Origin of the sequence: Coleofasciculus sp. FACHB-542 (genome assembly GCF_014695825.1) — a bacterium.
Lineage (GTDB): Bacteria > Cyanobacteriota > Cyanobacteriia > Cyanobacteriales > FACHB-T130 > FACHB-T130.
In genome coordinates, this window is sequence record NZ_JACJPB010000049.1 from 1 (window position 1) to 57,671 (window position 57,671).

At 46.0% G+C, this 57,671-nt stretch carries 47 protein-coding genes (1 of these 47 running past the window's edge); 16 read left to right on the top strand and 31 right to left on the bottom strand.

Annotated elements, in window-relative coordinates; genetic code table 11:
- The first annotated feature begins 375 nt into the window (after positions 1-375).
- The 3 genes from H6F52_RS19175 to H6F52_RS19185 are packed head-to-tail and all read left to right on the top strand — an operon-like array spanning position 376 to position 1,464.
- Positions 376-699, top strand: a complete 324-nt coding sequence (locus tag H6F52_RS19175) for a transposase family protein (RefSeq protein WP_190536437.1) — start codon at positions 376-378, stop codon at positions 697-699.
- Positions 674-931: a hypothetical protein gene (locus H6F52_RS19180; RefSeq protein WP_190524830.1), complete on the top strand. Its 258-nt coding sequence runs from the start codon at positions 674-676 to the stop codon at positions 929-931. The genes H6F52_RS19175 and H6F52_RS19180 overlap by 26 nt, the downstream gene beginning before the upstream one ends.
- A 14-nt stretch (positions 932-945) precedes the next feature.
- Entirely contained in the window at positions 946-1,464 is a 519-nt protein-coding gene (locus H6F52_RS19185; RefSeq protein ID WP_347276234.1) for an ISAs1 family transposase, read from the top strand.
- A 159-nt stretch (positions 1,465-1,623) separates the two neighbouring features.
- On the opposite strand, the gene H6F52_RS19190 is transcribed toward H6F52_RS19185, so the two are convergent.
- The 4 genes from H6F52_RS19190 to H6F52_RS19205 all read right to left on the bottom strand — a co-directional run bounded on the left by H6F52_RS19190 (position 1,624) and on the right by H6F52_RS19205 (position 6,850).
- Positions 1,624-3,276: a DUF4335 domain-containing protein gene (locus H6F52_RS19190; protein WP_190536438.1), complete on the bottom strand. Its 1,653-nt coding sequence runs from the start codon at positions 3,274-3,276 to the stop codon at positions 1,624-1,626.
- Between the two features lie 41 nt (positions 3,277-3,317).
- A complete protein-coding gene (locus H6F52_RS19195; RefSeq protein WP_190536439.1) occupies positions 3,318-3,908 on the bottom strand; it encodes a DUF3038 domain-containing protein in 591 nt (196 codons plus the stop codon).
- Positions 3,909-4,051: 143 nt separating this feature from the next.
- Positions 4,052-6,508 carry an endonuclease MutS2 gene (locus tag H6F52_RS19200; RefSeq protein WP_190536440.1) on the bottom strand — a complete coding sequence of 819 codons (2,457 nt, stop codon included), beginning with the start codon at positions 6,506-6,508 and terminating at the stop codon, positions 4,052-4,054.
- A gap of 102 nt (positions 6,509-6,610) precedes the next feature.
- Complete coding sequence (locus H6F52_RS19205) at positions 6,611-6,850, bottom strand: hypothetical protein (RefSeq protein ID WP_190524838.1); 240 nt, start codon at positions 6,848-6,850, stop codon at positions 6,611-6,613.
- Between the two features lie 512 nt (positions 6,851-7,362).
- On the opposite strand from H6F52_RS19205, the gene H6F52_RS19210 reads away from it, so the two are divergent.
- From H6F52_RS19210 to H6F52_RS19220, 3 genes are all read left to right on the top strand, one after another.
- Positions 7,363-8,067: an OB-fold-containig protein gene (locus H6F52_RS19210; protein WP_190536441.1), complete on the top strand. Its 705-nt coding sequence runs from the start codon at positions 7,363-7,365 to the stop codon at positions 8,065-8,067.
- Between the two features lie 171 nt (positions 8,068-8,238).
- Entirely contained in the window at positions 8,239-10,362 is a 2,124-nt protein-coding gene (locus tag H6F52_RS19215; RefSeq protein WP_190536442.1) for a flotillin domain-containing protein, read from the top strand.
- Positions 10,363-10,551: 189 nt separating this feature from the next.
- Complete coding sequence (locus H6F52_RS19220; RefSeq protein WP_190536443.1) at positions 10,552-11,160, top strand: hypothetical protein; 609 nt, start codon at positions 10,552-10,554, stop codon at positions 11,158-11,160.
- A 97-nt stretch (positions 11,161-11,257) separates the two neighbouring features.
- Here the strand turns inward: H6F52_RS19220 and H6F52_RS19225 are convergent, their stop codons facing one another.
- A complete protein-coding gene (locus tag H6F52_RS19225) occupies positions 11,258-13,969 on the bottom strand; it encodes a tetratricopeptide repeat protein (RefSeq protein ID WP_190536444.1) in 2,712 nt (903 codons plus the stop codon).
- A gap of 112 nt (positions 13,970-14,081) precedes the next feature.
- On the opposite strand from H6F52_RS19225, the gene H6F52_RS19230 reads away from it, so the two are divergent.
- From H6F52_RS19230 to H6F52_RS19245, 4 genes are all read left to right on the top strand, one after another.
- Positions 14,082-14,255 (top strand): hypothetical protein, encoded by a 174-nt coding sequence (locus H6F52_RS19230; protein ID WP_190536445.1) that lies wholly within the window; start codon positions 14,082-14,084, stop codon positions 14,253-14,255.
- Positions 14,256-14,408: 153 nt separating this feature from the next.
- On the top strand, positions 14,409-15,572 hold the full coding sequence (locus H6F52_RS19235) for a GuaB3 family IMP dehydrogenase-related protein (protein WP_190412217.1): 1,164 nt from the start codon (positions 14,409-14,411) through the stop codon (positions 15,570-15,572).
- A gap of 314 nt (positions 15,573-15,886) precedes the next feature.
- Positions 15,887-16,210: a thioredoxin gene (gene trxA / locus H6F52_RS19240; protein ID WP_190412216.1), complete on the top strand. Its 324-nt coding sequence runs from the start codon at positions 15,887-15,889 to the stop codon at positions 16,208-16,210.
- Positions 16,211-16,585: 375 nt separating this feature from the next.
- The gene (locus H6F52_RS19245; protein ID WP_190536446.1) at positions 16,586-17,656 is read left to right on the top strand and encodes an LOG family protein; all 1,071 of its coding nucleotides are present in this window, start codon (positions 16,586-16,588) and stop codon (positions 17,654-17,656) included.
- A 25-nt stretch (positions 17,657-17,681) separates the two neighbouring features.
- Here the strand turns inward: H6F52_RS19245 and H6F52_RS19250 are convergent, their stop codons facing one another.
- The 3 genes from H6F52_RS19250 to H6F52_RS19255 are packed head-to-tail and all read right to left on the bottom strand — an operon-like array spanning position 17,682 to position 21,290.
- A complete protein-coding gene (locus H6F52_RS19250; protein WP_190536447.1) occupies positions 17,682-19,610 on the bottom strand; it encodes a pentapeptide repeat-containing protein in 1,929 nt (642 codons plus the stop codon).
- Positions 19,611-19,618: 8 nt separating this feature from the next.
- Positions 19,619-19,753 carry a hypothetical protein gene (locus H6F52_RS26200; RefSeq protein WP_277881980.1) on the bottom strand — a complete coding sequence of 45 codons (135 nt, stop codon included), beginning with the start codon at positions 19,751-19,753 and terminating at the stop codon, positions 19,619-19,621.
- Entirely contained in the window at positions 19,734-21,290 is a 1,557-nt protein-coding gene (locus H6F52_RS19255; protein ID WP_242034001.1) for a serine/threonine-protein kinase, read from the bottom strand. The genes H6F52_RS26200 and H6F52_RS19255 overlap by 20 nt, the downstream gene beginning before the upstream one ends.
- A gap of 471 nt (positions 21,291-21,761) precedes the next feature.
- Here H6F52_RS19255 and H6F52_RS19260 point away from each other — a divergent pair, with 471 nt between their 5' ends.
- Positions 21,762-22,718: a glycosyltransferase gene (locus H6F52_RS19260; protein WP_190536518.1), complete on the top strand. Its 957-nt coding sequence runs from the start codon at positions 21,762-21,764 to the stop codon at positions 22,716-22,718.
- 62 nt (positions 22,719-22,780) lie between these two features.
- The gene (locus H6F52_RS19265) at positions 22,781-23,449 is read left to right on the top strand and encodes a hypothetical protein (protein WP_190536448.1); all 669 of its coding nucleotides are present in this window, start codon (positions 22,781-22,783) and stop codon (positions 23,447-23,449) included.
- Positions 23,450-23,470: 21 nt separating this feature from the next.
- On the opposite strand, the gene H6F52_RS19270 is transcribed toward H6F52_RS19265, so the two are convergent.
- From H6F52_RS19270 to H6F52_RS19285, 3 genes are read right to left on the bottom strand one after another with little or no spacing between them, the layout of a single operon-like run.
- A complete protein-coding gene (locus H6F52_RS19270) occupies positions 23,471-25,858 on the bottom strand; it encodes a response regulator (RefSeq protein ID WP_190536449.1) in 2,388 nt (795 codons plus the stop codon).
- Between the two features lie 2 nt (positions 25,859-25,860).
- A complete protein-coding gene (locus H6F52_RS19280) occupies positions 25,861-29,547 on the bottom strand; it encodes a response regulator (protein WP_242034002.1) in 3,687 nt (1,228 codons plus the stop codon).
- The gene (locus H6F52_RS19285) at positions 29,532-30,332 is read right to left on the bottom strand and encodes an alpha/beta hydrolase (RefSeq protein WP_190412211.1); all 801 of its coding nucleotides are present in this window, start codon (positions 30,330-30,332) and stop codon (positions 29,532-29,534) included. The genes H6F52_RS19280 and H6F52_RS19285 overlap by 16 nt, the downstream gene beginning before the upstream one ends.
- Before the next feature lie 563 nt (positions 30,333-30,895).
- Here H6F52_RS19285 and H6F52_RS19290 point away from each other — a divergent pair.
- Positions 30,896-31,594 carry a hypothetical protein gene (locus H6F52_RS19290; protein ID WP_190536450.1) on the top strand — a complete coding sequence of 233 codons (699 nt, stop codon included), beginning with the start codon at positions 30,896-30,898 and terminating at the stop codon, positions 31,592-31,594.
- A gap of 44 nt (positions 31,595-31,638) precedes the next feature.
- On the opposite strand, the gene H6F52_RS19295 is transcribed toward H6F52_RS19290, so the two are convergent.
- From H6F52_RS19295 to hpsE (H6F52_RS19385), 19 genes are all read right to left on the bottom strand, one after another.
- Positions 31,639-32,184 carry a hypothetical protein gene (locus H6F52_RS19295; RefSeq protein WP_199300643.1) on the bottom strand — a complete coding sequence of 182 codons (546 nt, stop codon included), beginning with the start codon at positions 32,182-32,184 and terminating at the stop codon, positions 31,639-31,641.
- Between the two features lie 311 nt (positions 32,185-32,495).
- Positions 32,496-33,716, bottom strand: coding sequence for a glycosyltransferase family 87 protein (locus tag H6F52_RS19300; RefSeq protein WP_190536451.1), 1,221 nt, complete (start codon positions 33,714-33,716; stop codon positions 32,496-32,498).
- A 287-nt stretch (positions 33,717-34,003) separates the two neighbouring features.
- Positions 34,004-34,729: an SDR family oxidoreductase gene (locus tag H6F52_RS19305; protein ID WP_190536452.1), complete on the bottom strand. Its 726-nt coding sequence runs from the start codon at positions 34,727-34,729 to the stop codon at positions 34,004-34,006.
- A 31-nt stretch (positions 34,730-34,760) separates the two neighbouring features.
- The gene (locus tag H6F52_RS19310; protein ID WP_190536520.1) at positions 34,761-36,038 is read right to left on the bottom strand and encodes a DUF4910 domain-containing protein; all 1,278 of its coding nucleotides are present in this window, start codon (positions 36,036-36,038) and stop codon (positions 34,761-34,763) included.
- 313 nt (positions 36,039-36,351) lie between these two features.
- Entirely contained in the window at positions 36,352-37,293 is a 942-nt protein-coding gene (locus H6F52_RS19315) for a hypothetical protein (protein WP_190536453.1), read from the bottom strand.
- A gap of 104 nt (positions 37,294-37,397) precedes the next feature.
- The gene (rfbC, locus tag H6F52_RS19320; RefSeq protein ID WP_190412206.1) at positions 37,398-37,946 is read right to left on the bottom strand and encodes a dTDP-4-dehydrorhamnose 3,5-epimerase; all 549 of its coding nucleotides are present in this window, start codon (positions 37,944-37,946) and stop codon (positions 37,398-37,400) included.
- The gene (locus H6F52_RS19325) at positions 37,943-39,184 is read right to left on the bottom strand and encodes a class I SAM-dependent methyltransferase (RefSeq protein ID WP_190524861.1); all 1,242 of its coding nucleotides are present in this window, start codon (positions 39,182-39,184) and stop codon (positions 37,943-37,945) included. The genes rfbC and H6F52_RS19325 overlap by 4 nt, the downstream gene beginning before the upstream one ends.
- On the bottom strand, positions 39,171-40,220 hold the full coding sequence (locus H6F52_RS19330) for an SDR family oxidoreductase (protein WP_190536454.1): 1,050 nt from the start codon (positions 40,218-40,220) through the stop codon (positions 39,171-39,173). Before H6F52_RS19330 ends, H6F52_RS19325 begins: the two co-directional genes overlap by 14 nt.
- Positions 40,221-40,231: 11 nt before the next feature.
- Positions 40,232-41,446 (bottom strand): L-2-hydroxyglutarate oxidase, encoded by a 1,215-nt coding sequence (gene lhgO, locus H6F52_RS19335; protein WP_190536455.1) that lies wholly within the window; start codon positions 41,444-41,446, stop codon positions 40,232-40,234.
- A 53-nt stretch (positions 41,447-41,499) separates the two neighbouring features.
- The gene (rfbF, locus tag H6F52_RS19340) at positions 41,500-42,273 is read right to left on the bottom strand and encodes a glucose-1-phosphate cytidylyltransferase (protein ID WP_190412202.1); all 774 of its coding nucleotides are present in this window, start codon (positions 42,271-42,273) and stop codon (positions 41,500-41,502) included.
- A 308-nt stretch (positions 42,274-42,581) separates the two neighbouring features.
- The gene (locus tag H6F52_RS19345; protein ID WP_190412201.1) at positions 42,582-42,929 is read right to left on the bottom strand and encodes an SMR family transporter; all 348 of its coding nucleotides are present in this window, start codon (positions 42,927-42,929) and stop codon (positions 42,582-42,584) included.
- Positions 42,930-42,974: 45 nt separating this feature from the next.
- Positions 42,975-43,559 (bottom strand): YqeG family HAD IIIA-type phosphatase, encoded by a 585-nt coding sequence (locus tag H6F52_RS19350; protein WP_190536456.1) that lies wholly within the window; start codon positions 43,557-43,559, stop codon positions 42,975-42,977.
- Positions 43,560-43,638: 79 nt separating this feature from the next.
- Positions 43,639-44,619: a decaprenyl-phosphate phosphoribosyltransferase gene (locus H6F52_RS19355; RefSeq protein WP_190412199.1), complete on the bottom strand. Its 981-nt coding sequence runs from the start codon at positions 44,617-44,619 to the stop codon at positions 43,639-43,641.
- Between the two features lie 564 nt (positions 44,620-45,183).
- Entirely contained in the window at positions 45,184-46,386 is a 1,203-nt protein-coding gene (locus tag H6F52_RS19360) for a glycosyltransferase family 87 protein (protein WP_206754043.1), read from the bottom strand.
- Positions 46,387-46,747: 361 nt separating this feature from the next.
- The gene (locus H6F52_RS19365; protein WP_190536458.1) at positions 46,748-48,052 is read right to left on the bottom strand and encodes a hypothetical protein; all 1,305 of its coding nucleotides are present in this window, start codon (positions 48,050-48,052) and stop codon (positions 46,748-46,750) included.
- Between the two features lie 40 nt (positions 48,053-48,092).
- A complete protein-coding gene (locus tag H6F52_RS19370) occupies positions 48,093-48,959 on the bottom strand; it encodes a glycosyltransferase (protein ID WP_190536459.1) in 867 nt (288 codons plus the stop codon).
- A gap of 74 nt (positions 48,960-49,033) precedes the next feature.
- Complete coding sequence (locus H6F52_RS19375; protein WP_199300644.1) at positions 49,034-50,221, bottom strand: glycosyltransferase; 1,188 nt, start codon at positions 50,219-50,221, stop codon at positions 49,034-49,036.
- A 167-nt stretch (positions 50,222-50,388) separates the two neighbouring features.
- A complete protein-coding gene (gene hpsE / locus H6F52_RS19380) occupies positions 50,389-51,366 on the bottom strand; it encodes a hormogonium polysaccharide biosynthesis glycosyltransferase HpsE (protein WP_190524877.1) in 978 nt (325 codons plus the stop codon).
- Between the two features lie 124 nt (positions 51,367-51,490).
- Positions 51,491-52,519: a hormogonium polysaccharide biosynthesis glycosyltransferase HpsE gene (hpsE, locus tag H6F52_RS19385; RefSeq protein ID WP_190412193.1), complete on the bottom strand. Its 1,029-nt coding sequence runs from the start codon at positions 52,517-52,519 to the stop codon at positions 51,491-51,493.
- Between the two features lie 900 nt (positions 52,520-53,419).
- Between hpsE (H6F52_RS19385) and H6F52_RS19390 the strand changes: the two genes are divergently transcribed.
- Entirely contained in the window at positions 53,420-53,611 is a 192-nt protein-coding gene (locus tag H6F52_RS19390) for a hypothetical protein (RefSeq protein ID WP_190428861.1), read from the top strand.
- A gap of 100 nt (positions 53,612-53,711) precedes the next feature.
- Here H6F52_RS19390 and H6F52_RS19395 read toward each other — a convergent pair whose 3' ends face one another.
- Positions 53,712-55,187, bottom strand: a complete 1,476-nt coding sequence (locus H6F52_RS19395; protein ID WP_190536460.1) for a leucyl aminopeptidase — start codon at positions 55,185-55,187, stop codon at positions 53,712-53,714.
- Positions 55,188-55,332: 145 nt separating this feature from the next.
- Here H6F52_RS19395 and H6F52_RS19400 point away from each other — a divergent pair, with 145 nt between their 5' ends.
- Both H6F52_RS19400 and H6F52_RS19405 read left to right on the top strand, forming a co-directional pair.
- Positions 55,333-56,439, top strand: coding sequence for a class I SAM-dependent methyltransferase (locus H6F52_RS19400; RefSeq protein WP_190428859.1), 1,107 nt, complete (start codon positions 55,333-55,335; stop codon positions 56,437-56,439).
- Between the two features lie 48 nt (positions 56,440-56,487).
- Positions 56,488-57,671 carry the 5' portion of a transglycosylase SLT domain-containing protein gene (locus H6F52_RS19405; RefSeq protein ID WP_190536461.1) on the top strand. It continues 1,048 nt past the right edge of the window, so the window shows 1,184 of its 2,232 coding nt (coding positions 1-1,184); it begins with the start codon at positions 56,488-56,490; its stop codon lies off the right edge, out of view.

Genomic DNA, 57,671 nt, shown 5'->3' on the forward strand with positions numbered 1-57,671 from the left:
TGAAGTTCGTCTGACTACTGAGCAAGTATTGACAATAATCCAGTTTGCTAAAGGTCATGAGACGGTCGAGCGCTGCCAGCAATGGAGCTACTGTACTGGTTATTCTTTGGATTAGCTAGACCCTACCTATAGCGGACTTGCGTAAGTCCTGTATAATCCAGTTTGCTAAAGGTCATGAGACGGTCGAGCGCTGCCAGCAATGGAGCTACTGTACTGGTTATTCTTTGGATTAGCTAGACCCTACCTATAGCGGACTTGCGTAAGTCCTGGTATTGAACCCCTCCCCGTGAACAGGGAGGGCAGGGTGGTTTCATACAGCGGTAGAAAAATCAGAATACTTTTTAGAGGCTGTATGAAAACGGATAGCTAAAAAGTATGAATCTAATCGCACAATTGCAGCAAGTCCCAGACTACCGTCACCTCCGGGGACGAAGACATGAATTCTGGTTGGTATTGTTGCTCATATTATTGGGAGCAATGACAGGGTATTGGGGCTACCGACCACTCGAAGACTTTACCCGTGTACACAGACACAGCTTGATAGAACTTTTAGACCTGGATAGGACGAGCAAGTTTCCCTCGTACTCAACGTTCCGACGAGTCCTCAAAACAGTAGATTTTCAGCCTTTAACAGACTTAATTCTTTACTTGGGCAGCCGCTTTTGTTCCACCGATGCCTGGAGAACGGCTGGCAATTGATGGGAAAAGCATTCGCTGCACGGTTACAGATTACACCGAGTCTTATCAAAACTTTATCAGTACAGTATCGGTTTACAGTCACCAACGGGGCATTGTTCTGAGAACGCAACCGATGTCAAATAAGCACATGAGTGAGGTGGCTATCGTACAGCAATTAATCTCTGAATTTTGTGGTCAACAGGTGATTTTCACTCTTGATGCTTTACACTGCCAAAAAAAACAGTATCGCTAATTATCAACAGTGGCATTGACTACCTGATTGGATTAAAAGACAATCAACCCACCCTATATAAAATGGCTCAACGCCAATCACAACGAGATATCCCACTCAGTAGTGCTACAACTGTAGAAGATATTCATTCTCGACAAGTGCAACGCGAGTGCAAGGTTTTCGCCGTTCCCCAACAACTACAGCAAACATGGACTGGAATTAAAACCTTTGTCGTTATTGAACGAGAGGGCAAACGTGATGGTCAGCCATTTCACGAGCGTCAGTTCTATATTTGTAGCCAGTCTTTATCTGCCCAACACTTGCTTGCCGACACCGTCGGACATTGGGGAATTGAAAACCGACTGCATTGGGTGAAAGACGTGACTTTCTCGGAAGATTTTCCACCCCGACGTGGTGGCAATGCTCCGGTTAACTGGGCGATTTTACACACCTTTTTCATCACGATTGCCAGATATCTCGGTTTCCGAACGATTCCACAGGCACAACGCACTCTAGCCAACCAACTCCACCGTGTTTTTTCTCTCCTTGTATGAAACCATCCTGCTACCCGTGAACAGGGAGGGGCAGGGGTGGGGTCAAACCCTACTGCCTCTCATCGAGAACTGCTAGATTAATTTGCTGGAAAACAAAAAAACCGGGTTTTATAAAACCCGGTTTCTCAAGAATTCTATTTTTCTCGATCGACAACCCACTTAAGGTTCCTGAAACGTTTCCACTTTGCCATCGGGGCCAAGAACTACCCGGATGTGGGCGTTGCGCTCGCCTTCGATGGGAGAAACAAACGGTTTCCCTGGTACTGGCATCCCGGTACGGTCAATATACTTGACTGACAGTTCTCCTAAGGGGCGAATGCGTTCGATGGAGCCATCCGGATTCAGCCGGAGATAGTATTGCAGCGGCTGTGTCAGCTCGGCGGGCGGTTTCCATTGCTGTTGGAAATAGTCCCGCACTTGTGCGACTTGAGGAATCGTGTCAAATAGCCGGTCATTCTGGGCGCGATCGCTACTGGTTTGGGCGCGATCGCTTCCAGATTCGCTGCCGCGTTTCGCTGCCGGTGGGGCAACGCTGCCGCGAGTCGCACCGGGACTCAGATCGCTGTTATTTGCAGCCGAGCTTTCCGCAGGAAGGCTGGCAAGCGACGGCAGATTGGGAAGCGGGGGAGGCGCGGCAGGAATGCCGGGGGCATTGGGGGATGCAGACTGGTTTGCACCCTCAGAACTTGAGGCGATGGAACCAGGAGCAGGAGCTGATTGCCCGATTCGGGGCGCACTCACCCCACCGCTACTGGGGATTGGCTCGAAGGGAAGATTATTGCGAATCGCCTGTCTTGGCTGTTCAGCCGGGGGTTTGGGGATGGGCGGGAAGTTACTGGGAGGAGGGGGCTGGAAAATGGCTCTTCCCTCTGGGGCAGAACGTTGTTGAATCGGGGGCAGATTGCTGAAAACGGGGTTGGAATTTCCAGGGGGATTCCGAGGAACAACGACGACCCCTGGGCTTTTGGCACTGAAAGGTGTCGGCGTAGTCACAGGAGCCGGAGATAACAAAATTGACGAAGGAGACCCCGTTGGCGTCGGCGATGGGGAAGACAAAGGAGGAGGCGTCGGCACTCCCGTCGTTGGAGTCGGCGTTATTGGAACCGGCAACACCTCGGTACCGGGCACTGGTGCCGGGGTAGTGGGTAATGGTGTGGGTGCCGGTGCAGAGGAGATGATAGTGGGACTAGGCTGCATTAGCTTCAGCGTGGCTGCTGTTATCCCCACCCCTAACAGAAAGATGGCTGCCGTCCGGGTCCAGATGGGCGGATTTTTCAACCACTGGGTGCGTTTGAGGGGAGGCAACGCCACCAATTCAGCATTGTATTCATCCAAAGCCGTAGCTAAGTCGAACAGTTGCAGCGCACTCAGCGTTACGACAGGTCCCGTTTCTTCCGTCGCCAAATGCCCCAAAAATAGGTCGTGGGACAAAAGTCCCCTCGGTTGTATATAAGGGACAAAGGTTTGAGGAGTGGGGGATTCAGGCGGCGAAAGAATGGTTGCCGCTTGGGCGGGGGCAGCAGCAGCCATCATCGGCTCGCCTACGGGCATTTGATGCGCCACCGGCTGCGATCGCGGGGATTGCTGAAGGAAGTCCTGCACGTAAACGCTAACAGCTTCGCAAAGGCTTTCTAATTGAGCGCGATTTCCGCGGATCGTCACTCGTCGATCTTCTGGCTGTCGCGGATCGTCAAAGCTTAGCTCAAATCGTAGATGCTTCAGCACGGGTTGTCCTGCCCAGCGAGACAGGGGCGAATCTTTCGCCTGGATTTCCAACGTGCAGGTGGGGGGTGTAAAGCGTCGCAAAACCATTTTGCTAATTCAGAGGATTGCTAATTGCTAAGTGTGAATTGCTAGCGGGCGCGATCCAAAAGTGCTAACCAGAGACGCCGATGACCATTGGGGCTACTGTAGAACAGGAGATCGATTAGAAGTTTCAAGGCCAAGTGGCTCAAAGCGTCGGACGATACATTGTCTTCTTCCTCCATGCGTTCCTGGTAAGTGTTGCTGAAGGCATCAAGATAATCTCCTAGTAAAGAAGCTTCGTGGGGTTCCCGGTTTTGCTCGGCTAGCTGTTCGAGCAAGGCAACGGCACGTCGGATTAGCTCTTGCTGCTGTCCGGCAAGGTGACAGACGATTAAAACAAGCGATCGCGCTTCCTCCACATCTAACTTCTTCCGCCCTCCCGAACTCTTCCGCATAGGGTTAGACTGGCGCAATCGCCACAAAGCCACCCGATCTGCCACCATTGACTCTAAATTCAATTGTGCTGCGGCTTGGAGTATCGCGTCGGAACCGATGCCTGCCAATGCTTCGAGCGCCAATAAAATTAAATCCAGTTGGGCTTTGATATTGTCCAACTGTACGGGATCTGGCGCGGAAGCAAGGGGTAAATCCTCCCAGCGGGGGGTTGGCGTCGTTGGTGTCTTCACGATGGAGGGCATATTTTTAGCTTAGGTGACGCAACTGGTAATAACTTCGCCGTTACGAGTCTTGAAACCAGACTATCGCGGTTTTGAGTAAGTTTCCTGTCGTCGCTCATGGCGAATGGCTGACTGTTTTTAAACAATTCGCCATTAGTAATTCGCTACTTAATATAGGCGATTGTGACCCCCGTGCCACCTTCTGGAGTGCCAGCTAATTCAAAACGCTCAATGAGAGGATGCTGTTTCAAGAATTCGTGGACCCCATCTCGCAGCCGTCCGGTTCCCTTGCCGTGGATAATCCACAAACAGCCTGCATCCATCGCTTGCGCGATCGCTTTCTCTAATGCCATCTCGGCATCCGGCACTCGACTCCCCCGAATATCGACGGTATTTTTGGAGGTGCGAATTGTCGGTTGTGGTTTGGGAGGTGCGGGTGGCTCTTTTGGAGTCGCCGCCGGTTTGGCTTTGGCGATGGGATCGGGTTTTTGACCGTCCAAAGATTCGATATCTTCGAGGGAGACGGTCATTTTCATTAACCCAAATCGCACGCTCATCTGACCCTCTGCGTCGGGATTGCTCAGCACTTCGGCGGTTTGTCCTAGGCGGGGAATCCGGACGCGATCGCCTGTTTTTGGTTTAAATCCCGGCTTGGGTTTGGGGGGCGGCGAGGGCAACAGATGACGTTCGGCAATTTCATTCAAGGCGTTGGTTGCACTTTGGGCATCTTGAGCGGTAGCTGGACCTTGCTGCAACCGCCGAATGACTTGGGCGATTTCTCCTTTAGCTTGAATCAGGGCTTCCTGCACAGCGCGTTCCTGGGAAAGCTTCAGCTGCTGTTCCCGTTCCTGCAAAGCGGCGGCTTTTCTCGATACCTCCTGATAAAAACGCTCTGCTTGCTGCAACAACTGACTGGCTTCTTGGGCTTTAGTTTCTTGATTGCGCCGTTGTGCTTCCAGTCCAGCAATCACTTGGTTGATGTCTTCTGAAGCACCTCCCACATAAGTTTGCGCTTGTTCGACAATTTCCCCCTTCAATCCCAACCGTCGCGCAATCGTCAGGGCGTTAGAACGTCCTGGAATTCCCCACAACAGGCGATAAGTGGGGCTGAGGGTTCGATCGTCAAATTCTACCGAGGCATTTTCAAAGCGCTCGTCTTCATATTTGAGCGCTTTGAGTTCGCCGAAGTGAGTGGTTGCAATGCTGAGATTGGCATGGTCAGCTAGATATTGTAAAAGCGCGATCGCTAAAGCACTTCCTTCTGCCGGATCGGTTCCCGCTCCCACTTCATCTAGCAAAACAAGGGAATTTGGGGTCATTCCCTCGGTAATTCGGCTGATGCGACGAATATGCCCGGAAAAAGTCGATAAACTCTGCTCTAAAGATTGTTCGTCGCCAATATCCGCCAGCACCAAATCAAACCAAGGCAATTCTACCGGCTCCCGCGCCGGGACAAATAACCCCACCTTTGCCATTAGTGCGGCTAATCCTAAAGTTTTTAGGGTGACGGTTTTGCCGCCTGTATTCGGCCCGGTAATCGTTACGACCCGAATCTCCGGCTGAACCAGTAAATCTACGGGCACGACGGCACCCCCGTTTTCGTGTCGCTGCTGCCAAACCAATAAAGGATGGCGCAACTGGCGCAGGGTGATGGAATTTTCGATTTTCGATTTTCGATTCTCGGCTGGGGATTCTCCCAACGCCTCTTCCGGGTTCCCTGGCTTTTCTGGCGGGGTGCGTTCGATAAATCTGGGAGGATTCGCTTCTAACCAATAACTGTATCTTGCCCTAGCAGCTGCCAAATCCAAAGTCGTCGCCACTGCCAACAACTGCTCTAAATCGGGTTTCACGGCTGCCACTTGTACCGTCAACGCTTGGCGGATGGCTTCTTCTTCGACTTGTTCTTGACGCCGCAACTGCCGCAATTGATTTCCCAATTGCACGATCGCATTCGGTTCGATAAATAGCGTCGCGCCGCTACCGGAAGTGTCGTGGACGATGCCGGGAATGGCGTCTTTTTGCGGTGCTTTGACGGGGATCACGAAGCGATCGCCCCGCTGTTTGATCGTCTGTTCCTGGACTGCATTGGCTTGGCGCTGCAAGATCCCCTGCAATATCTGATAAATGCGACCGCGTAGCTGCCGCAGTTGGATGCGAATCCCGCCCAATTTGGCACTCGCCCTATCAGCTACGTCTCCCCGCTCATCGATACAGTGGTTAATTTCCTGCTCTAATTCGGGATAGGTGCGGATATCGGCAACCAGCTCTTTCAGCACTGGCACATCTTCTTGATCGTCAATAATGCGCCGCAGACGCCTAACTCCAACTAAGGTGGTCGCGATCGCTAGCAACTCTTCCCCTGCTAAAATTCCCTGAAGTTCCGCCCGCTCCAGAGAATCTCCGATGTCCTGAATTCCTTCAAAACTCAACCCTGGAGAAAGACGATTCTCCAACTGGTAAATTTCCTGAGTTTGGGCGATCAGTTGCAGGCTCTCTGGCTGAGTCGCTGGGATTTGCAGATGATTGGCAGCGATCGCGCCCAACTTAGTGGCAGCAAAGGTAGACAAATGCTGACACAGGCGGGGCCATTCGAGTAATTCTAAGGTCTCAGATTGAATCAAAGCTTAAAAGCTATATCTAAATATTCAAGTGCTTATCTATATTAATTTTAAGCTCTGATTAACTGACCGCACGAGAACAAACATCCGCCAGCACCGCTTTCTTTACGCAAAGGCACCTTCCATCTCATACTGGCTTTCGGTAAGTGTCTCCCACCCGGTTTCCTCCCAAGGTTCCAGAACTCCGGCTGACTCTAAGGGAGCGATCGCTTCCAAGTGCATCAGCTCCTCTGTGTCAAAATCATCAAATATTTCAGTGAGTGCTTGCAAGTCGCGCTGCCTCATCGGCATTTGCATCACTGTGAAATAGCAAGCCAGCGCTGACTTGTTGGTAGATGCAGACATTTGCGTTCCTGATGAAGATAATTGCTTCAACCTAAAACAGGCTTTAGCTGCTTACCTCTATCCCTTTAGTGAAGTTTATTGCTCTTAAACTCTGCCTCTAGGAGGATGTTATTTATAAGCTCACTTGAACTTAACTCCAAAATTCTCTTTATAGAGAATACAAATTAAAAAAAGTTATCTTTTTTCCGGTTTTTCAGGAATGGCGGCTAGGCTAGTGATGTTTTATCTCAGTTCACGCGATGTGCAGGTTTAAGAAAGCCGTTTGATCGAGGCGAGGGATTACCTACATTTGATGAAACCAAGAGTTTCAACTTCAGGCAAACTGAGCCAACAACTGAGCCAAAGAGTGAGCCAAAGAGTGAGCTGAATCGCCAATAACGCTCTGAGATGATCTAAGTGCAGTCAGTTTAATTAATCGATGAAGCGCAAAGACGAACTTCTCTATTAAGGACTTTCTTGCGTAAGTCTTGAAACGATGGAATTTCTAACTCAATTAAGGACACTAGGCATTCATGCTGTTTAATTCAGCCAACCTACCCTACTGGATGTTTCTAGGGATGGGAGTCCTTTTATTCCTATTGGTGATTGTTTCCGGAGGAGGAGACTCCGACGTAGATGCCGACATAGACGCTGACATAGATACCGACGTAGATGTTATCGACGTAGACACCGACACGGATGGTAGCTTCAACTCCTTGGAAATTTTGGGATGGTTAGGCATTGGCAAAGCGCCGCTAATCCTATTATTAGGAACTGACTTTAGCCTCTGGGGTGTCATCGGCTGGATGCTCAATGTTTGGGTTGGTAGCCTCACAGGTGGCATCCCCTACCGTTTTTTTGGGTTAGGGGGAGTGGTGTTATTAAGTTCAATGGCAATCAGCTTGTTTCTAGGGGGGTTGATTTCTCGACCTCTGGGAAAAATCTTTGCTGCCTTTGGGGAAGATGCCAGTAGCGATCGCTTAATTGGTTGTTTCGGTACGGTAAGTTCTGCCTTTATTCCCCATAAACACAGAGGCAAAATTGGTCAGGTAGATGTCATCGATTCAGCGCGCAATCTAGTCACCATCAGCGCCACTTTACCTGATTGGGCAACTGTTCTCCCGCGTCGCAATGAAAAAGTCTTAGTCATTGAACGTTTGGAACACCACTATTTAGTCGTCGCCAAAGATAGTCCCGATCAAGAACATTGGCTAGAAAATGCACACAAAATCAAGTAGGAAATCTCTAAAAAATAGGATTCACCGCGATTCAAGCAAAGTCTATCTACGCGCTTACGCTAACCCTGAATTTAGAATTTCAATTTGCCTAGGTAGATAGGTTTCATCTGTATAGCCGAAACTTCCAATTGCTAGAGAAACTAACAGCAAACAATCAACTTCTTCAAAATTATGCTATTTTGGCTTACCTTCATTCAATCATTACCAATTGCTACCACATCTGAACTCTCGGAGCAACAATGGCAAACCGAGGCAAATTTACCCAAAAATGAGTCTACTTTAATCGCTCAAACCCTGCCTGCCCCGATACAACCAACGATTGCCCAACTGGGAAGTGGGATTGTCTTCCCAGGAATTATTGGGGCTTTGGTTTTATTACTGCTATTTAGCATTTGGGCATATACGCGAGTTTATGTTGTTACACCCAACAACGAAGCTTTTGTGAGGACAGGCGGAGTTTTTATTAAAAGTAAATCCGTTATCCTCTATGGTGGTTGCGTTGTTTTACCTGGCTTTCATCAGCTTACCCGCGTACCTTTGCGGGAAATTTCGATTGACGTTGAGCGCACCGGGAAGCTGGCTGTTCGTACTCAAGATTACCTCCGGGCAAATATGCGGGTGACTTTCTATGTCTGCATCAATGCCGATGAACAAGATGTTTTAACGGCGGCGGCTAGGCTATCTAGAGCTGGGAAAATTACGCCAGAAGATATTAAGGATGCCCTGGAAAAACGCGCAGATGATGCGATTCGAGCAGCGGCGAAAAATAAGAGTTTAGCCGAGATTGATTCAGACAAGATTGGGTTTGCTGATGCTGTTTTAAATTTAGTTCAGCAAGATTTGAAGAAAGTAGGTTTGACGCTGAACAATATTGCCATTTCAGAAATTGAAGAAAGCGATACCTACGATACGAATAACTTCTTCGATGCTCAAGGCGTGCGACTGCGGACTGAAACAATTCAACGCTCGATTCAACAAAAACGAGAAGTTGAATTAACGACTCAAGTTACCATTGAGCAGAAAGAACTGGATGCCCAAAAGCGATCGCTCCAAATCGAGCAAGAAAAAGAAAACGCCAAACAAGAGCAACAGTTACAAGTAGAAGCACTCAAAGCTCAAAAACAGCGGGAAATACAAGAATCGAAAGACAGAGAAGCTGCAACCGTGCAGCGTACCAAGATTTTGCAGCTTAAATCCGTTGAAGAAGAAGAAATTCGCAAGAAATTGGGGGTGCAACAAAGCCAAATTGAGGCAGATATTTCCCTAGAAGAACGCAATAAACAACTCAAAGTGGCGCAAGCACTGCAAAAACAAGAAGCGGAAGTTGCGGAAATAACCCGTCAACGCATCATTCAGGAGGAAGAAATTAACAAAAAACTGGCAGTACAACAAAGCCAAATTGAGGCGGATATTTCCCTAGAGGAACGCAATAAACAACTCAAAGTGGCGCAAACACTGCAAAAACAAGAAGCAGAAATGGCGGAAATTATTCGTCTACAGACAGTAGAATCCTCGAAATTGCAAGCGCAAGTGCAGGTAGCGGAGTCTGAAAAACTGTCAAGAATTGCCCAAGAAGAGGTAGCGATCGCAGTCGCCAACAAAAAACGGGAAAGCTTTGTCGCTGAGGCACAGCAAGCGAGAGCAGAATCATCTGTGACAACGGCAAGTGCAGTTGAGAAAGCCGAACGGGACAAACAGCTTTCCATTATTGCCGCCGAACGAGAAGCCCAAGAGAAGAGTATTAGCGATCGCAACGTTGTCGAAATTGACGCTTTCCGACGCAGAAGGCAAGCCGAAATCGCCCAACAAGCAGCAGAACTAGAAGCCGAAGCAATTCGCACCCTAGCAGATGCCAACCGCGACAAAGCCTTAGCCGAAGCTGAAGGTATTCAAGCCCAAATTGCTGCCCAAAATACGATTAGCGACGCTAACCTCACTGCCAAGATTATCACCACAATTTGGCCCGATCTAGCAGATAAATTGCCAGAAATTGTCAAGGCATTGGCACCGCAACCAGGAGTGATCGGCGATGCCCGAATTTACTCCTTCCCCGGCGCAAATGGCAACAACGGCAACGGTGCAGGTGACATCAACAAAATGTTACTATCTACCAGCGGTTTAGCCTTAATTAACACCTTGCTTGAAGATGGCAAATTAGGCTCATTAATTGGTCAAGTTAGTAATCTGGTTCGTAGCAACAACGGTAGCATTCCGCCAGAAGCTCTCACTGCCATGATTTCCTCAGTAGAAAAGCCAAGCCAAAATAACAACCAAGACGGTATACAAACCAGTTAAACCCTCGTTCCAACCCCTCTCCTGTAGAGACGCGATATATCGCGTCTCTTTTCCGTAATTGGCAAGGCGTTTATGTCTTCTTGTCCGAGAAGCATTGCCATATCCACCCTACTTTGGGAAGATGCCACTTACGAACGGCTGAGCCAAGTTTGAAGGGAATTTTACCCAGGCAAATCCAGCCACACGACAATGAGACGGTTAATCCTCCCCCTAATCGGGTTGCTGGCGCTTTTCACCTCTAGCTGTCGTTCTGAACGTGTGGTAGCCACCCCAGAACAAGTTGTACGCCAAAACAACCTCTGTCCCTCTCCCACAACCCAAGCTCAGGACTTCCGTGTGCTGGGTACCCGCCAATGGTCGCAGGGTGTAGTGGTACTCTATAACGCCATCTGCCCCAGCAGCGATCGCAAGCAAGCGCCGCCGCAGATATTTGGTTACAGCGTGCTTGTCAGTAAAGGAAGTGGCTGGGAACAGATTGGTAATGACAGCGCTGAATTCTTTCTGGATCGCCCACAGCTACCGCCAGAGGAGCTGGTATGGTATGGAGGCAGCAACTACTCGAACAATCAAGGTGAGACTTACGCCCTCACTTACGGTAAAGTACTCTCGCCAAAAGTTGCTGCTGTCGAAATAACCTTTGATAACGGGAAAATTCTGCGCGACGAAGCCACTAACGGTGTTTTTGTCCTAATATCACCAGGAGCTAATCATTCTTGCCAAATGCGGGTACTGGGTAAGGATGACAAAATACTGCGGCGCATCAATGATGTGAATTTTGTACAAAATAATCGGTGCTGATCGCTTTTTTGAGAATGCGATAGCGAAGCGCTGACAAGTCAGTTCGCGCTTTTGCAATTTTCACCAAATAGGGAATGCAATCGCAGCGCCTCACTTCCTATGCTTCCTCACTCAGTAGTTTTTCCTTCAGTTCCTGGCACTCTTTCGCTAACGGTATGCCTAAATCTGTAGCGATGGATAAGGCGCGATCGCAATACTCAAGAGCCAAAGCGCGATCGCCTAATTTTAGATGAAGTTCTGCCAAGTCGTTGAAAATTACAGCCTGACCCGAACGATAGCCAATTTCTAGAAAAATCTTTAAAGCCGTCTGCAACTTTTCCAGAGCTTCTGAATACTGCTCAATTTTGAATAGAGTATTCCCCAGATTTCCCAGTGCAGTTCCCTCACCGTGGCGGTTGCGAATTTCTCGTGCAATGGTCAAATGCTGCTGGATATAGTCGATGGATTCGGGATATTTCCCTAGACAGGAGCAAGCACTTCCCAAATTTCCCAGTGCAATTCCCTCACCCTTGCGATCGCCAATTTGCTGTGCAATTGTCAAACTCTGCTGGTAATAATCGATGGCTTGGAGATAATTCCCTAAAGAATAGTAAACACTTCCCAAATTTCCTAGTGCGCTTCCCTCACCCTTGCGATCGCCAATTTCTCGTGCAATGGTCAAACTCTGCTGGCAATAATCGATGGCTTGGGGATAATTTCCTAGAGTACGATAAACACTTCCCAAATTTCCCAGTGCGGTTCCTTCACTCTTGCAATCGCCAATTTCTCGTGCAATGGTCAAACTCTGCTGGTAATAATCGATGGCTTGGGGATATTCTCCTAGAAAGTAGTAAGCACTTCCCAGATTTCCCAGTGCAGTTCCCTCACCCTTACAATCGCCAATTTGCCGCGTAATAGTCAAATGCTGCTCGTAATACTCTATGACTTGGGGATAATTTCCTATAGTTTGGTAAACAATTCCCAGATTTCCCAGTGCAGTTCCCTCACCCTTGCGCTCGCCAATTTTTTGTGCAATGGTCAAATGCTGCTGGAGATATTCGATGGCTTGGGAATAATTTCCTAGAAAATAGTAAGCATTTCCCAAACCGCCATAGCAAATACCATTCCAATGATCGTTTAACTTACCTAACATTCTGTTGTACAGTTCAATCTGTTGGTGATAGTAACCCCAAATTCCTAATTGATTGTGTAATTGTTCCTTACTAGGAATATCGAGGCGAATAGAAAGGATTTGGCTAACTTCTTCCCAGAATCCTACCTCAGAGAAATGGTGAAATGCTTCCAGGTAGCCTTGCACTTTCTCTAGGTTAGAGGCATCTGGCTCTGGTTCATACGCCGTGCGCCACATCTCAGCAGCAATATAGTGATCGTCTTGCCACTCTAACCCTTGATTAGAGATTTTTCTAAGCAGTTCATAGGCTGTATTCCGAATCAAGTTATGCTGACGGAGCAAAAATTGACCCGTGTGAGTAACTGCCTCTCTAAAAACGAGATAGCGAGATTCTATAGTTCCCAGTGCAGTTGCTTTTTCTTGTTCTGTGCAACTCCCCAGCATTGACAGCCAGAATCTTTCTGGCACTGGATGCCGATAAACGGAACTGCGAAGGAGGAGTGTATAGGCATAGGGTACATCTTGCTGCAACCGTTCTAAAGACTTCCTCACCCTGTCTTTAACTCGCAGTTGCAACTCCTGATGACCAATCGCTGCTTCAATGGCTTCAAATTCTTGACGGTATTTGTTCCAGTACGCCACCACATTGCCATTAAACGGCTGAGCAAGGATTTCCCCAACAATCACTTCGATAACTAGCGGATGTCCTTCATAAGCTTTCCCCATCCGCTTGAGATAATCTGCTGTCTCTGATTCTGGCGGAATCTCCTTTTCATCTCTGTGGAACAACTTCTGAAACAACTCGAAGTGTTCGTTTTCATCAAGTCCCGTTAACCGTTCCTCATGCCAAAATCTTCGAGACTGGCAACTTTTAAACTGCGTTGGTAAATCCTGTGAAGTCAAAATCAGCCGACTTTGGCATTCCCCACCCGCCAGCAAGCGATTAAAAAATTCCCACCACCGCTCATTCTCAAACTCATTCCTGGCAGTATCCTCATCCCCTTTCCCTTTCAGCAGAAATTCTAGGGAATCTATCTGCACAAAGTAACGGTGATTTCGCAGCTTTTGCACCAAGCGATTTAGCAAGCCATCTGCATTTTTGCGCTCATCTGCCGTTACCTCTTCTCCCAGTTGGGTCAGCAGCGTATCTGCGGCGCTGACAAAATCTCGCATACCCCTATCATAAAAATTTACACATTTATACTGTTGCCAGTCTTCCCGCAACTCAACACTAGCCAAGCGTTCAGCTAAAGCGGTCTTACCTTGTCCCGCGATACCAGTAATAACTAATACTCGGCATTGTCCCCGCAACTTTTCGCTTAATTGGCGACTCAGTTCTCCTCGCTCTACCCAAGTCTCCTCGTCATAGGCACTACAAGGGATTGACGGAGTTTGAGGCTGGTTGACGGTCTTTTCTTCATTCTCACTACCCCTAACGATTTGAGAATTGCTACTGATTAACTCAGGCTTCTTATTGGCAAATAAAGTAATTAATGCAGGTAACTTGCGCTCTTCGTCTCCCTGAATATCAAAATTTTTATAAAGCTGTCTTAAATGCTGTTGGACAGCCTCTTCGCTCCCATTACAAAGCTCACAAGCGATTTTTATTTTGGTATCACCTGCCAAGATTTTCAGAAGTACCTGTTTGCGCTTAGAAGGTAGCTTATCTAAAGTTTCTTTTATTTGCCTTTCGTTCATATAAAGGAATTCTCATAAAACTGAGATTCTTCTCACTACCAATATATGAGAGTCTGTTGCCCAAAACTGTAAAAAGATGAGTTACAGCGCAATCGTTAAACGAAGACAGCCCATGAAAGACTTCAACTGCTTCATAAAAGCCCTGGAAATCACCCAGATTGTAGTGGCTCTTTTTGCTTATTCCCAGCCTTTGGGAATTGCCGCTGGTGCAGCCATTCTCGGCTACCTGTACCTAATACCCAACAACGACGAAAATGATGAGGATGAAAATCAAGACGAGAAATAACGGAACCTTAAGCAAAGAAGCGATCGCTCCGTGATTCCACTAGACTCAACCAAGAATGCGATCGCCCAAGCTAACTTAACCACCCGCTCGGAACAAATTCCTCATTGAATTTGATACTCTAACTTAAATAGTCTTGGGAACGGGAAGTTAAGAGTGGACATTCAAATTGGGCGGGGTAAGACAGCTCGCCGAGCTTATGGCATCGATGAAATCGCGCTAGTGCCTGGAAATCGGACACTAGACCCCAGTTTGGCAGATACCCGCTGGCGCATCGGCGGCATCGAGCGAGAAATACCGATTATTGCCAGTGCGATGGATGGGGTAGTAGATGTCCGCATGGCAGTTTTACTCTCTCAACTGGGGGCATTAGGCGTCCTCAACTTAGAAGGAATTCAAACTCGCTATGAAAACCCAGAGCCGATTTTAGATCGCATCGCCTCTGTGGGCAAAGAAGAGTTTGTCGCGCTGATGCAAGAACTCTATGCAGAACCCGTTAAGGAAGAATTAATCGAACGACGGATTCAAGAAATTAAGCAACAAGGCGGCATCGCAGCCGTCAGCGCCACACCAGCGGGAGCGACAAAGTACGGCGCAGCAGTGGCAAAAGCGGGTGCAGACTTGTTCTTTGTGCAAGCGACGGTGGTTTCCACCGCTCACCTCTCGCCTGAGTCAGTGACCCCCCTGGATTTGGCTCACTTCTGTCAAGAAATGCCCATCCCGGTCATTTTAGGGAACTGCGTCACCTACGACGTGACGCTGAACTTAATGAAGGCGGGTGCGGCTGGCGTGCTGGTGGGGATTGGTCCCGGTGCCGCTTGTACCTCTCGCGGCGTTTTGGGAGTAGGGATTCCCCAAGCAACCGCTGTTGCCGACTGTGCAGCCGCTCGCGATGACTATTTCCACGAAACCGGCAACTATGTCCCCGTGATTGCCGATGGCGGTTTAATCACTGGCGGCGATATCTGCAAGTCGCTTGCCTGCGGTGCTGACGGCGTGATGATTGGTTCTCCGTTTGCCAGAGCCAAAGAAGCACCCGGACGGGGGTATCATTGGGGGATGGCAACACCTAGCCCCGTTCTCCCTCGTGGTACACGCATTCGCGTCGGCACGACGGGAACGTGCGAACAAATCCTGCGCGGCCCCGCTGGTCTGGATGATGGCACCCATAACCTGCTGGGAGCCTTGAGAACCAGTATGGGCACGCTGGGAGCCAAAGATATCAAGGAGATGCAGCAAGTTGAAGTCGTTATCGCACCCTCTTTGCTGACCGAAGGGAAGGTCTACCAGAAAGCACAGCAGTTGGGAATGGGTAAATAAACTCACTGACTCATTTGCGTTCCTTAAGAAATTCCGGACTCCTGCTTAGAGGGCTGGAAAATCTAAAGCTGTCGCTTAGAATAGAGAAAGCGGAGACGAATGTTTCCGTTCACTCCTCACACCACACTCCGCCCGGACTACTGTTCGGGCGGTTCCTTTTTTGGGGTTAAAATCACCGCCAGCCAGCCAGCAGTCAAACCCACTGACTCGTCAATTATGTCTAAATGTATACCTTTTGAGTCAGAAAATGTCTGTTTTGCCTATGGTAGAATTTGCTAAAAATTAGAAACTGTTACGCTTAAGGATTTCTAGGCATGTCATCAGCCGCACAAGTTACAGACGCTTCGTTTAAACAAGAAGTACTTGACAGTGAAGTTCCCGTTCTAGTAGATTTCTGGGCACCCTGGTGCGGACCTTGCCGGATGGTTGCGCCTGTGGTGGATGAAATTGCCCAGCAGTACGACGGTCAAGTAAAAGTAGTCAAACTCAATACCGATGAAAACCCTAACGTTGCCAGCCAGTATGGGATTCGCAGCATTCCCACGCTCATGATTTTTAAAGGCGGTCAACGGGTGGATATGGTGGTGGGAGCGGTTCCCAAAACCACTTTGGCAAATACTTTGGAAAAGTATCTCTAACCAACTTTTTCCCAGCAAGAATGGATAAACCGTCAGCATAGTTACCTATTTTTGCGGGAAATCGCTGCTTATCAACCCAGACTCTCTAAGTTGAGTTGACAGTTCTGCTTGTCATTTGTCTTTTTTACTCGCCTTCTTGAACCATTCAGTAGGTTGTTTTAAATAACGAAAGATATGCACGATCTGAAAAAACCCGTTTTCTTGTAGAAAACGGGTTTTTTTGAGGAGTTCCGCCCCCTTAATGGAAGCTTCAACCTTTCTGTTAGACAGGTGCTGAAAGCCGATTAGGGAGAAAATCGTATAGGATGATACCAGTAGCGGCGATGCTGGGGCGAATCCCGTTAGAATAGAGTGCCGCTGGTGCTTGCATAAATTATGACCATCACTCCTCCTTCTAATGCCCTTGAGTCACTGCAATCAGACGTAGCCGATCTAATTCACCAGCTACCGAACCTGAAACACGGAAAATGGATACAACGGGCGCTGTCAGTGCTAGTGCGACTGGCTGGGGAGGAAATCGACCGGCTGGACTGGAAAATCTTGAGCGCTTCTATGCAAGATATGGAGCGGGCATTTCAAGTTTTTTATCCTTATCGACACGTCCGCAAAGTAACGATTTTTGGTTCGGCTCGCCTTGCGTCTGATAGTCCCGAATACCTCATGGCGGTTGAGTTTGCTCGCCGTGTCACCCAGCTCGGTTATATGGTGATGACGGGTGCCGGTGGGGGGATTATGCAGGCGGGAAACGAAGGCGCGGGAGCTGAAAAATCGTTTGGTTTGAATATTCAGCTACCTTTTGAGCAGGGAGCAAACCCGTTTATTGAAGGCGACCCCAAGCTGATTCCTTTTAAGTATTTTTTCACCCGGAAGCTGTTTTTCCTGCGAGAAAGCGATGCGATCGCTCTCTTTCCCGGTGGCTTTGGCACGCAGGATGAAGCCTTGGAGTGTTTGACGCTTTGCCAGACGGGAAGATATGGTCCTGTGCCGATGGTCTTAATTGACCGTCCTGGCGGCGATTACTGGTCGTCCTGGGATGCTTATGTTCGCAAGCATTTAGTCGAACCCGGTTTAGTGAGTCATGACGATCCAAACCTGTATACCATTACAGATAACTTAGATGTCGCTTGTGAAGCGATCAATCGCTTTTACCGGGTTTATCACTCCAGCCGCTATGTTGAGGATAAATTTGTCCTTCGTCTTAAGTCTGAAGTATCGGATGCAGAAGTTGAACAGCTGAATGCTGATTTCAGCGACATCTTGGTGAAGGGACGAATTGAAAAAACTCAGGCATTACCCCAAGAGGCAGTGGATGAAACATTGGATTTGCCTCGTCTGGTTTTGTACTTCAACCAACGGGATTTGGGGCGCTTGTACCAGATGATTTCTACGATTAACCAGATGGTAACTCCGCCACCCTCTGTAGTAGCGCATCCAGAGCTTAAGTAATGGGTTCAGTCAACTTAAATGTTGATTACTTGTGAGTGCTACCATCGGGCATTCTTGTGTTTGTCAGGTCAGTCTGGTGCAGCTTGGTCTGGTTCAAGTTGGCACGGCTCAAGTTAGTCTGTTTTAAGTTAGCGTAACTCAGGTCAGCATACTCCAGGTTCGCTTGGCTCAGGTTCGCCTGACTCAGATTCACTTGGTTGAGATTGGCACCCCTCAGATTGGCCTGCGTTAAAGTGGCATAACTCAAATTAGCGAACTTTAGGTTGGCGCGGCTGAGGTTGGTGTCACTCAGCTTAGCAAAACTCAAATCAGCCGACTCTAGGTTTACACCGATTAAAGTGGCACCGCCGAGGTTGACTTCGCTCAGATTAGCTGTACTGAGGTTGGCATGACTAAGATTGGCATCTGTAAGGTTGGCACCACTGAGGTTGGCACCATATAAGCTGGCACCCACTAAAGCTGCATCATTGAGATTGGCACTACTTAAGTTAGTGCTTCTTAAGTTGGCACCGCCTAAGTTAGCACCGCTTAAGTTAGCATTTATGAGGCTAGCACTGCCTAGATTAGCAGTCTGGAGGCGCACCAGTTTCAGAGTTGCTCCTCTCAAATTGCCATGCCTCAGGTCAACTCCTGTTAAATCTGCACTGCTGAGTTCAGCACTGCTCAGGTTGGCATTGTATAGGGAGGCACATCCCAGATTGGCCTTACTTAAGTTAGCTTGGCTCAGGTTGGCATCTTTAAAATCGGCACAATCACTCCAACTTGACTGCACTTCAACTAAACTGGCTCCTCTCAGGTCAGCACTGCTTAGGGATACACCCGCGAGGTTTGCCTGATTCAACTTCGCATTTCTGAGTTCAGTACCCTTCAGGTTTGCTTTTATCAACTTGGCTTCGCTTAAGTCGGCACCATTCAGACTTGCTCCAGCTAAGTTGGCACCGCTTAAATCGCATCCTCGACACTGTTTTGTTTTGAGCAACTGCCGAAGGTGCTGTTTTCTCAACTGCGTGATTTGGTGTTCTTGGAATAGACGAGTCACGGTGTTGAGAGTGACAAAACTTAGGGTTAGCAATGCTACAGCTGCCAGTACCCCTTGTTTTGTAGGACGCAGGAGAGTCTTGGGAATTGTGGTACGGCGTAATACATCAATCGGCTTGAGTGCTTCCAGAGCAGTGACCGCATTGGGATAGCGATTTTTACAGTTGGGTGCCGTCATTTTTTCCAGCCAGCGGATAAACTGTGGATTCAGTTTTGGCACCCTCGGCTTAAAATCGATCCGAAAAGCTTCATCAACTAAATTGCCAATTTCAGTGGATTTGGTTTGGGTGAGCAAGCAAACCAGCGTTGCACCGAGACTATATAAGTCAGATGCTTGGGTGAGTTGACGATTGAACACCTGTTCTGGCGGCATAAATCCCAACGTGCCTTTGACGGTGCTGCTGGCGGCGACTTCTCCACCTCCAATGCGAGCCAAGCCAAAATCTACCAGGTAAACCTTCAATTGTTCATCCACTAAGATATTTTCCGGCTTAATATCTCGATGAATAATCGGGGGATTTTGCTGTTGTAAGTAGACTAAAACTTCTAATAGGGAAACGGCAATTCGCTTGACTTCCTCTGGAGTAAAGTGACGTGACGTAGACAGGGAGGAAGCGGGTTTATATTCTTGAACCAGGCAAAAGCCGCTTGGGGTTTCAAAGGAATCGAGGTACTGGGGAATGCTGGGATGATTCAGACAGCGCAATAGTTGAATTTCTTGCTCGTAAGCATCATAATCCGACCAACTAGCACCGGATTGGGCAAACTGGAACTGCTTAATCACAACGTGCTGCTGGGTTTTTGTACTCGTTGCCAGACTCGTTGCCAGATAAGTGACTCGACCCCCAGCGCGATTTTGTCCTAGCTCTCGTTCTACTTGATAGCCTTGGCTAGAAAAGTCTGCTAAATTACCCATGAGCCTACCTATCGATAGATGTAGGTGGTGAGTCTTTTATAACAGATGGCTGCAAAAGTAACGGATGCGATCGCTCTGTTTTTGCTATCATCCATATCGCTCGTTGGAACCACTTGCATTGAGCTATCGATGAATCGAGCCATCGGGCATGATGGTATCTGTCAGCTTGGCTCCGGTTATCGTGACACCCTCTAAGTTGGCATCTTTGAGGTTCGCTCCCCTGAGGTCAGCACCCGTCAAGTCGGCACCTTCAAGGTCAGCCGCTTCCAGATTGGCATCCCTGAGTTTGACTCCTCTCAGGTCGGCACTCCCCAAGTAAGCATCCTGGAAATCGGCACCTTCGAGGTTGGCACCCCTGAACTTAACAATGGTTAAATCGGCAACTGCCAAGTAAGCATTCCTGAGGTCGGCACCCGTCAAGTCGGCACCGATGAGGTTGGCACCCCTGAGATAGGCATCCCGAAGGTTGGCACCCGTTAGATAGGCGTTACTCAAATCGGCTCGACTCAGATGAACATAGCTTAAGTCGCATCTGTCACAGTGGTTAGTTTCCAACAACTGCCTGACGAGATCCGCTTTAACTAAACTGGGCCTGTCTTTGACCGTGGCAAACCCCAGGGATGTTAGCACTAATCCAGCGGCAAGAATCTTGGTTTTTATGGGACGGTCTAGAGTTCCGAATGCCTTGGCATAGCGGACAATATCACTTGGCTTGAGTACGCGGCGGCGAACATCAATCGACCTCAGAGCTTCTAGGGCATCCACTGCACGCTCGAAGCGATTTTTAAGGCTGGGTGCCGTCATTTTTGAGAGCCAGTCTACAAATTGCCGACTCAGATGCGGCACCATCTGCTTAAAATCGATCCGATAAGCTTCATCAACTAAATTGCCAATTTCCGTAGATTTGGTTTGGGTGAGCAAGCAAATCAGCGTCGCGCCGAGACTATATAAGTCAGATGCTTGGGTTAGCTGACGATTGAACACCTGTTCTGGCGGCATAAATCCCAACGTGCCTTTGACGGTACTGCTGGCGGCGACTTCTCCACCACCGATGCGAGCCAAGCCAAAATCTACTAGATAAACCTTCAGTTGTTCATCCACTAAGATATTTTCCGGCTTAATATCTCGATGGATAATCGGGGGATTTTGCTGTTGTAAGTAGACTAAAACTTCTAACAGGGCAACGGCAATTTGCTTGACTTCCTCTGGGGTAAAGTGACGCGATGTAGAGACACAGGGAGCCGGTTTATATTCTTGAACCAGGCAAAAGCCAGTGGGAGTTTCAAAGGAATCGAGGTACTGGGGAATGCTGGGTGAGTTCAGCTGCTGTAGCACCTTAATTTCTTGCTCGTAAGCTTGATAGTCTGACCAGCGGGCACCCGAATGGGCAAACTGAAATTGCTTGATAACGACGCGCTGCTGTGTATTGGTACGGCTTGCCAGGTAAGTAACTCGACCCCCGCAAGGGTTGTGCCCTAGCTCTCTTTCGATTTGATAGCCTAAATCGGAAAAATCTGGGAATTCGCTCATGATGGTTAGGCGACGATAACCCCTACAAGTATCGCTACGCGGTAAGCGCAGCGTGCTGTAGGCTTTGGCACTTTTCCCACTATAGCTGCCTGTAAAAGCAGATGATGGGACATCGCTCCGACTCACTGGCGGCAGCGTCTCTAACAGCAATAGAAACTTCTTTCCTTAACTGAGTTCCCCAAAACCTGCCGAAGTTATCATCCTTAAAAGCACGGTGAGTTTATAGTTGATACTGTAAAATCGGGTTTCCGAGAGATAGCGTCTTTTGTGAAATTTGTTTGTATTTAATGATACAAACCGATGAATTGATAGCGGGTTGCCGATATCTTTACGAAAACTTTAAGAAGATTATCCGGGATATACATTTTCTTCACCTTATCTTGATGCTTTCTTCAAAAAAATTGCTTAAGATAAGTGTTTATACGGATAAATTTTGCAAGTCTATTCTCTATCTACGGGTAGATGTTAGTGTACTTACGTAAGTAAAATCGGCTAATTCATCCCCCTAAAGGCTGAAAAAGTAAACTAATGGATTGAAAAAGTACCTGACTTTTGTGGCTTAAGTAGAAAGCTGCGCTGATAACAAATAACTTTATAACGGCTCAGGAGCTGCTCTATATGCTGAAATTTAGCATCGTAATTACAACCTATAATCGTTTACCGCTGCTGCGGCGGGCGATTGAATCAGCGCTCGCGCAAACTTTGCCCTGCGAAGTGGTAGTAGCAGATGACTGTTCCACGGACGGTACCGAAGAATACGTCCGCAGCTTGGGCGATCGCGTAGTTTACTACCGCAACCCAGTCAATAGCGGTCACTCCGCTACCGTAAATGCTGGGGTTGCCGTGGCAACCGGAGACTGGATCAAACCGCTGGATGATGATGACTATCTGGCACCCAACTGTGTCTGGGAAATGGTAAAAGCGATCGCTCAACGTCCTCAAGCAGCGATTTGCTCGTGTCAAGCCGTTCAAGTTGATGTCAATGGTGAAGAAGTTACCCGCACCAAGCCGAGCGGTCCTGGCAAACTATTTTACGTGAAACAAGAGGATATCCACTACGGGATGTTGATGGAAGTAGTTCCTTTTGGGACACCCGTTCAAGTTGCTTTCAAAAAAGATGCCTTTCTCAAGTCAGGCGGTTGGGATTCGGCTTTAGATGGTAACTGCGATGACATCGACTCTTGGGTGAAAATTGCCCAATATGGGGATGCCGCATTTGTTAATCAGTATCTTACCTTCCGGACATTATGGCCGGGTGGATGCAATCAGAAGTTTTCACTGCAAAAACGGTTAGAAACCAATATCTTAATCAAGGAAAGAATCTACCCGTTAGTGCATGAAAAATATCGCTCGTCTATTCCGAAACTTGAGGAAATTAAGGCGTTTCTCAAACTGCATTGGAGTTTGGTAGGACTCAAGCAAGGAAAAATCTTAATGGCACTCAAGATGGCATATCCAGCCATGTTTTCGCTTGCCGCTTGGATTTCTTTAGCGAGAGTTACTTATTCCAGAAAAATCAATACTCAGGCTCCTACCGTGCCTCAAGAAGTTGTAACCTACAGAACGGCTTCTATTTAAACTGTAGCCGGTACAATCAGTTATCAGCTATGTTAAATAGGTGATAACTGATTTGAATAAGAATGCAGCTTCACGTATTTAATAAAATCTTGCAAGAAAGTAGGAAGCAAATAGAAGCCGATCGCCCGATCCTCTTCTTGAATGGCGGAACTGTATTAGTATTTTTGGCACTGTCAGTTTACGCAAAATTTCTGGGAAAAGGTCAAGGCATTGAATTTCTTTTTGCCGACCCCTTCTCAATCCGACGACCCTACTACGGCTTATTAACGAGTGTCTCTGAAGTGTTATGGTGCCTTTCAGGTACAGTTTGTTTGTTTAGCTTTAGCTTGCTAAACATAATTTCTCCCAATCGCAAAGCAAATCTATTTATCTTATGTTCTGCCATTGGGATTTTTGTTTTATTAGCCGACGATTTATTTCGGATTACCTTAATTTTGAGGGATGTAGCTAAGGTGCCCAAAGGGGTGATGTACTTAGTATACGGTACTGGCGCGATCGCTTATGGTTTATGCTTCTGGCGCAAACTTTTATCAACGCCTTATGTATTGCTGATAATTGCGGGTATCTTATTTGGCATTTCTGGCTTAGTGGACATCTTGCACATCAAAGGAAATGGTACTCCGGCAATGCTAGAAGATGGCACGAAGTTACTGGGAATCCTCAATATCGCATTTTACTTTTGGTACGTTTGTCGTCAGGAAATCATGCAGAGAAAGTATGGCATCAGTTGAGCAGTTGCTGTAAGTCTTGCATTAGATGATTACCTCATGTAAGGCTTTCAACAACTCTTCTGTAGTGTAGGGTTTTGACAAAACGGTTGTGACCCCAGCGCGAGCCAGCTCACTCACCCTATCGTTAGATAAGAGTCCGCTAACCGCAATAATTTTAACTTGCGGGTTAATTTTTTGTAGCGTGCGAATCGTTGTTGGCCCGTCCATAGACGGCATCATCATATCGAGGAGTACAACACTAATTTCCGTTTTATGCTGGGCATACAGTACGACTGCCTCAATCCCATCGCTCGCAGTTAAAACTTTATAGCCATAAGTTTCTAGAGATGCTTGAGTCACTTGAGAAATTGAAGCTTCGTCATCAACAACCAGAATACACTCGCCGTTTCCAGTTAACAGATTAGATGGGTTTTTTAGAGCTTGCGATGTTAATTCTCCCTCGATTGCTGGCAAGTAGATCTTAAATTCTGTGCCTTTTCCCACTTCGCTATATACATTCAAAAACCCACCGTGGCTTTTGATGATGCCAAGAACAGTTGAAAGACCCAGACCCGTACCTTTGCCAATTTCTTTAGTTGTGAAAAATGGCTCAAAGATTCTATCAAGCATCTCAGTAGGCATTCCCACTCCACTATCAGAGACACTAATCACAATATGGGAACCCACTTTTGCACCTGAGTTCATCCTGGCATAGTTTTCATCAATTACTGTATTGTCGGCGGAAATCTTCAACGTCCCGCCATCTGGCATGGCATCACGAGCATTGACGCAAAGATTGATGAGTACCTGATGTAGTTGAGTAGCATCGCCAGAAACAGGCCACAGCTCTCTTGTCTGGATATGCGTATGAATCTCGATTGATTTAGGGAAAGTTTCATTTGCGATCTTCGCAATCTCGTAAATTAGGTGCCCGACTTGGAGATTTGTCCGTTCGCCTTCCATGCCTCGCGCAAAAGAAAGCACTTGTTTAACTAAATCAGCTCCGCGTTTGGCATTCGTTTCGAGGATGGAAAGCAGCTGTTGACTCTGGCGATCCTGGATCTTAATTTGCAAAAGTTGAACTGACATCAAAATAGGCGCTAGCACATTGTTTAAATCGTGGGCAATGCCGCTAGCCAGCGTTCCTAAGCTCTCCATGCGCTGAGCACGGAGAAACTGCCTTTCTAGTTGTTTTTTGTCAGTTATATTGGTGTTGACAATCAGAATTGCTTTTGGGTTTTCCGCCTCATCGCGCACGAGCGTCCAGCGACTTTCAACAATGATTTCTCGACCAGATTTGGTCATTTGATACAACTCCCCATACCACTCTCCTTTCTCGATGAGAGTTTTTTGGGCGGCTCGAAGTTTTAATGAAATTTGCTTATGCAACAGCTCAGCAGTGTTATTGCCGAGGGCTTCTTCTTGCTTCCAGCCATAGAGACGTTCCGCACCTTGGTTCCAAAATAAGATTTGGTTGTCTAGATTTTGAACCAGAATTGCATCTGTGGCGATATCCAGTAGAGCCGCTTGTTCGCAAATTTTTTGTTCCGAGTGCTTGCGCTCGGTGATGTCCATGTTGATGCCGTTCACACGGATGGGTTTGCCGGTTTGGTCGTAATAAACTTGACCTTTGCTGGCTATCCAATGAACGCTACCATCCGACCAAATAATCCGGTATTCGATGTCATAGTCCGCCCCTTCTTCCACGGGGCGTACTAAAGCTTGAGTGACTAATTCTAGGTCTAGAGGATGGATTTTGGTGAGGAAGCTTTGATAGGTGCCGTCAAAGGAACCTGGGGGAAGACCAAAATTCGCTTCTGCGGTTGCGGAGAAAACAACTTTGCCGCTATGGATATTCCAGTCCCAGGTGCCCATGTGGGCAGCTTCTAGGGCTAACCTTAGTCGCTCCTCGCTCAGTTGTGCCCGCTCAGTTTGCTGTCGCAATTCCTCTGTTGCTTGGCTAGCTTGGAGGACACGACGCACGCGCTGGCGCAGAACTGCCCAGTGAATCGGCTTGGTAATGTAATCGATGGCACCTGCCTCAAATGCTTGATCGACCGATTCTTGATCTTCAAGAGCTGTAATCATCAATACGGGTGTGTTCCGCGATCCTCCAGGGGGGCGACTTTTTTCAGCAGTTCCCGTCGCTGTAGGAGAATCGCCAAACTTCTCTCCACGAGAATCGCCCTCTGGAAGGGTACGCAATAGATGACAGCAGGTAAAACCATCCATCACTGGCATCATGGCATCCAGCAGCACAATATCTGGGTGTAGGCGCGTGTAGGCGGCTAAACCTTCCTCTCCGTCGCTTGCTTCTGCTACCTCGTATCCGGCTTGTTCCATCGCTCGGCGAAGTTGAAGCCGCATGAATTTGTCGTCATCTACAACGAGGATGAGGGGAGTATGTTGATTAGCGTCGGTGGTGTTCATAGCTAATTTGGCTGGCGTTGAGAGTGCAAATCCGCCTTAACTTGTTCATACTCAGCTTCAAGCTGCGGCAATTTGTCTAATGCATTTTTAATATTTCCAGTCCGAGCCATGATTTCTAACTCTTTACAGAGTTGGGCGAGGGTTGTGGCACCTAGGGTGGCACTGCTTGACTTGAGGGTGTGAGCGGTGCGTTGCAACTGGGGTGCATTTGCTTGGGCAACTGCGATCGCGATCGCTTCCAAGAGTTTTGGCGCATCGTCGAGGTAGCAATCGATCATCTCTCCTAAAATCGCCTCGGCATCTTCACCGACCATTTTGCGAAATGATTGCAACACTTTGGCATCAATAGAAGTGCTGAGGACGGAGGGCTGAGGACTGAGTTGGGGAGTCGGAAGGGAGGGGTGAGGAGGTGACGGGATGACGGGGAGAATTCTCCCACTGTCTATAGAAGGACTAAGGACTGAGGGCTGAGGACTGAGTTGGGGAGTCGGAAGGGAGGGGTGCGGGGGTGACGGGATGACAGGGGGAACTCTTCTACTGTCTATTTCTTCCTCAGTCTGGACTAAGGCGCGATCGCTCTTGGATTCGCTAACGTGCTGCTTCGCTAACAATCCTGGTTCCTCAGCCTCACTTAAAGGCTGACACTTGCTCAAAGCTTGGATGAGTTCCTCGGTTCGGATCGGTTTGCTTAGGTAGTCATCCATGCCTGCCTTTAGACATTCTTCCCGATCTCCTTGCATCGCATTCGCTGTCATAGCAATGATGCGGGGACGAGAAGCAGGCAACCATTCCCCAATGATGCGGCGAGTCGCTGTCAATCCATCCATTTCTGGCATCTGCACATCCATCAGTACCACGTCATAGGATTGGCGATGTAGAGCTTCTAGCACTTCTAATCCATTACTCGCAATATCTGCTCGATAGCCCATCTGTGATAGTAAATACAAGGCTACCTTTTGATTCACAATATTGTCTTCTGCTAACAGAATCCGCAGGGGAAATTGTGCCCCTCTTTGGGGATTTATTGCCGGTATATTTGAGCGCGAGGGCTTTACCTGGATCGGCTGTTCCCCCAAGATATGGCTCAAGACATTATAGAGATGGGATTGTTTAACGGGTTTGGTGAGGAATGCCGCGAAATCGACGGCTTGGACATCATGACTCCTTTCTGGCCTGTCGATGGAGGTCAACACAATTAAGGGTAATTTTTCATAGTTAGGCAGCTGACGGATTTTAGCCGCTAAAGTCAGACCATCCATGTGTGGCATTTGCATATCCAGAATGGCGATATCAAACGGTTCCCCTAAGTTCAACCAGTCGAGGGCTTCAAAACCAGATTCAGCCGCCCAAGTCAGCATTCCCCAAGATTGGGCTTGTAGCGTCAATATTTGGCGATTTGTAGCGTTATCATCCACGATTAGGAGCCGCCTTTCATCTAACTGAGGTTGAGGATTTTGAGAAGCGATCGCAGAGACATTGGGAGCTGATGCCGCAACAATGGTGAAATAAAAAGTAGAGCCTACGTCTGGATGAGGGCTGTTAGCGACCGAGAGCGTAGCAGGGGATGTAGGCCCTAGCGGTTTTGCCGCAACGCTTTCGCCTTCTTGAAGGGGAGAATGAAATTCAGGGTTGCTCTTTGCACCCGGAGCTTTTTTTATTGTAGGTTGCCAGTTAGAAGGAGGATTTCCCGCGATCGCTCCCAGGCTCTCGACCCACATCTGACCGCCCATCATTTCGCTCAGATGATTGCTAATCGCGAGTCCTAACCCAGTCCCCCCATACTGGCGAGTTGTGGAAGCATCGACTTGACTGAAAGATTTGAACAGGCGGTCTATCCGGTTTGCGGGAATCCCAATGCCGGTGTCTTTAACCGCAAATTGGATTTGGTAATCGGGCAATGCGTGGGTTGGCTCGTGACTGATTTCCGATTCTTCCTGAGCGATCGCCTCTTTTGCACTGACCGATACAATTACCTCTCCAGTTTGAGTAAACTTGACCGCATTACTGAGCAAATTCACTAAAATTTGGCGCAACCGGCTGGCATCTCCCACAATCGAGAGTGGGGTTCCTGGATGAATTAAATATGCTAATTCCAGATTTTTTTCGGCTGCTTTGAAAGCTAATAAATCGAGGGCTTCTTCAACACAAACTCGCAAATTAAAAGAATGCTTTTCTAATTCCAGCTTGCCTGACTCAATTTTAGAAAGGTCAAGAATGTCGTTGATTAGCGTTAGCAATGCATCGCCACTGCTTTGGGTGGTTTCCACAAAATCTCGCTGCTGAGGAGTTAACTCAGTGTTGAGTAGCAGTCCCGTCATGCCGATAATTGCATTCATCGGGGTGCGGATTTCGTGGCTCATATTGGCGAGGAATTGGCTCTTAATGCGAGTCGCTGCTTCAGCCGCTGCTTTTGCCTTTTCCAGTTCCAAATTCGCCTGGGATAACTCCTGAGTACGCTCGACGAGTGCCAGTTGCGCGAAATATCGCTCGGTAATATCATCGAATATCCAGAGGCGACCGGGCACGTCGTGTACCCGCGTCGCCGTGCTAGAGATACTCAGGGTTTTTGGCGTGTCGCCTTTGAACACCCAGATCCAGTTGCGAATGACTGCTTGAGGTTGGGAAAAAAACTTTGCTGCCTGCGCCACGATTTCCTGTTGATTATCAGCGCTCGTGCGTAGCAATGCCATCGCCTGAGCTAGCACGGGGGGTTCTACAGCCCCTGGGGTGAGTCCCAGTTGCTCGGCAGCGGCTTGATTGATCCACCCTTGCTCCCCACTTTCATCTACAAATACCACTCCCTGATGGATTGTCTCTAACATGGCACCGAAGCGGGCTTGTAGATTCTCCAGCCGCAAGGTGGTATCGCTGAACTGTAGAAGGGTGCGTAACTCGCCAAGTAGCGACTCAATAAATTGGCGCAGACGTGGGGAGATACTGGTCTGGCGATGCCAGATCAGCAAAATTGCACCGCTATGGGGCGCTGATAAAGTCGTGCCCCTACCGGGATACTGAAATGGAAGGATGGCGAGGGATTGAGTCCCTTTAGCGACCAAGACATGAGAAGCACCGGGAGTAGCAGGGTAGTTTGGATAGTAGAGACAGCGATTTTGAGCGATCGCTTTCTCAAACAAGGTGGGCGTTGTCAGTTGATCTGGCAGCGCCTGCTGGGGAATACACACCAAGGCTTCAGCAGTGACATCATCAAGTTGGCGTAGCGCGATCGCTGCGTCGGCACAAACAAACTCCCGCAGTAAGATCAGGGCTTGCCGGATCGGTATATCGGGAGAATTTCTGGTATCGGTATTAGTAAGAGTAGTCAGCACCGATTGGGACGCCAACCGCCACTCGATTCCCCGCAGAAAAGAGCCTACAAATGTTCCGAACACAGCCACACTGCCCAGCTCAAGTGACTGGCGGGTTAGCCGCCAATCGCCATGTAGCAGTCCCAACAACAGAATACAAAGCCCTGCGGCGGGTGCGACTTGCACCGCTGGTAGGGGCAGTAGCGTGCATATTGTCAAGATGACTGGGGCGACCATCTGCATAGGCTTCCATCCATCCAGCACGCCCAGTCCTACGAAAAAGAGGGTTAGCCAGATTAGGACGGCTCTAAAGGTCGGTAGTCGGTCAGGAGGACAAAGCAGCAACCGCGATCGAAGAAGATTTAAGTTTAAGCGGCGATACATTGGGCAATTGCACTCGTTACCACGTCGGGAGCGCTGATATGCGGTAAGTGTCCTCTAGCAGCGATATTCATCAGCTTACCTTGAGGAATTTTATCTGCCATGTACTGACCAACTTCAGGCGGTACCGCAATATCATCGCTTGCCTGTAAAATCACAGTCGGTACATTCAATCGTGGTAAATCATCTCGGTGGTCAGACTGGAAAATCACTTTAGCGACCGCTTGCGCGATATCTGGACGGATAGCGGCTAGCGTATTAGCAAACTCCGCTGCCAATTCAGGTTTATCCTGAGTAGCCATTGCGATCGGCGCAAAACCGCTAGCCCAAGCATAGTAGTTGGTTGACATGGCTGCATAGAGTGTATCTAAGTCAGACTGCTCGAAGCCACCAACATATCCGTCATCGTTGAGATAACGGGGGGACGCATCTAGAAAGATCAGTTGGCTAAAGCAATCAGGCTCGACTAATGCTGCCAGTAAACTAACCATCCCACTGACCGAGTGCCCCACCAAGATGCTCTTGGTTAACTTTAACTCGGCACATAAATCCAGCAAATCCTCAGCATAGCTGTATAAGCTGCTGTAGCGGCGCGGACTATAGGCAGAAAAATCTGACTTACCTCCCCCTACATGGTCGAACAGCACAATGCGAAAATTAGGCGCGAAGGCTGCTACCTGATGTCGCCAAGCCGTCTGATCCGAGCCAAAACCGTGGGCAAAGATAATTGTCTGGCTGCCATCACCCAGCATTTGGACATTATTACGCTGCATGATGCTCGTTGCCATAGGTAGTTACTCCTTCTCTTTATTCCCTTAATGCAAGACAAAAACTGTACCGAAACCAAACTAAAAGACTTACCTCATTGAGGTTATATTTTAGCGTTCCCTAAAAGCTCAGATATGTAACAGCAGCCATGCGAGAAGCTGTCAATTACTATACCGACTTTCTTAACGCGGTTCCCAAGCCGGAACTAAAGACAATAACCTAACGATCCTTTAAATATTTTAGGTTGAGGCATCCTAAGCCTAATGCAAAAATAAACAGTAACGATAAAACGAACATAATTTAAGCTGACCCAAGGACTAGATTACATAATTTCGCTTGATTGTCTTCCCAACCCTTTGTTCTTCCAACTCTTTTCAGATGCTCAAGCTATCTATTCGTCTACTGTATTCCTTGAAATACAGAAAGCTTCAGTCCAAAGATAAATCAAACATATTTCCCGGTTCCCTGGACTCGTTTGCTAAAATTTATTTATACTCAAATACATAAAGATTTACAAAAACTTAACTATTTAAATCCGTTGTGTTTTTCTATTATAAAATAATCACAACTAGCTTGAATAAAAATGCGAAATCATCAAATAAAAAAAATCTGGCAAGACCTCAAAAAGCAAATCATAGAAGACCGCTCCGTTCTCGTTTTTAATGGTCTAGTGCTGTTACTGTTTCTGGGAATGACAGTCTATGTCAAAATGGCAGGCACCTACTACGGTTCAGACTACTATGCCAGAGTTAATTTCATAAAACTTCTATTTGCTGAACCTTTTCGTAAAGACATCCCTTACCTGGCTCTTTTCACTCACTTTTCAGAAATCCTCTGGTGCATCTCTTTAACGATCTGTTTATTTAGCTTTACCTTACTAAAAAGAATTCGTCATAGTCACAAAGGCGATCCCTTTATCCTCTTCTCTGCGATCGCGCTGACTATTTTTCTATTGGATGATATATTTCGGCTCACTTTGACGCTGGATTTATTAGTGGGTATCCCAAAGGTGATTATGTATTCCCTATACGGTCTTGGTTTAGTGAGCTATATCGTTGCATTTTGGCGCAGAATATTATCAACACCCTATATTCTGTTGCTAGTCGGTTTTAGTTTATTTATAATCTCAGGTATGGCAGACTTATTGCCTATTAAGGGTGAAGGAACTCCAGTTATTTTAGAAGATGGAAGCAAAATATTAGGCTTAGTGAATATTATTCTCTATTTTTGGGACGTCTGCGAAAAAGAAGTGATGCGATCGCGCAACCTATCAAATGAATAAATTGCTTTATAACTATTTTTCCTTGTAAGGCTTATTTATAATTTCTAATTCAGTTTATACAAGCCAAATTCGCTACGAATTGATTTCGTTATAAATCGATAATTGAAGGCTTCTCTTATCCGAGATCGGAGGCTTAACGTGATTCCCGCCTTAGCACCAAATAAAGTGTCGAAACCTGTTGGATAGAGATTTTCTCCATTTCCAATAATATAAACAGCACCTTCAAAGGGTAATTCCTTAAGTCTTTCTCCCTGCTTGATCTCGGTTGATTTATGAGAATCAAGACGAATAAGAGAAGTTAGCTTGGCATCTTCCATCTTTTCAGGCAAATTATACAAATCGTACCGGACAATTCGGCAGCTTCCACACGAGCTATTGAAAGCATATTTTTTGTAATATATGAGTTGGCTACCCTCCTGATATACATAGCCCTTATCTACAAACCATCCATTAGATTGTGGATGCTGATTGACAAATTCTGCCAAATGCTTACTTACACAGTCATCGGCATCAACAGCATTATATGAGAGGGTTTTAGCTGTTGAGCATAGATGAAACCTGCCATCACTTTTTGCAACTTGTCTAAACACTTATCAGCCAAATCAGGAGCTGTCTATTTCTCCATAGCCGCAGTTTTTAAAGCTGGATCTGGCGGTAGTAAATCTACTTCAATGTAGGTAATGTGAGGATGATTCAACTCAATATTTTGGTTTTTGTGACAAACAAAAATCACCCTAAAATCTGGTGAAGTTTGATTGCAGATTGACTTGATACATCTTTCAAATAACTTAAGAACGCGCTCCCAAGAATTTGAAGATTGCTAACTTCTGAGCGGTATAACAAAAACAATCATACTGACACCTTAAGAATTAATGCCATAAAGCATGGTCACAAAGCAGGGTTACAGAGAACCAAGACTACTTTGAGCTTGCTGAAAGCGTTTTGAATTCTGCCATCGAGCAGCCAACAAGACTCCCAGTAGTAAGATGCCGCCGAAGAAGTAATGAGAGATAAACACCCTGGATACTAAATAACTCAGAAATTGAGCATTTCCTGGTTTGAAGTAAGCCAGAGTATAGGTAACAGGCAACGATATCAATAAAATGCCTAATAATATTAGGCTAGACCAAAGCTGTTTATTAGGGACTGCTAATTTGTTGCCTAGATAGAGAGATAAAGGTAGTAGCAACAAGAGATAGTAGTGAGTCCAAGAGATAGGACTTGTAAGCAGTGCTAAACAAAGGACAACAGAAAGCTCTAAATTTTCTTCTTCTAATGTGACAGGTTTTTTTGAGCGCCAGCAAATCCAAATAGTCCCACCAAACAGCAGTGAGAGCAATGCGTACCGCACCAGTTTGAACCCCAATCCTACCTCTAGAGGCAGCCACTTAGTAAGACCACCGTCAGTTAGCAAACGAGCTAAGAAGCTATCAAGTGACTGACTGTTGTAGGCGGCGATTGGCTTTCCAGCGTAAGGCTGAATGCACATCTCAAACCAAGTCTGATGTAAATCGACTCCGAACAAAAGGATTGATGCTCCGACAATTGCCAGTAGCGCTGCACTAAACCCCGCCACTACTCGCCATCGACTTCTCATTACAAAGTAAACACCAAAAAGGAACAAGGGAATTTTAATCAAAGCAGCGATCGCTAAGAGCGCACCCGTCCAAATTTCGCGTTTAGCCTGGATGCAAAAAAAAGCTGCGATTAGCAACAACAAGACAAAATGAGTCGAATTTCCTTCTCGCAAGTTGTAATAGAGAGGACCATTAATCGCAAATAGTCCGAGTAGGGCGATTTTTTGTTTTCCGGTTGTTAGTTCGCCGAGCTTGATTAGTAAATAGTAAGTGAAGAGAATCGCAATGCAACTTAAAAACATCAGCAGAACGTGGGCGTTTTGCTGACTCAATAATGAAAAAGGAGTAAATAAATAGGCGATTATTGGAATATTTACAAAAGTTCCAGCCGGACAACCTGGTTGTCCTAAGCAATTTTTATCCGGTAGGTATAAATCAGCAGGATTTTCTAGTATCAGACGACCTGCCGGGTAATAAGCTTTGTCGAAGTCAGCAAATAAATTTTGTGCAGGTGGATTAGAAATATTCCATAAAAATAGCATCATAAGTAAGACAGGGAATCCATAGCCTAACCATAAATTCCATCGCTTTTTTAAGTATTTATCAGCAAGGCTATTTAGCCCAACTGCCCCTAAGATTAAAAGAATGAAAATCAAGTAATTTTTCATAGAAAACCTGATTTAACTCCTATAAATGCTATAAAAAGTTCTGAAGATAAGGTCAGACAAATGATATCTCAGCTCGTGAAAACATAAAGTTGAGGATTATGACGCCTATTAAGCCTTTGGTTATTACCCAAATGTGTCTTTGATTCTATGAACTTGAAGGAAATTTAAGCTTTTCTCAAAGGTCGAATGTTGATGTCAGTTACTTCGGCGGTGCGGGGCAAACTGAGGGCATTGAGTACCACGGCGGCTACATCTTCTGGTTGCAGCAAGCGATCTGGCTGGTATTCTCGACCCTCCATCTCTTGAACCGATGCTTGCATGGGACTAGCAGTGCGTCCGGGGTAGATACTGAGAACGCGCACGCCATCTGCGTTGACTTCTTCTCGCAGACTGTCAGCGATCGCTTTCAGTGCATGCTTGGTTGCAGCATATTGTCCCACACCGCCTCTGGCATTCAAACCCACGGTCGAGTTGAGGAAAGCGATCTGACCCTGACGAACTGTTAGCATCGGCAATAAGGCTTGTGTCAGCGCATAAGGAGCGCGAACATTGACACGGTACTGCCAGTCAAAGTCTTCTAGAGAGGCGGTTTTCATCTGCCCTAAGGTAATAACGCCAGCACTATGAACGAGCAGATCAACCTCTCCTACATCTTGCTCAAGACGAGTTTTTAGCTGCTGAATGTCTTCGTCTAGTGTCAGGTCAACTTGATACAGCAGAACTTTGGATGCAGTTGCTTTAGCAGTTTCGGCAACTGCCTCTAGCGCTTCTAAATTACGTCCCACCAAGCAAAGCGTTGCTCCTTGTGCTGCCAAACCGAGAGCGATCGCTTTGCCAATTCCGCTACTCGCTCCCGTTACAACTGCAATTTTGTCTTTTAAGGCTGACATTCAATTTTAGATGCAAGGATTTGGATTAATCTCAACTGACGGCTGCTGATTTTAAATACTCTTTCAATAAATCATGTTCTAGTAAAGCATCTGCTGCTCTTTTAATCTCATCAAATGCTAAACCCGACCTGTCTGCTATGTCTAGCAAGGTATGATTGCCATCGGCTAAATTCAAAACCCACAAAATTGCCATTTCATTCAGTGCCCCCTCTTTCTGCCCGCCAATTCCTTTATATAGACCCCTTTTTCCCAGTCTCGGCTCGCATTTAGGATTTTGATTTAAGTAAGTCCCATTGCCTTCCAAAACGTGGAAAATTGACAAACATTTAGAGAATGAGTCAGCCAGATATTGCGGTTGCACAAAATCTAGATTATCTGCCGATGTGTGATATTCGGGAAACTCACCGTGCTGCGATCGCATAAAACAACCCACAGCCAGATTGAACCCCGGCGAACAATACTGCCGCTCATCGTAGCCATAGGGGAAGAAATCTATAATCTCATGCTCTTGCCCCGAATGCTTTAAAACGTGAAGGCTGGCTCTATCGATTTGAGCATCACCTTGGCGGCTTCTCTTATAAGTAACTTTGCCTGGATCTCCCACACATGTTAGTACCAATCCGTGTTTAATTTTTTGGGCTTGGGCTTCATTTAAACACAGCCAAGTAATGGAACCAATCGTTCCCGGAATAAATAGAAATCGGTAAGAGTATCTCAGAGAAATCGAGCTGAGATGTTTTGCTAAATAGGCACTTAGAGCGATGCCCGATAGATTATCGTCGCAGAGAGATGGATGACAAGCATGGCAGGAGATTAAAACTTCGTCTGGGCTTTCTCCCTTGATGTAATACTCGCCATAAGTCAGGCTTCCCGGTTCTAAAGATGAATCAATGCAGACTTCATATTCTTCATCTTTTAGTTCTAAAAATTGCTTGTGGCTCAAACAAAAGCCCCAAGTTTCTTTATAATAAGAAGTCCGATAAGGAATCCACTCAGGAGTATCTGGTAGGGTAAACAGGTGTTCTTTCAGTTCCTGAAAGGGCATTTTTTTCCGAACCGGCACGCTGTAATTGACAACATGCAAGTTAGATTTTTGGAAGTCTACGACTCGCTCACCTTGGGAATTTTTGATGTAGGCATCTTTAATATTCCACTCTTTCGGAACTGTCCAGTCGAACACTTCCGTTCCCGTCGGTACCTCGTGAATTTCTAAAGGAATGAGTTCTTGAATAATCTTGAGAGTTTCTCGAAAGCCATTTCCTGTAATACTGCGGCAAATCGGATATAGCTTTGAGATCACCTGGTACATCTCGTTGCCAATCTCATTAGGGTTAAGAACTCTCTTCAGATCGGTGAGGTTCACAGCTTTAAGCCTCTTTTGCAAAAAATCAAGGGCAACTCGAACGTCCTTAATACTAGCTTCAGCACCCGTAAAGTTAGCACTGATTTTAGCGACCTTTACAGGGTTGTTAATTGCTGCATCAGATGGCAATACATCTGAGTCGGTCATTTCAGCTCTCGGCGATCCCCCCCATTGCCTTTTAAAAAGGGATTGGGGGAGATCCTAAACCGAAGAGGGCATCATCTGGATCGGGAAGTGTTCGCTGAATGCTCGTTAACTTCTAACGAACAGAGTTTAGGACTTCCGCCGGAGGTTGGAACACAAGCCCCTCCTCACTGGGTGGTGGCTCGTTCTCGTAGAGCGCAATGACGTCATCAGGAATGCGAGCGAGATCGCTACCCCGCATGAGTTCTCTGAGCGTAGTGCCCTGAGGCGCGGAGTCGAGATTCGGTGCGCCGCCCTTAGCGATAACATCGTCGAGGTGTACGGTTCTGAAGTCGATGCTAAAGCGCGTGCGTCCGGAGGTGTTGGGCACTGTCCAATGCAGCTGTGCGCCAGAGAAGAGGATGATTCCGCCTGGTTTGGTAACGACTCGGAGCTGCGGATCGAGATCGACGTGTTCTAATGGACGGGGCTGCTTCCGGGTATCTTTCTTGATGTGCTGGGCGGCGTTTTTCCGCCCCTCTCGGTTCCACTCATAGTGGTTGTACTCGCTAGAGCCATTTTTTACTGGCTGGCTCCAGTAGCGGGGCTGAAATGCCATCGAACTCTCGGATTCATAGTCGTAGATGGGAAGCCACCAGTTCATCTGGCAGAGGGGAGCGGCGTACCAGGTGTCACGATGCGGGTGCAGCGGATAAGCAACCCCTGCGTTGAGGTAGGTGCCATCACACACAACCCTCATGCGCGGAACGTCGAAATAGGTTTTGTTCATTTCGCAGCCAAGATCCTCTAGCAGTTCCCGAATCAGCTGCTTTGACTTGGGGTGATGGATAAATCTGGGCTTGAGCGGAGCGACAATCTCCACAAACTTTTCGACGGGGAGGCTAAATTGTGCTTCTCGTGGATCTAGAGAACCAAACGCTTCTTGGGTAAGTTCGCGAGCTAATTCGCACAGCGCGATCGCACTTGGACGGGGTGAGAAGACGAAAATCTGCCCGTTGAAAAGATGTTTTCGCCTCACCTCATCGTTAACATCAGAATCGAAAAAGATTGTGTTCACTTTGCTATTTCCTTAAGGGTTGTAGCGCTCCATTCACTCTACATTATCCAAACATTGAGCGGGTAGTTCTGTATCGAACAACTCGCTCAATAGTTAGAAAAAAATTATGCCCCGACAAGAACATAAGAGCTGAACAAAGGCCAGGATAAATCTTTTTCGGAAATTTCACTGACGGGTAAGGGCCATTCAATCCCCAGGATGGGGTCGTCATAGTGCAGCCCGCGCTCATACCCTGGTGTATAAAACTCGCTCATCTGATATACCACTTCGGCGTCATCGGTTAGGGTTTGGAAACCGTGGGCAAACATTTCAGGAATATACAGGGCACGTCGGTTTTCAGCGGTTAGTTCGATGCCAACATGACACAAATACGTGGGCGATTCTGGACGCATATCGACGATTGCATCGTATATGGCACCACGGGTACAGCGAACTAATTTTGTTTCGCTGGCGGGGGCTGCTTGATAATGCATACCCCGCAACGTCCCTTTTTTGTAGTTCACGGATAGGTTGCATTGGGCAACGTTTGGCTTTAATCCACGATCTGCAAATTCATTGGCACAAAAAGTCCGAGCAAATAATCCTCGATTATCTTCTCGTTGCTCTATGTCAATAATAAAGGCACCCTTGAGTTTGGTTTCGGTGAATATCATAGGTAAACTTGCACTTCTGGAATTGGGACTACAAATTTGCCTCCCCACTCTCGAATAAATGCCATCTGCTGCATAATTTCCTCTTTGAGGTTCCAAGGCAAAATTAGCAGGTAGTCAGGCTGTCTTTCGCGGATTTCGTCGGGGTTGAGGACGGGGATATGAGTGCCGGGTAGAAAGGTTCCTTGCTTATGAGGGCTGCGATCTACCGTAAAATCAACAAAGTCTGTGCGAACTCCACAATAATTTAGGAGGGTATTGCCTTTGGCTGGGGCACCATACCCTGCGATCGCTTTCCCTTGTTGTTTCGCTTCAATCAAAAAAGTCAGTAGCTTGCGCTTGGTTTCTTTGACTTTTTCTCCAAAGGTCAGATAGGTGTCTATCTTATCTAAGCCTGCCTGGGTTTCCTTGGATTTTAATTGATTGACGCGATCGCTCATGGCTGGCTCAGCCGCATTGTCATGCTTGCCGTAAATTCGCAGCGAACCGCCGTGAGTCGGGATTTCTTCGACATCAAATAAGGTCAAACCGTGAGCGGCAAAGATTTTTTCGACGGTTAAGAAGGAGAAGTAGGAAAAATGCTCATGATAAATTGTGTCAAACTGATTTTGCTGCATCAGCTGTAACAAATGGGGAAATTCCATTGTCAAGATGCCATCTGGCTTCAAGGCTATCTTCATTCCCGCTACAAAATCATTCACATCCGGAACGTGGGCGAGGACGTTGTTGCCCAACAACAGATTGGCTTGCTTCCCCTCTGCTGCCAGTTCCTTAGCTGTTTCCACCCCAAAGAACTTGACTAAGCTGGGAATTCCTTTTTCCTCTGCGACTTTTGCTACATTTGCCGCTGGTTCGATTCCTAAAACCGGGATTCCCTTTTCATGGAAATACTGCAACAGGTAGCCGTCATTACTAGCAATTTCAATGACTTGATGATTTTTGTCAAACCCAAACCTTTCTACCATCAAGTCCGTGTAAGCTTTGGCATGACGCAACCAACTGTCTGAGTAAGAAGAAAAGTAAGCGTAGTCTCCATCCCCAAAGATATGATCGGGAGATTCAAACTCTTCTAGCTGCACCAAAAGGCAACTTTCGCAAACATAGGCATGAAGTGGGTAGCTTTTTTCTGCCCGACGCAGCTGTTCTGGTGTTAGGTAGTCATTGGCAATGGGTGACATCCCTAGATCGGCAAAGGTATGCTCAAGGGATTTGCTGCAAAAACGACACTTAGCGATCGCCATGATTTAATAACTCCTTACTCCAGAAAAAATCTCGATCAATTTGTTGGGTGCGAATCAGGTACTCTAGCTGCTTCAAGCGAGTGAAACCTCGGAACAAGAAGATGTCTTCAGTCAGATCAATCTGCTTGAACAAATCGAATAACTGCTGGGCACCCCGTCGGGCATCCCATTCACACTTAAATCCCGGTAGGGTTTTGTTAATCTTCTCGAAAGAAACTCGATAGCTGCGGTTGTCCGAGCCATTTTCTCCAAAGGTTAACTGGCATCCTTGGAAGACTGAGGCAATAATTTCCGCAATTTCTTTAACTCGATAGTTATGAGCGGTGTCCCCGACGTTAAAAATTTGGTTGTGAACAATGTCGCGAGGTGCTTCTAGGGTACAGATAATTGCCTTACAGATATCAAGGGCATGAACCAACGGACGCCAGGGAGTTCCGTCACTGATCATCTTGATTTCTTTCGTTGTCCAAGCTAAGCCCGCCAAGTTGTTTAAAACAATATCAAAACGCATTCTCGGAGATGCCCCAAAAGCGGTGGCATTTCGCAGAAAGGTCGGAGAAAAATCGTCATCGGCGAGTGGCTTAACATCTCGTTCTACGAAGGTTTTACATTCCGCATAAGCAGTTTGGGGATTGACAGGAGACTCTTCAGTCACATCGTCCTTTGTTGCTACGCCGTAGACGCTGCAAGAAGACATATAAACGAAGCGCCGCACACCCGCTGCCTTCGCGAGATTGGCAAGGCGAACTGAACCTTTATGGTTAATGTCGTAGGTGATATTGGGTGAGAGTTGTCCGGCGGGATCGTTGGAAAGTTCTGCCATATGAACAATTGCCTCGACCCCCTCTAAGTCTTCTGGTGTGATGTGCCGCAAATCTTTGTTAAGGGTTTTGGCAGTTAAATCGGTGGCGTTATACAGCCAACCTACTTTGTAGAAGCCGGTGTCTACCCCAATCACTTCGTGTCCGCGTTTCATCAAAAGGGGCGCGAGTAACGAGCCGAGATAGCCTTCTGTTCCTGTTACTAATACTTTCATTCGTTCAATTCCTAAACGCTAACAGTTGTTTGTAGGGGTTGGGGTTCCGGAATTTGCTCTACGATTGCTTTGCCAATTTCCAGGGAAGAGGTAGCCGCGGGGGAAGGCGCATTGCAAACGTGGACAGAGCGATCGCCTTTAACAATTAAAAAGTCGTCTACTAACTTGCCATCGTTCATCAAAGCTTGAGCGCGAACCCCAGCGTGGGTGGGAATTAGGTCATCCGACTGCACTTCCGGAATCAGCCTTTGCAAGCTACGCACAAAGGCGGCTTTACTGAAGGAACGAATAATTTCCTGAATGCCTTCGTCGGCGTGTTTTGCTGCCAATTTCCAGAAACCGGGATAAGTCATCACTTCCGCAAAATCCCGCAGATTAAAGTCTGTCTTTTTGTAGCCTTCACGCTTGAGGCTGAGAACAGCATTGGGTCCTGCGTGGACGCTTCCATCAATCATCCGGGTGAAATGAACGCCTAGGAAGGGAAAATCTGGGTTAGGAACCGGATAAATCAGGGTTTTGACGAGATAGCGTTTTTGTGGCGTGAGTTCGTAGTATTCTCCCCGGAAAGGGACGATTTTCGCTTGTGGATCGACGTTTCCTAATTTGGCAACGCGATCGCTATGCAGTCCGGCACAATTGATGACAAAGCGCGTTTCAAACGTGCCGTTATTTGTCTCAAGTACCTGATTCTCCCCCGTTCCAACAATTTTCTCAACTTTGGTATTGAGGCGAAGTTCTCCACCTTGGGCTTCAACTAGCTCAGCATATTTCCGAGCCACCTGCTTGTAATCGGCAATCCCGGTTGCGTACACCCGAATACCCGCGATACAGGCGACATGAGGTTCAATTTCTTTGACTTCCTCTGCACTAATCTTGCTAATTTTTAACCCATTTTCCAAGCCGCGTTGATAGAGGCTTTCTAATCGTGGCAGCTCTTTTTCCTCCGTTGCCACAATTACTTTGCCGCAGACTTCGTGTGCAATGCCATGCTCTCGGCAGAATTCTACCATTGAGCGGCTTCCTTCTCGGCAAAATTTAGCTTTGAAACTTCCTGGTTTGTAATAAATGCCAGCGTGAATCACGCCACTATTATTGCCAGTTTGGTGATAAGCCCACTGGCTCTCTTTTTCCAGCACCACTATACGGGCAGAGGGATAGCGTTTGCCCAAAGCCATTGCTGTAGAAAGTCCAACAATCCCGCCGCCAATAATTGCAAAATCATACATAAGAGTTCTTGCCCCTGCAACTGAAATGGATGAGTGTTTATCCTAAAAATTTGTTACCAAACTTTCCAAGGAGCATTCCCACTCTTCCAAAGTTCTTCTAGGTAGTTCTTATCTCGTAAAGTATCCATTGGTTGCCAAAAACCAGGATGTCTGTAAGCAGCCAGATGTCCATCTTGAGATAATTTTTTCAGGGGTTCTTGCTCCCAAATTGTGGAGTCATCTTCAATATAATCAATGACTTCCGGCTCTAGAACAAAGTAACCCCCATTAATCCAAGCACCATCCCCTTCAGGCTTCTCCCGAAAAGTGGTAATTTTATGTTGATCGGGTTCTAAAGAAATCGCTCCAAAACGTCCCGGTGGCTGAGTTGCAGTCAAGGTTGCCAAACACTTTTGCTCTCGATGAAAGTCTATTAGCTCTTGAATATTGACATTCGCTACGCCATCTCCATAAGTAAAGCAAAAGGTTTGATTCCCAATATGCTCTCTAACTCGCTTTAAGCGTCCTCCGGTCATCGTTTGATCTCCGGTATCTACCAACGTGACTCGCCAGGGTTCGGCATAGCCACAATGCACATTCATTTGGTTAAACCGCATATCAAACGTGACATCGGACATATGTAAGAAGTAGTTGGCAAAATACTCCTTAATTACGTAGCCTTTATAACCACAGCAGATAATGAAATCGTTGATTCCATAAGCTGCGTAAATTTTCATAATATGCCACAGCACAGGTCGTCCACCAATTTCCACCATCGGCTTTGGTTTGATTGTGGTTTCTTCCGTGAGTCGAGTTCCAAGGCCTCCAGCCAGTATCACTGCTTTCATGCGATCGCCTCTTTTTTCATGAAAATGAATCTATACCTTTAGATAGATTCATGTATAATAGAAATGTATTCTTAGTCGAAAAAATCAATTTTCTCTAATTAAATATTCTAAGCGGAAAATACTGAGATATCTGTAAAGATACAGTAAACAAATAGAGGGTCTTTATTAAAACTTTAAAAAGTTGAGCCTCTAGTAGTTTTAAATTTTTAACTCATAAAAACAGCAAAAAAATCGCAAAATCGACTAATTTTGCGATTCAAGCTTGTAGGCTAGAGCAGTAGCCTAGAAGGTTGCCGATAGAATACTAACTATGTTATTGAAGACAATCTGCCAAAAGCGATCGCGCAAATTCCACTGATCATCAATCCCACTCCCACCCAATCAACCGGAGAAACTTTCTCCCTGAGAATAACTGCTCCGGCAATCGTCGTTGCTACCACCGTTAAGCCAATCACCACTGGATAAGCAACTGATAAATTAAACTTCCCCAAAACTAAAATATAGAAAACTGTACTGAGACCATAAACTAAAATCCCACCCAGCAAGTAAAGATTTAAGGGATTTTGACCGGCTCCCAATTTTAACAATGTTTGTGCGAGAGTATTTAAGCCAACGGTCAGCAAGATTAAAAAAGGAAACAAAAGATTAGCTAACATAAACAACGACACTTTCTTGGATATTCAGCTTGCTTAAGCCATCGCTTAATAAAAAGAATCAAAATCCCAAAGCTCGCGGTCGTTAGGCCACGGTGTTTGGACTCGTTTTCCCAAGAGTTTTTCCCACCATCGAAAGGGATGAGGAAGCGTGGCAACTTGGATGCTCGCACAGCCGCTTAGCCATGCCCCTAACACATCTGTATGACGGCTATCACCAATAACGACAACTTGTTTTGGTTTAATCCGCATATATTTGATGGCTTTACGGAAGGCAAAAGGAAAGGGTTTCTTGGCTGGGTTGATTGCTGGAATCTCTAAACGATGGGACCAAGCCTTTACCCGATACCGGCGCTTGCCATTCGAGAGAATGAAAAATTGAAATCCTTGTAATTTTGCCTGTTCGATCCAAGCTTCGGCACCAGGAGACACGTAGCGATCGTCTTCAGAAACAATGGTGTTGTCTAAATCGATAATAATCCCTTGAATTCCGCAAAGCTTTAGCCAGTCAAGCTCTATGGCTGCCAAGCTGTACGCCTCTCTCGGAAAACTGTAAGGCCCCTGGTTGACAGCCGGTTTTTTAGATTTTTGTTTAACAGAGCGGGAAAAGAACAGAGACACTCGGTTTAACATTTGGTCATTTCACTCACAATTTCACTCACAGCCACAACAAGTTCAGCCACAACAACTTCAGAGACTAACAACTCAAAAATTACTCGATTAGCCCTTGACGTTTCAGGAATAGAATGACAAAGCTGGTAACGATCCAAGAGAGTACCGTCAGGAGAATCGGCACGTCTTTTAATAAAATTTCCTCCGGACGCTCAGTCTGTCCTCCTTCGTCATCGATATCGCTTCTCCGAGCGATTTCTTGCGGATCGCTCAGTAGCTGATAGCGGAAAACCCCGTATAAAACAAAGGGTAATGTAAGTAACATCCAAGGTGTTGATGCTCCACGAACTTGAGGTCCGGAACTCCAGATCGCGTAGGTCATGACTGCGCCGGTTGTCACTGTATTTTCCATGCGGCTGAGTAGAGGCAACGAGTAGCGTTTCAGTACAGACCGGGTCTTGCCACCTCTAATTGACAATAGCCGCAGTTCTGCTTTGCGCTTTTCCACACCCAGAAACAAAGCCAGCATAGCAGTACACAGGAGAAACCAGGGGGATAAAACAATGTTTGTTGCAGCAGCACCTGCATAGGCTCGCAAGACAAAACCCATTGCGATCGCAATAATATCCAAAATCACAGTCCGCTTCAGCCGCAGGTTATAGGCAATTTGCAGCAGTGCGTATGCGGTGATGGTTGCTCCCAAGTAGGGCGATCGCAACCAGCCGACAATTAAACCAGTACCCAGCAAACAGACTGCCATTACCATCGCCACTGGTACGCTGACTAAGCCTGCGGCAATGGGTCGCTTACTCTTGACTGGATGTAGACGGTCAGCTTCTACATCTGCAATGTCATTGAGTAGATAGAAGCTACTCGAAGTCAAACAGAACAAAGCAAACGCCAGTAAAGAGCCTAGCAAAGATTCCAGATTAATACTGAAAGCAAACAAGGGCGCTGCAAAAACAATCAGATTTTTTGTCCACTGGCGTGGTCTTAAAGCTTTAATATAAGGAAATTTTATAGAATTATCAGCTAGCTTAGTTGAATTTTGTTTATCACTAGGAAATCCGGGAATTTTCATTTGCTTTTAAACCTTTTTTCTGATAGAAATAATTTCTTTAGGCAGATTCACTGCAAAACTTCGTTTTAAAGTAACCCAGCTTGTAGTAAATACTACAGTCAACAACACCACGGTTTAAATGACTTTTATTCCCAATCTGTGGATGCATCTGTATGTAGTCAATGATTTCCGACTTTAGGACTCAATACCCACTTTACTCTCCTAAGTACCAAGTCCTCCAGTAAGCAGCGCTGCTTTCATGCAATAACCTCGTAATTCTCACAGAGAGTAGCTTTTTTATCTAGATGTACCAGTTTAAGCCGAGATTAAATAAGAAAAAATTTAATCGCTTATTCCGTAATGATTTTAGTCGAAAAATCGTTAATAAACTATCAAGACTCCATAAATATGCATTCTTTTATATAAAGATTTGGCAAAGCAGGCAATTTCTCACGTAGCTCCCTAATTTCGTAAGAGCATTCAAAAAAAATACCCAGGTAAGTTGCACAATCGTTGATAACCAGGATTTTAAGTAAGCTCTGATAATTTCAAAGGTTATTTGCAGCAAATCGCCACTAATTGTTACTACTCAATAGCTACGTTATTTTGAGGGTTATCGTTACCCTCATTTATCTCATATTTCGTCCCCCTTAAAATGTATAGGCATACTAAAACCATTAAACCGCCAGCCAGTAAATAAGACAGAAAAATGTTTAGGGGGAGAAAAGCTATTTTTTTGTACGCTAAATCCTTAGCGATCGCAAAATAATTACTGGTTAAGAAATAACTTATAGCCAGGAAATAAATCGTAAACTTTCCTAATACTTTTTTGGTTAATAAATAAGGAAGTAAAAAAGCATAAATTGGCAAAAGAATTCCATAATGATGTTCCCAAGCAATTGGAGAAGCAATTGTGGAGGTTAATGCAATAATAGAGAAATCCGTGATACTTCCTTTCTCACTCGTTAGCATTGGCAAGAATAGAGCCGCTGAAATTAAAGCGATTGAACTTAGTATTGTTCCCAAGTAAACCCAAGGGTTATAGGGCGGGAAAGAATTATGATTAAAGTTAAGAATGGGATCGTTAAATAGCAATCTATTTAAAACACCATTAATTGATTGGTTTGTAAAAAAAGTTTCGCCGTGCTTGGAAATAAATGATAATACGCTTAAGTAGTTAACATGATCTGCAAAGCCGATTAAGGATATTGAAACTATCAATCCAAGCAAGCTTGTGGCGATAAATCCCAGAGTAAAGCTCCATTGCTTACGCAAAATTCCCCATATCAAAATCAGAGCATACTGGGGCTTAATCAGGCACATTATTCCTCCTAAAATGCCTGCAATTTTTTTCCTATCTGTCATCCAACACCAAAAAAGCACAGCAAACAAAGCATTAAGCCAACACTGAATCTGCCCTAATGTATAGGCTTTCACTACCGGGTAAAAACTCAAACTTAAACAAACTAGGAAAAAATTGATAGCAATTCGCTCGAATCTCGGTATTGCTCCGTTTTCTTTCCATTTGTGCTTTTTTAAACTTAAATTAAATATTTGAATAACAAAAAAAATCGTTAGTATAATAAAATTCCATGAAATAAATTTTAAAGCATTAAATATAGATAATCCAATATTTCTTAGAAATCCCTCAACTACATTTATTTTTAGAAAATAGAAGACCAGCAGAGAGGTAGGGGGATACTGAAATTTTGTTTGTTCTTCAAAAAAAACCTTAGAGTATAATAATTGCTGATGCTCGGATTGAATATAGTTGAACGCTTCTAGCATGGGTTCCCATGAATCATTGATGGTTCGCCCGTACCGCAAGAAGATTTCAGTTCTAGATAATCCTAGGTCTTTCCACTCTGTAGAAAACAGGGTTATTAATATAAAATTAACGACGACAACATTAGCAAACGTAAAGAGCAAGAGGTTTCGAGTTAAAGGATTTAATCTTCGCCAATAGTTCAGTAAATTGACTAAAATAAGCGAAAAATACATATGCTTCTTCTATACTCCTTGATTAGATTTGAATTTGAGATTTTTGTTAGTTCGCTTTTTTAGCCCTATCAACTCCTTTAATCAGTTCAAGCTAGCTTACGGCAAATTCGCAATACTTAAACATGCCCTATCTTGACTACGAAACTCGTTATACTTTGTTCAAGCTTAAATTTGATTGTTGATACAAGGAAACTAACGTGTCAACGAATTGTGTATTGTTTAAAAGTTGGGTGATTACAAACAGTAATAACAAGGCATTTAATACTTTTGAGCTAATCCCTTCTGCATGACTATAGAATTTTAGAGAAAGAGCCACCCAACTCAATACTAAAAAAGTCCAATTCGGAGTAAACAAGAACAGCTCATAGTCTTTTCCATAAATATTATGTAGTAAAAAATTAAATAAAATACAAAAAATTAAACTCCTCATTATCGGCATTTTATCGGCGCGAAACTTAATAAAGGCATAAAGACTCCAAAGGAGTAAAACTGTCCACAGCAAAAAAGCGATAATGCCTGGTATGTAAAGTGCTGTAATAGATGGAGGATCGAAGTTCACCCAAGGTGCAGGTGCAGAATTAAGTTTTACCCAAGAAGGTGGGTTATCTTCAATAGTTCTCCATATATGCGGCTTAATGGCAATAAAATTGAATATAAAAATATATCCTAGCAATTTTAGGATTCTCGAAAAAATACTGCTAGATTGATCGGGCAAATTTACATAATCTCCCTCTTTAGAGTAATAACTTCCTGGAATAAAAAATAGATCGACACTTGGATATATCCACTTCTGCAAGAGGTTCAAAGCAATAGCACCAGACAAAACTAACCCGATGAAAATAATCAGTTTTGTAAAAACTTTTTTATTAAAGCTACCCTGATAGATGCTGAAAAAATAGGCAATAATCCCCTGCACTACGTTACTTATTACCATGCCGAGCGCAAAAATAGTTGCTGGAACCATGTAGATTAAGCTGCCTGGGTAAGCAACTGCCAGCAAATAAATAATAATCAGACTACAGGCAGCAAAAATAAACGTATCGGGAACCGAACTGAAAAATATATGAGAGGTAGATAATCCTAATATAGCTGAGTAGAGAATGGCGTGAAAAGGCTTAAACCCCAGTTTCTGGAAAAAAACTAAGGTTAAAACAACGCACACAGCTCCAAAAAGGGTACTAAATAGTATGCCAACAATTTCCCCAGAACCAATTATTTTTTTGAGTAAAAATCCTAGAGGATTAAAGACAAGAATAAATAAAGGATGAGTATGAGTGCGCCAAAAATTAATTTTATACGTGGTTAGTTGAGTAATAACTCGATGATAATCTGAATGAAATAGTAAGTCAGAACGCTTGACTCCAAGTACTCCGGTAAAAAAAAGAGACAAACTGGAGAAAAGGTAAAGTATCCAAAAGGTTAGAAATGTTCCAACTCTAATTCTTGAAAACATTTAAGATTCTGTCCTGTATCTCAGACAATAATTGCAATTCTTAGAAGGCTAAAATTCGGTACTTAACGCAACCTTGTAAACGTCCTATGCGCCAAGCCAAATCTTTTACCCATTTACTACGGGTTTCCTTAATGAATACTTCTTTTGGAAGGCGCTTTAACAAGTGCAACCAAGCTTTTCCACTAGTCTTCCATGAAAGCTGGGGCATACCCAAGGGTTGATACTTTTTATATAGAAAAACATCATACTCTCCCCACAGGCGTGCCTGCTTGTACATACCGTCCAGAGTGCTGCGGAGCCGGTAATGAACGACTGCGTCTTTTACAAAGTGAAGTTTTATCCCGGCAAGTTGGAGCCGCCAACAATAGTCTACATCTTGCAGTCGGATCATGTTTTCATCAAAACCGCCGATAGATTCATGCAGAGAGCGTTTAACACCAAGATTGCAGCTACCTGCAAAGGGCAGATAAGGAGGATATTTGTATTCAAGAAGCTCATTTCGCTGCTTAAGTGTATAAACTTTTTGTACCCAAGGATCGTTAAGCTTTTGATATTCAAGGCGACCTGCTACGAATTCATACTTCGAGAGCGCGTCCCCCATAGCAGCAACCCATCCAGGAGCCACTTCGTCGTCAGCATCGCAGAACACCAGTGCGTCGCCAGTCGCCGCTTTTGCAGCCGTATTACGTGCAAAGGAACGCCCTTGCTGTTTAGATGAATCAACGATGCGGAGATTGGGTAACCGTTCTTTATATTGTTCCACAATTGCTAGTGAATCGTCAGTGGAGCCGTTATCGGAGATAATTAATTCCCATGAGTCAAAGTAGTCTTGGTTTGCCAATGCTTCAAGTTGAATCGCAAGGGTATCTGCTGCATTAAAACAGGGAATAATAATACTTAACTTCATAAATCAATCTTCCGCTTCGCACCCGTATCTATATTAAGTAATTTTATGTACTGGCTACTTAATATATTTGACACCTATTCTCTTTGCAAGTCATCTTCAACTTTATCTAAGACTTTAGTCACAACCTCCTGATATCGAGTTAGGCTAAAAGTATTCAACGCTTTCAGGCGAGTCTGTTCCCAGTCCACAGGAGGGGCTGTACCATTGACGATCGTAAGAATTGTTTGAGCGATTGATTCACCTGTCGGTTCGCAAGTCCAAAAGTCTACTTCTGGGTCGAAGAATTCTTTTAAACCAGGAAAGTTCATATTCAAGGTTGGTATTCCCATTGCAAGGGATTCGACTAATTTATTGGGGGTTGCACTATTACGCGCCCTTTCGTTATTACCAAATACACCTAAGGCTAGGTCGCAATTTTCTACTAAATATTTAGGTAGAGAGCCATCAGAAAACTTTAAATCTTTTCTAAGAAAAACGCGATCGCTTAGTTCCTCTTCCTTGATTTTCTTTTCGTAGGCATGAAACCGTTCTGCATATCCAGATCCATAAGCACCAAATAAATTGCAAGTAAACGGTATCTCTTTTTCCTTTAGAATTTTCATAGCTTGTAATATATTATCTACTCCGTGTAGAGGAAGAATTGTTCCCCACCAGCAGATATTTAGGATACCATCCCCCATAAATTGTCTTTTAAGGCTTAGTCTAGATTCGGTAAATAAAGGAGCAATAAAAACTTTATTTTGACCGAGTTCAACGTCTAAAACTTTTGCCCAGTAAGCAAGTTCATAAGCGGACAGGTGAATGATATAATCTGTTTTTGTAAACGCTAGGATATCTTTTTTCAATATTTCTTTGGCTGCTTTACTTCCTTCTTGGATGTCATCTTTATTTCTTACATAAGTGTCATACATCGATATATATGGTTCTATGACGACTTTATTTTTAAATATTTTTGACACCCACAAAGCACTTTGAATAAAATTAGCGCTCATTGGCAATACGTAGATTACGTCTGCCAAAGCAGCTTTTACAAAAAGCTCTATAAGATAAAATTTAGAGAAAACTTTGCGAATAAATTGAGTAAAAAAGGTTTGTCTTCCTCTTCCTCGGAGGTAAAAATCTGGATAGACGAAGGAAACATAGTATCCAGAATCCAACAAAAACTTGAGCAAATTTTCGCAACGATAAGCTCCATGTACATTTCCATAGAGCAAAACCTTGATTTTTTTCTTGAAAATTGACATGGTTGATGCAGCTACCATTTAAAAAACCAGTTCAACCAGGCGAAACTTAGCACGTCTATGTCAATTTTAGTTCAATAGACGTTCGTTTGATTAATTGAACCTTATTAAAAGTCAACGGTTATGAGCTTAATAAAATTAATTAACAAAATTCCTCGAACTACTTAGTTGTAATTCTTGTATTTTTACTAATTTTTCCCTGTTAGAAATTTCATTTGCATACTTTTTTTCAAAAAATAAAATGGACTCACTAAACTGCTTAAGAAAAATTCCATTTCGCAAGCAGCAACCAGGTCAGTTTTCAACTTACCTCTATATTTAATTAGTTGAAGAATGGCTCTACGCAGGTTTCCTAAAAGGATTCTGGTAATAATAATTGGCTTTTGCCAATTATTAGCATTAATCATGCGTAGCTGACAAATACTTAAGCCTACCCCCCGAATTAGAGTTATTAAGTAATCTTTCTCTAACCGCCACTTGGGAATTTGATGATAAATACACATTTCGGGGTTGTACCAAATTTCCCAACCAGCGCGTCCGATGTAGAGTAGCGCTTCAAAATCTTCTCCTTTGGCTGCCAAGGATGACCCAACTGGTCCCTGAAGAACAAGTTGAGCGGGAACGTTGTCTAGCCACACTTGCTTTTGGACAACTAATCCGGCTCCTGGAGGAAGGCTTAAATTCTCCGGGTCGTATAGATTAGGTTTTGAACCTCTTTCTTTCAGTGCCAAAAAAGATTGAATTCTTTCAAAGTTTTCTGGCGGATAAACTTCAAATTCGCCTTTTATCTGACCTCCAAAAGCACCTGCTTTTGGATGAGATTTCCCGAAGGAGTAGGCTGCTGCTACCCAATTTGGGTTCGGAAAATTATCATCATCCAAAAAACCAATAAAAGTACCTCTTGCTTCCTTAATGGCGCGTAGTCTTGCAAACACTGCGCCTTGCTGTGGCTCAAAGTAATACATGAGCGGATATGCTTGAGGCCAGTTAGATTGATATTCTTGAATGATTTTGGCGGTGTTGTCAGTGCTATTGTTATCGACGACAACCACTTCCCAAGAAATCTGCTCGGTGCCTACCTGCGATCGCAATCGCTCCAAAACGGCTGGTAGAAGCTTTTCCCCGTTGTAAGTGCGAATTGCTACAGTAAAGTCTACCTTAGACATATCTACAAGCCCAGCCCTGATTGGGGTTCAGAAGTTGCCTTCAGAGTAGCCGTGGATTGAGCTAGCGTCAACCCCCACGGCTAAGTGTTGTCTCCAGTCCAATTTTAAATTTAACCAACCTTCCTTATGGGGCAGTAGATACTTTGCGATCTACCAGTCCCGGTAAAGAATTAATGTCTTCTCTCAAGCCAAATATTTTAGCTTGCCCAAGCTCTAAGTATTTATTTTTGAAAAGGAAAAAGGGACTAATCAAGCTAGATAACAGTAGTTCCCGCTCGCAAGCCGCAATCAAATCTCTTTGATCTCCTCGATATTTAATCAGATGGAGCATTAGTCTGCGGAGATCGTTGAGCAGGTAAGCTGGAAAAGCTACAGGTCTTTGCCAGTTCTTCAGACCGAGCATCCGTATGTGATACCGACTTAAACCCACGCAACGGATGAGAGAAATTAGGTAATCTTTTTCCAATCGCCAGCGGGGAATTTGATGGTAAACACGCATTTCGGGATTGTACCAGATTTCCCAACCCGCGCGCTGAATATGCAATGTGGCTTCCAAATCTTCGCTGGCTAACTTAGCTTCTCTCCCCTTGTGATTGAGGACGAGGCGCTTAGGCACGTTTGCAAGCCAAGCTTGCTTACGAACCACTAATCCTGCCCCTGGAGGCAGGATCTTCTTGCGTGGTTCGTAAAGGCTGGCTTCCGCACCTCGATCCACTAATGCCAAGAAACAAGCGATTTTTTTAAAATTTTCAGGTGGCTCGATTTCAAAATTTCCTTGGATTTGGCTACCGTAGGCACCCGCTTCTGGATGCGCTTGACCGAAGGCATAAGCAGCAGCAACCCAGTTAGAGTCAGGCAGATTGTCATCATCTAAAAAGCCAATTAAAGTGCCTCTGGCTTCTTCAACAGCCCGTTGGCGAGCAAATGCAGCTCCTTGCTCAACTTCCAACGTGTAGTGTAGCGGAGCAACTTCTGACCAGTTGGCTTGATATTCTTGAACAATTTTTGCGGTTTTGTCGGTGCTGTTGTTATCAACAACAATAATTTCCCACGAAAAGTGTTCGGTGTTGATCTGCTCTCTGAGTCGATCGAGAACTTCGGGTAAACGCTTTTCACTATTAAAGGTGGGAATGGCTACTGTAACGTCAACCATAAGTTTTGACCGGTTTTTTGAGTAGATAGATGCCGATGTTGTGTTAGTAGAGCTTGGGTGAGAACACCAACTTCAAAACGATGCAGATTAGTAGTACCTACTGCTCTTGCACTTTCCCTTGAATGGCGTGGGGTACGTCGAGCTTTGTAGGAGGCCTACTAAATCTTCCCCGCGATAATACTTAAGTAGACTGACAGCGAAGCGGTTGCTGGGTCGAGCGATCGCTCTCTCGTTGCAGTCAACCTCAGTTATCTTGGTTAAATCTACACCATTGGATCGGGATTTTTACGGAAAACTTTCTTAAAGCTTCATAAGATTTTACCCAATACTTACGAACTCATCTACACATGGGTTAAGTATCTTTACTCAAGCTTTAAATTTCCGGGTTTTGTGGGGACTCTTGTGAAGTTTAGATAAAGTTAGATTAAAAGAATCGCCATAAACGACTTTTATTGTCAGTCCATATCTTAAAGAGATGCGCACGTAATATCATCTGTAAGAAGACATAAATGGGATTCGGCAATCGAGCCTTTGGGTATACCCATATACTTCACCGTGGGGAGCGAGCAGATAAATTGCCTAAATTCTCGTGGTGTTGGGGGTAGCCCGCAGGCATCCTCTGGCAGTGAGTCCGGGTTCAGCAGTGACCGACTCCAAGGGTACAGCAGAAATTAGCGAATCCCTGGACGTGGGACACGGCAAGCCGTCTACTTCACCCTGGCGCGAGACACGACCTAATTAGGCTCGTTCCGTTAAAATATTTGGAAAAGTAAATCTTTAATGTCTTTGAGTTGGAGGGTGCGGCTTCTCCCCTCAAAATGTGCTGAGTATTGAGCATTCTCTTGCTTGGCTAAGTTCTCAATCCCGAACAAACTGGGGTGTAGGTCGCGCAAGTATTTGATGAATTCAGAAAACCGCAAATTTACACCGGAACAATCTCAGTCACAGCCAGAACCAGTGCCGCAGCTCAAGCGCACCGTTCATCCAGACAGCCTGAAATTTATGAATATGGCAAAAGAGATTCTCGATAGCCCTGCTGTTCAACAAGCTGTTGAGGGTGAAAAGCAAAAAACAAAAGACGGGAACGAATGAGTGATGGAGTTGTCGTAGGGACACAGGCAATGCCGTGTCCCTACGACAACTCACCATTCCCGATTACCAATCCCTGGATAATCGGGATGTCTCGGAGATATCAGTGGCTCAGGACCCAGTTGACGAGGGTGCGGACACCGTAACCCGTAGCACCGGAATTGTTGACACCGTTCTCTTTATCTGCCCAGACGGGACCGGCGATGTCAAGGTGCGCCCAAGGTGTCTCTTGGACGAACTGCTTCAAAAAGAGGGCAGCCGTAATCGAACCACCCGGACGAGGGCCGGTATTTTTCAGATCGGCAATCGGAGACTTGATGCCTTCAAAGTATTTCTCTTCCATCGGCATCCGCCACAGCTTTTCCCCTGCCTTTTCCGATGCTTGCAGCAACTCTTGAGCAACTGTGTCATCGGGGGTAAACAACCCAGCAATATCATCGCCTAGGGCAATGACGCAAGCACCCGTCAGGGTGGCTAAATCGACAATGGCATCAACGCCGAGCTTTTCCGCAAATACCAGCGCATCGGCTAAAGTCAATCGACCTTCCGCATCCGTGTTGTTCACTTCAATCGTCTTGCCGTTGGATGCCTTGAGGATATCGCCTGGGTGCATGGCATGACCGCTGATCATATTCTCAGTGACGGCTGAGATAAAGTGAACTTCAACATCTGGTTTGAGTTGACCAATCGCCTTCGCTGCGCCGAGGGTAGCCGCAGCACCTCCCATGTCCATTTTCATGGTTTCGATGCCACTACCCGCGCCCTTAATGTTTAGACCACCCGAATCGAAAGTGAGACCCTTGCCGATGATAGCCACTTTGCGGCGGGGTGTTCCTTCTGGCTTGTAAGTGAGGTGAATAAATTTAGGGGGCATATCGGAAGCTTTGGCAACACCGAGGAACGCGCCCATGCCCAATTGTTCGCACTCTTCTTGTTCCAGAATTTCCAACTGGAGGTTGTGGTTAGAAGCGATCGCTTGTGCGGTTTGAGCCATCGTTATGGGAGTGCATTCATTCGGCGGTGCAGCAACCAGTTCCCGCGCCAGAATCACCCCCGAAGATAGGAATTGAGCGCGATTAATGGCTTCTTCCTGACCTGCCAATCCGAGTAAATCCACCCGCTCTAGCTGCGGCTCCTTATCCTCCGGTTCTGATTTAAAGCGATTATCCTTATGAAGAGCTAGCAGTATCCCTTCAGCGATCGCGCCAGCCGTTGCATCGGGTGCCTGATTCCACACCGGCAGGCTAATCCCCAGGATTTTACTCTTTTCCTTCTTCGCTAACCGCGCGATCGCCGCACCAATTCGCCGCAGAGTATCCGGTTGAAAAGCCTCTGCTTTCCCCAGTCCTACCAGAATAATTTTCCGAACCGGGCTACCCGCACCCACGCGGGTGACGGCACTACTCCCTTCTTTTCCCTTAAATTCTGTTTCTGCAATCAGTTCGTTCAGCGTACCGGCAAACTTCTCATCCAGCACCGCTAAATCGTCTGTCACCTCTACCGCATCCTCAAAAAAACCAAGGGCGAGAGCGTCCCCAGCCCAGTCCAAACGCGGCGTATCAATCGCTCGAATATCCATCCCCGGCTCTTACCTTAAAGCACTACCTGTAACAGTATTGCTCAAAAATCATCAACAAGACTCGTCTGCCCACCCGCGTAACTTGTCCCCTGTAGATACACTTTATAGGAATACACTTTTTCCGATTGGACTTAGGAGCGGATTGATGGTTTCAAAAGCTAGGGGAGAACCCCAACCTCTTTCGTCGCCATCCAATGCGCCAGTTCCTAGCAACCAGTCGGTAGCCCGCCCCGATCCGAGCGTGCTACAGCAAGATCTCCAGAGACAGTTTAATCATCATTCCTCTGCCCGCGGTGAACTGACGATGCCCTGCGTGCCATCAATGCTAGATTATGCACTCAATCGGCTAGTGCGGCTGTTTGAGGCGATTGGTCGCCAACTCTCTCCTGAAGAACTGCAAAAATTGCGCGATTTGATTGCATCTAATATTCAAGAAGGTTTTCTGGCTTCTCCTCATGCTCGATTAGTCATTCAGTACCAACCCGATCCTACTTCCTTAAATAGCCTCACCTGTAACGTCTCAACCAGGATTTTATCGGTTGCCCAGGAGTACCAGCAGTGGATTCAGAACCGAGAGCCGCCCCTATTTGGTAGTCACCCAGACGCGAAAGTCATGGCAACGGCTGCCCAATTTAGAGATCCGGCTCAAAACCCAATTCTTGATGTGGGAGCAGGAACAGGTCGCAATAGCCTTCCCTTGGCGCGAAAAGGCCATCCGGTTGATGCTTTAGAATTGACTCCTGGTTTGGCGGAACAAGTGTTAAATGCGGCAGTGGCGGAAAATTTACCGATTCGAGTCATCCAGGGTGATATCCTCGACCCCCTGGTGAGAATGCGACCCGCTTATTACAAATTCGCAATTGTGGCGGAAGTGGTGTCTCACTTCCGGGATAACGATCAAGTCCGCTTACTCTTGGCGAAAATGTGCGATGTTATCCAAGGTAGCGGTCTGTTGCTGTTCAACCTCTTCTTAGCTGTGGATGGATATGAGCCAAACGATCGGGTGCGGGAAATGTCACAGGTAGCGGCATCGTATATCATGACGCGATCGGAGCTGAAGCGAGCGATGGAGGACTTACCTCTGGAAATGCTGTCAGATGAGTCTGTGCTTGATTATGAGCGCGCTCACCTTCCGCAAGAGGCATGGCCCCCAACTAATTGGTTTGTATCCTGGACGAGCGGACGTGACGTGTTTCCCATCCAAGAAACCCCTCCGATGGAGCTGCGTTGGATTCTCTGTAGACGGTACTAACGGAATACAAGGTTGTTGCCCTTTTTGGGTTGGTAAGGATAAGGATCGATGCTAAAGCTTGCACAGAAAAATAAAATTTTGCTAAGTGTTGGAGCCGGACTACTAGCGCTAGTCGCTGGAGCAACGCTGTCAGTCCCGCAATTAACCAGTTGGCTGGAGAAATTAACCCCGAACGGTCAGTCCCCCGATAAAACCCTTTTGAATCCGGGGAGCCAATCCAAGAATTCTGTTTTGCCATTGGCGTCGCTACCGGCGGCACAGCGGGGCGCACAACTCGAAGCGATCGCCAATGGCACCCCATCCCCAGAACGCAATCGCGCCCGCTATCTGTTGGCGAACGATTCGCTCCAACAACAGCAGCCTAAAAAAGCGATCGCGTCTTTGGAAGGATTGGAGGCAGACTATCCGGTTCTTGCCCCTTACATCGCCCTGAAACGCGCCCAAGCTTACCAACTTGCCGGGGACAAAGCAAAAGCCACAGCAGCTTGGCAAAATTTGCTTGAAAGTTATCCCGATCATCCGGTCGCCGCAGAAGCTTTGTTTGTGCTGGGGCAAACGAATCCGAAGTATCGAGAACAAGCGATCGCTCAGTTCAAAAGCCATCCGCGCACCCTGGAAATTGTGCGTTCTTCCCTGAGTAAGAATCCTAATCAACCCAGATTACTCTTACATTTAGCCAAAAATGCTCCAGGCGACCCCGGCATTCTCCCGATTCTGGATCGGCTGGTGACTTCTCATGAAGCGGCGCTCAAACAGCAAGGTACAGGGCTACTCAAGCCAGAAGATTGGCAAGCGATCGCTTATAGCTATTGGGAAAACGGTCAGTACCGCAAAGCCGGACAAGCCTACGCCAAAGCCCCCCGCACCTCCCTCCACGCCTACCGCATTGGGCGCGGACTCCATCTGGGCGAGAAACGAACGGAAGCGAAAATTGCTTATCAACAGATGATTCAGCAATTTCCCGATGCCAAAGAAACCGGACTCGCTTTGAGGCGTCTGGCTTCTTTATCATCCCAGCCACCGGAAGCGATCGCCTATCTCGACCTCGTCATCCGCAAATTTCCCGACGAAGCCGGTGAGGCACTCCTCGCCAAAGCCGAAATCCTCGATCGTCTCAACAGCGACAAATCAGCTGCGGAAGCTCGTCAATTGCTCCTGACTAAATATGGCAGTTCCGATGTCGCCGCAGAATACCGCTGGAAAGTCGCCCAAGCCAAGGCGACGCTAGGGGA

Bases quoted from the DNA above. Each gene is read 5' to 3' on its own strand.
- H6F52_RS19175 (WP_190536437.1), top strand. From the start codon at position 376: ATGAATCTAATCGCACAATTGCAGCAAGTCCCAGACTACCGTCACCTC.
- H6F52_RS19180 (WP_190524830.1), top strand. From the start codon at position 674: ATGCCTGGAGAACGGCTGGCAATTGATGGGAAAAGCATTCGCTGCACG.
- H6F52_RS19190 (WP_190536438.1), bottom strand. From the start codon at position 3,276: ATGGTTTTGCGACGCTTTACACCCCCCACCTGCACGTTGGAAATCCAG.
- H6F52_RS19195 (WP_190536439.1), bottom strand. From the start codon at position 3,908: ATGCCCTCCATCGTGAAGACACCAACGACGCCAACCCCCCGCTGGGAG.
- H6F52_RS19205 (WP_190524838.1), bottom strand. From the start codon at position 6,850: ATGTCTGCATCTACCAACAAGTCAGCGCTGGCTTGCTATTTCACAGTG.
- H6F52_RS19210 (WP_190536441.1), top strand. From the start codon at position 7,363: ATGCTGTTTAATTCAGCCAACCTACCCTACTGGATGTTTCTAGGGATG.
- H6F52_RS19215 (WP_190536442.1), top strand. From the start codon at position 8,239: ATGCTATTTTGGCTTACCTTCATTCAATCATTACCAATTGCTACCACA.
- H6F52_RS19220 (WP_190536443.1), top strand. From the start codon at position 10,552: ATGAGACGGTTAATCCTCCCCCTAATCGGGTTGCTGGCGCTTTTCACC.
- H6F52_RS19225 (WP_190536444.1), bottom strand. From the start codon at position 13,969: ATGAACGAAAGGCAAATAAAAGAAACTTTAGATAAGCTACCTTCTAAG.
- H6F52_RS19230 (WP_190536445.1), top strand. From the start codon at position 14,082: ATGAAAGACTTCAACTGCTTCATAAAAGCCCTGGAAATCACCCAGATT.
- trxA (WP_190412216.1), top strand. From the start codon at position 15,887: ATGTCATCAGCCGCACAAGTTACAGACGCTTCGTTTAAACAAGAAGTA.
- H6F52_RS19245 (WP_190536446.1), top strand. From the start codon at position 16,586: ATGACCATCACTCCTCCTTCTAATGCCCTTGAGTCACTGCAATCAGAC.
- H6F52_RS19250 (WP_190536447.1), bottom strand. From the start codon at position 19,610: ATGGGTAATTTAGCAGACTTTTCTAGCCAAGGCTATCAAGTAGAACGA.
- H6F52_RS26200 (WP_277881980.1), bottom strand. From the start codon at position 19,753: ATGGCTCGATTCATCGATAGCTCAATGCAAGTGGTTCCAACGAGCGAT.
- H6F52_RS19265 (WP_190536448.1), top strand. From the start codon at position 22,781: ATGCAGCTTCACGTATTTAATAAAATCTTGCAAGAAAGTAGGAAGCAA.
- H6F52_RS19270 (WP_190536449.1), bottom strand. From the start codon at position 25,858: ATGAACACCACCGACGCTAATCAACATACTCCCCTCATCCTCGTTGTA.
- H6F52_RS19280 (WP_242034002.1), bottom strand. From the start codon at position 29,547: ATGTATCGCCGCTTAAACTTAAATCTTCTTCGATCGCGGTTGCTGCTT.
- H6F52_RS19285 (WP_190412211.1), bottom strand. From the start codon at position 30,332: ATGGCAACGAGCATCATGCAGCGTAATAATGTCCAAATGCTGGGTGAT.
- H6F52_RS19290 (WP_190536450.1), top strand. From the start codon at position 30,896: ATGCGAAATCATCAAATAAAAAAAATCTGGCAAGACCTCAAAAAGCAA.
- H6F52_RS19300 (WP_190536451.1), bottom strand. From the start codon at position 33,716: ATGATGCTATTTTTATGGAATATTTCTAATCCACCTGCACAAAATTTA.
- H6F52_RS19305 (WP_190536452.1), bottom strand. From the start codon at position 34,729: ATGTCAGCCTTAAAAGACAAAATTGCAGTTGTAACGGGAGCGAGTAGC.
- H6F52_RS19310 (WP_190536520.1), bottom strand. From the start codon at position 36,038: ATGTACCAGGTGATCTCAAAGCTATATCCGATTTGCCGCAGTATTACA.
- rfbC (WP_190412206.1), bottom strand. From the start codon at position 37,946: ATGATATTCACCGAAACCAAACTCAAGGGTGCCTTTATTATTGACATA.
- H6F52_RS19325 (WP_190524861.1), bottom strand. From the start codon at position 39,184: ATGGCGATCGCTAAGTGTCGTTTTTGCAGCAAATCCCTTGAGCATACC.
- H6F52_RS19330 (WP_190536454.1), bottom strand. From the start codon at position 40,220: ATGAAAGTATTAGTAACAGGAACAGAAGGCTATCTCGGCTCGTTACTC.
- lhgO (WP_190536455.1), bottom strand. From the start codon at position 41,446: ATGTATGATTTTGCAATTATTGGCGGCGGGATTGTTGGACTTTCTACA.
- rfbF (WP_190412202.1), bottom strand. From the start codon at position 42,273: ATGAAAGCAGTGATACTGGCTGGAGGCCTTGGAACTCGACTCACGGAA.
- H6F52_RS19345 (WP_190412201.1), bottom strand. From the start codon at position 42,929: ATGTTAGCTAATCTTTTGTTTCCTTTTTTAATCTTGCTGACCGTTGGC.
- H6F52_RS19350 (WP_190536456.1), bottom strand. From the start codon at position 43,559: ATGTTAAACCGAGTGTCTCTGTTCTTTTCCCGCTCTGTTAAACAAAAA.
- H6F52_RS19355 (WP_190412199.1), bottom strand. From the start codon at position 44,619: ATGAAAATTCCCGGATTTCCTAGTGATAAACAAAATTCAACTAAGCTA.
- H6F52_RS19360 (WP_206754043.1), bottom strand. From the start codon at position 46,386: ATGCTAGAAGCGTTCAACTATATTCAATCCGAGCATCAGCAATTATTA.
- H6F52_RS19365 (WP_190536458.1), bottom strand. From the start codon at position 48,052: ATGTTTTCAAGAATTAGAGTTGGAACATTTCTAACCTTTTGGATACTT.
- H6F52_RS19370 (WP_190536459.1), bottom strand. From the start codon at position 48,959: ATGAAGTTAAGTATTATTATTCCCTGTTTTAATGCAGCAGATACCCTT.
- H6F52_RS19375 (WP_199300644.1), bottom strand. From the start codon at position 50,221: ATGGTAGCTGCATCAACCATGTCAATTTTCAAGAAAAAAATCAAGGTT.
- hpsE (WP_190524877.1), bottom strand. From the start codon at position 51,366: ATGTCTAAGGTAGACTTTACTGTAGCAATTCGCACTTACAACGGGGAA.
- hpsE (WP_190412193.1), bottom strand. From the start codon at position 52,519: ATGGTTGACGTTACAGTAGCCATTCCCACCTTTAATAGTGAAAAGCGT.
- H6F52_RS19390 (WP_190428861.1), top strand. From the start codon at position 53,420: ATGAATTCAGAAAACCGCAAATTTACACCGGAACAATCTCAGTCACAG.
- H6F52_RS19395 (WP_190536460.1), bottom strand. From the start codon at position 55,187: ATGGATATTCGAGCGATTGATACGCCGCGTTTGGACTGGGCTGGGGAC.
- H6F52_RS19400 (WP_190428859.1), top strand. From the start codon at position 55,333: ATGGTTTCAAAAGCTAGGGGAGAACCCCAACCTCTTTCGTCGCCATCC.